Source organism: Streptomyces sp. NK15101 (assembly GCF_020400725.1).
GTDB lineage: Bacteria > Actinomycetota > Actinomycetes > Streptomycetales > Streptomycetaceae > Streptomyces.
Genome location: NZ_JAINVG010000007.1, coordinates 54,943 through 110,412, shown reverse-complemented (window position 1 = coordinate 110,412; position 55,470 = coordinate 54,943). Strand labels below are relative to the sequence as shown.

Genomic DNA, 55,470 nt, shown 5'->3' with positions numbered 1-55,470 from the left:
CACGGCGCCGCGTGCGCGTACATGCCCGACCAGGTGAGCCGCATCGAGTAGTCGACCATCTTGTCGTAGGCGTCGCCGAGCCCCACCGTCTCGGAGTTCATGTTGATGGTGCCCTCCTTCGCCATGAGCACGGCCGTGCCCCGCCAGGACCGCTTGTCGCCACCGGGGGTGCCGCCGGAGACGGGGATGGTGCGGACGGTCCGCCCGTCCCGCTCCAGGGTCAGCCGGTGGGCGTCGAGGTCGACCTCGACGACCTGCGCGGCACCGACGGTGAAGCCGGTGCGGTAGTCCCGTACGAACCAGCCGCCGCCCGAGTCCGTGCCGTCGAGGTCCGCTTCGAGCGTGACCCGGGTGCCCGGCTTCCAGTACTCCCGGGGCCGCCAGTCGACCCTGTCCCGGCCCGAGTGGTCCCTGACCCAGCCCCAGGAACCCTCGGTGCCGTTCGAGGTGGTCACCTTGAGCTGCTTCTCCACGTCCGCCTTCCGCGTCACCGGCAGGTCGAAGACGATGGAGAGCGGATGCCCGATGCCCACCGTGGTGTTCTTGCCGGGGGCGAGGGTCACCTTGTTGACCTTCTCGGGCTCCGGGGTGGCGAAGGACGACCGGCTGGTCGTCTCCTCGCCGTCGGCGGTACGGGACGTCACCTCGATCGTGTAGGAGGTGCCCGGCACCGCCTTGCGGTCCGAGGTCCAGCTCGTACCGCCCGCGCCCGTACGGCCCTTGAGCTCACCGCCCTCCGCGTCCACGACCCTCACCGCCGTGAGCGTGCCGCCGGTCGCGCTCACGGTCACGGGGCTGCCGGCCTCCTTCTTCACGACCGTCACCTTCGCCTTCGCCGGCGGCGCCTGCGAGGACCCCGCCCCGGCCCCCGCCGGCCCCCCGTCCGCGGCCCGGGCCGTGCAGGCGGTGAGGGAGACGACGAGCGCGACGGCCGCCAGGGCGGGACGGGATGTGCGTATCGGCAGCACGGAAGACCTCCGCGGTGTGAGGAAGAAAGGGTGGGATGTCCCGGACTGTAGGACGCTTCCGCACCCCCTCGGGGGCCCGCACGCCTCTGTGACCGTGGCTGCGGCGGAACGGTCATCGTCCGGTCACAATCACCGCGCGCCCCCGTCGAATTCGGCTGTGAGCCTGCTGTGCGCCCCGACCACCGAGGGGCGGAACAAGGAGGCTCCCGTTGTGTCAGCGCTGCTCGTGACGGCCGCACCCACCGACCGCCGCGCCCCCGCAGGACCGGTCAGGCTCGGGCCCGTCACCCCGGAGGCGTACCGCGCGTTCCTCGGCTCCCGCTCCGGCGCGGACGGCCCCAGCTTCCTCCAACTGCCCTCCTGGGCCCGGGTGAAGGACGGCTGGAACCACCAGCTCATCGGGTGGGGACGGGAGGGCGAGGCGCTCTCGGGCGTCGCACTGGTCCTCCTCCGGCCCTTCCCCGGCACCCGGAAGCACTTCGCCTACCTGCCCGAAGGACCCGTCGCCGACTGGGCCGACCCCGACCTGGACGGCTGGCTCGACCCGCTCCTCGGCCACCTGCGCTCCCTGGGCGCCTTCGCCGTCCGCATGGGACCCGGCCCCGCCTACCGCCGGTGGAACGCCGCCAGCGTCAAGGCCGCCACCGGGCCCGGCCGCCGGCTCTCCGACGTCCTCGCCGACCAGGTGGACCCGCTGGGCACCGCCGTCGCCGAACGGCTGCGCGCCCGCGGCTGGCGCAGGTGCGGCGGCGACTCCGAGGACGGCGCCGACGCCCAGCCCCGGCACGTCTTCCAGGTCCCGCTCGCCGGCCGCAGCACCGACGACCTGTGGACCGGCCTCAACCAGGAGTGGCGGCGCAACGTCCGCAAGGCGCGGAAGTCCGGCGTCGAGGTCGTCGTCGGCTCCGCCGCCGACCTGCCCGAGTTCTACCGGCTGCTGCGCATCACCGAGGAACGCGACGGCTTCCGGCTCGGCCGCTCCCTCGCGTACTACGAGCGCCAGTACGCCGTCCTCAACGCCGAGCAGCCGGGCCGCATGAAGCTCTACCTCGCCCGCCACGAGGGGGAGGTCCTCGCCGCGCACACCATGCTCGCGGTCGGCGGCCGCGTCTGGTACCAGACCGGGGCGTCCGCCGACCACCGCCGCGAGGTCCGTCCCTCCAACGCCCTCCAGTGGCGCATGATGCTCGACGCCCACGCCCTCGGCGCCGCCGTCTACGACCTCCGCGGGGTACCCTCCACCCTCGATCCGGACGACCGCGCCCACGGGCTGCTCCGCTGGAAGCTCGGCACGGGCGGCCAGGTCGTCGAGACGCTGGGGGAATGGGAGATTCCGATGCAGGGCACGACCAACGGGGCGCTGTACCGCGCCTTCCAGGCGTATCTGGCCCGCCGATGACGGCGACGCTCACCGCGCCGCCGCAGCCCCGGCGGAAACCCTCCGCCCTCCGCAGCGGCGCCCTGATGGCCGCGGGCTCGCTCGTCTCCCGCGCCACCGGCTTCGTGCGGGCCTCCGTGGTCGCCGCCGCACTCGGCGCGGGCCTCGTCGCCGACGGGTACGCGGTCGGCAACTCCGTCCCCACCATCGTCTACATGCTGCTCCTCGGCGGCGCCCTCAACGCCGTCTTCGTCCCCGAACTGGTCAAGGCCGCCAAGGAACACGAGGACGGCGGCGTCGCCTACACCGACCGCCTCCTCACCCTGTGCGGGCTGGCCCTGACGGTGCTGACGGCGACCGCGGTGCTGGCCGCCCCGCTCATCGTCGACACGTACACCGACTACACGGGCGCACAGCGGGAGATGACCGTCACCTTCGCGCGCACGTGCCTGCCGCAGATCTTCTTCCTCGGACTCTTCACCCTGCTCGGACAGGTCCTCAACGCCCGGGGCCGGTTCGGCGCCATGATGTGGACCCCCGTCCTCAACAACGTGGTCGCCGTCACCGTCTTCGGCCTCTTCCTGGCCGCCGGCGACGGCGGGGAGCTCACCCCGGGGGAGACCGCGCTCCTGGGCTGGGGCACCACGGCGGGCATCGCGCTGCAGGCCCTGGCCCTGCTGCCCTCACTGCGCGCCGCCGGCTTCCGCTGGCGGCCGCGCTTCGACTGGCGCGGCAGCGGCCTCGCGGCCCCGCTCCGCTCGGCGGGCTGGCTGGTGCTGCTCGTCCTCACGAACCAGGGCGCGTACTGGGTGACGACGTGGCTCGCCACCTCGGCGGGCACGTCGGTCAGCGGCGGCGGCCTCGCCGCGTACAACAACGCGTACCTCCTCTGGACCGTCCCGCACGGCATCGTCACCGTCTCCCTCGTCACCGCGCTGCTGCCCCGGATGAGCGGCGCCGCCGCGGAGGGCGACCTCGCGGGGGTCCGGCGGGACGTCTCGTACGCCCTGCGGACCAGCGCGGCGGCGGTCGTCCCCGCCGCCTGCGCCCTCCTGGCCCTCGCCGTACCGCTGATGGCGGTGGTCTTCGGCCACGGGGCGACCGGCGGCGACGACGTGCGCGCGATGTCCTGGACGCTGATGGCCTTCGCGCCCGGCCTGGTCGCCCTCTCCGGCCAGTACGTGTGCACCCGCGCCTTCTACGCCCTGCGAGACACCCGCACCCCGTTCCTGCTGAACCTGGTCATCGCGGTCCTCAACGCCGCCCTCTCCCTCACGGCCTACCACTGCCTCCCGACCCGCTGGGCGGTCACGGGCATGGCGGCGGCGTACTCGCTGGCGCTCTGGGCGGGCTGGGCGGTGACGGCGTACGCGCTGCGCCGCCGGCTGGGGGAGGGCACGGGCGAGGCGTTCTCCGCGCTGGCGCGGCTCCTCGTGGCCGCGTCGCCCGCCGCCGGGTACGGGCTGTTCGTCGTGGACGCGGTGGAGGCGGCGGGGGCGGTGGTGGCGGGCCTGGCCGGGGCCGCGACGGTCCTGGCGGTCTTCGCCCTCCTGTCCCGCCCCCTCCGCCTCGCGGAGGTCGAGGCCCTCCTCCACTCCACCACGACCCGCCTCCGCCGCCGCACCTGACCCCGCCGCAGTAGGGAACCCGCACCCGGGTGGGCGGCGCCCCGCCCACCCCCGTTGTGGGCAGTCGTTCCGCCGGGGCAAGGGGGGTCCCCCTGCTCGCGCGGAGCCGAGAGCTCGGGGGAGGGTGGGCACAACGGGACGGCGCCCTTGCCGGCGCCCGAGGCTCATGTGCCTGGACCCGCACCGGACGTGCGCCGCCCCTTGTGGTGCGGGTCCAGGCGCGGAACGCGGAGGCGCCGCTATGGGCGCCGTCCCGTGTGCCCACCCGTCCCGCCCAGCGGGACGATTGCCCACACGGGCGGGGGCGGGGGCACCGCCCCGGCGGAACGGCCGCTCACAACGGGCCCCACCAAGGGGTCCGTCCGACCTTGGGATACTCCACACATGCCCCGCGTGCTCCTCATAGAAGACGACCCCTCCGTCCGCGAAGGCGTCGAACTGGGTCTCCGCCGCCGCGGCCACGACGTGCGCACCGCCCCCACCGGCGAGGCGGGTCTCGCCGCGCTCGGCGAGTTCCGGCCGGACCTGCTGCTCCTCGACCTGATGCTGCCCGGCATGAACGGCGTCCAGGTCTGCCGCCGGGTCCGCGAGAGCAGCCAGCTGCCGATCATCATGCTCACCGCCCGCGGGGACGACTTCGACGTGGTCGTGGGCCTGGAGGCCGGCGCGGACGACTACATCGTCAAGCCCGCCCGTACGGAGGTCATCGAGGCCCGGATCCGGGCGGTGCTGCGGCGCATCGAGGAGCCGGGCGCCGGGCGGTCCGCCGTCGAGTTCCACGGGGAGCTCGCGATCGACCGGGCGGGCCTGACCGTCGCCAAGGCGGGCGAGCGCCTGGCCCTCGCCCCCTCCGAGCTGAAGCTGCTGCTGCACCTCACGGCCGCCCCCGAGCAGGTCTTCAGTCGGCAGCAGCTCCTCGAACACGTCTGGGAGCACAGCTACCACGGGGACGCCCGCCTGGTGGACGCCTGTGTCCGCCGGCTGCGGAACAAGATCGAGGACGTCCCGGGCGAGCCCCGGTACATCCAGACCCTGCGGGGCTTCGGCTACCGCTTCGGCCCCCTGTGAAGGCCTGCGTGGGCCCGGAGCCGGACGTGGAGAGCCGAGGAGGACGGGCCCGCCGGCACAGGGCCCGCGGCCCCCGCCTCCACCCCTTCGGCCTCCGCACCCGCCTCGTCCTCGCCTTCCTCCTCGTCGCGGCCGTCGGCTGCGGCACCACCGCCGCGCTCACCTACCGCGCCGCCCGGAGCGCCATCCTGGAGCAGACCCAGAACACCGCCGTCTCCGCCCTGCGCGACCAGGTCGAGCCGCTCGTCATCAGCCTGCCCGTCAACGCGCACTCCCTGCGGGACACGGTCCTCGCCATCGCCGGCCAGGGCAAACCCCGCCCCTGGCGCGTCTACGCCGAGTACGGCACGGTCCGCGTCTCCTCCACCGACCGCCCCACCTCCTCCGTCATCACCCCCGAGCTGCGGGCCCGCGCCCAGGCCCGGCCGGCCACCCCGCACGGCAGCTTCCAGCGGGTCGTGAAGAACGGCACGCCGTACCTGACCATGGCCGTCCCCGCGGTGTTCCGGACCCACGCGAGCGAGGGGACGGGCCAGCCCACCGGCCTCGTCTTCTACGCCGTGATGGAGCTCGACGAGGAGGAGGCGAACATCGAGGCCATGGTGACCGCGGCCCGCGACGGCGCCCTCCCGGCGCTGGCCGTGGCCCTGATCCCTGCGCTCGTCGCCTCCCGCGGCGTGCTCCGCCCCGTACGGGAACTGCGGCACGCCGCCCGCAGCATGGGCCGGGGCCGGCTCGACACCCGCATCCACGCGAAGGGCAGCGACGAACTCGCCGATCTGGCCCGCACGTTCAACGAGTCCGCCGCCGAGCTGGAACGTTCCGTCGCGGAGCTCCGCGACGCCGAGGCCCGCGCCCGCCGCTTCGCCTCCGACGTCTCGCACGAACTGCGCACCCCGCTCGCCGGCATGCTCGCGGTCACCGAGGTCCTCGACGAGGACGCCGGCGGCCTCGACAGCGACACGGCCCGCGCCGTCCGGCTGATCAGCGCGGAGACCGGGAAGCTCGCCGTGCTCGTCGAGGACCTGATGGAGATCTCCCGCTTCGACGCGCGCGCCGCCGAGCTCCACACCGACGAGGTCGACGCCGCCGACTGCGTCCGCAAGACCCTCCAGCACCGGCACTGGACCGATCCGGAGCAGGTCGTTCCGTATCTAGAGGAGGGGATCAGGGCGCGGCTCGACCCGCGCCGCTTCGACGTCGTCGTCGCCAACCTCGTCGGCAACGCGCTGCGGCACGGGGCCGCGCCGGTGACGGTCAGGCTGCACGCGGAGGGGGACGAGCTGGTGACGGAGGTCGCCGACCGGGGGCCGGGCATCCACCCGGACGTGCTGCCGCACGTCTTCGACCGCTTCTACAAGGCGGACCAGGCCAGGACCCGTTCGGCGGGCAGCGGTCTCGGCCTCGCGATCACCCTGGAGAACGTCCGGCTGCACGGTGGCACCGTCCGCGCCGCCAACCACCCGGCGGGCGGGGCGGTCTTCACCGTACGGATGCCGCTGTGAGCCGCCGGTCGGCCGCGGCGGCCCTCCTCCTCGCCGTGCTGCCGCTCGCCGCCTGCGGCATCCAGGAGACCGACGTCGTCGAGGCGGGCGGCCCCGCGACCGTCGCCGTCGTCCCGCAGCCCGAGTTCCGGATGGTGCTCTACTTCCTCGGGCCGGACGGCCGGCCGGCCCCGGTGGTCCGCGAGTTCGGACAGTCGATCCCCGGCACCACGTTCTCCTCGGGCGGCTCCGAGACGACCGAGGACCACAAGGCCCAGGGACCGGGCTCCGGGTGGGCGCGGAACACGCGCGGCACCCGGGACGCCACCGACCGGGTGCTCGCCGCGCTCCTCGACGGCCCGGCCGACGTCGACACGGCCGCGGGGCTGACCACGGCCCTCCCGGCGTCCGCGAAGCCGCCGCACGCCGAGGAGATCAAGGCCCTCAACCCGGAGGACCGCCGGATCGTCCGGCTCCGGTCGCCGTTCCCCGTCAGGGGCCTGTCGCAGGCGGCCGTCCAGCAGCTGGTCTGCACGGCCGCGTACGCGGAGGACGGCGGGGGCAGGGTCGACGTGAGCCTCGTGGGCGTCGACGGCACGCTCCCCACGACCCGCTGCGACACCTAGGGAGGACGTCAGCGCGCCCGCAGGTCCGCGAGCACCGCGTCCGTGAACGGCGGCCACGCCTCGACCGCCCACGGGCCGAAGGGCCGGTCGGTGAGGGCCACGCACGCGGCCCCCGCGTCCGGGTCGATCCACAGGAAGGTGCCGGCCTGTCCGAAGTGCCCGAAGGTGCGCGGCGAGGAGCTCGCGCCCGTCCAGTGCGGGGACTTGCCGTCGCGGATCTCGAAGCCGAGCCCCCAGTCGTTCGGCTTCTGGTGCCCGTAGCCGGGCAGGATGCCGGTCAGGCCGGGGTGCGTGACGGTCATCGCGTCCAGGACGGTCCGCGCGTCGAGCAGCCGCGGCGCCTGCACCTCGGCGGCGAACCGCACCAGGTCGTCCACGGTGGACACGCCGTCCTTCGCGGGCGAGCCCTCCAGGGTCGTCGAGACCATGCCGAGCGGCTCCAGGACCGCCTGGTGCAGATACTCGGCGAAGGGGATGTCGGTGGCCTTGGCGACGTGGTCGCCGAGGGCCTCGAAGCCGGTGTTGGAGTAGATCCGCCGGGTGCCGGGCGCGGCCATGACCCGGTTCTCGTCGAAGGCGAGCCCGGAGGTGTGGGCGAGGAGATGGCGGACGGTCGAGCCCTCGGGCCCGGCCGGCTCGTCGAGGTCGATCGCCCCCTCCTCGTACGCGACGAGGACGGCGTACGCCGCGAGCGGCTTGGTGACGGAGGCGAGCGGGAAGCGCTGCCCGGTGGGGCCGTGGGACCCGGCCAGGGTGCCGTCCGCGCGGACGACGGCGGCGGCCGCGGTGGGGACGGGCCAGTTCTCGATCGACGCCAGGCTCGGCAAGCTGCTGTGCATGGGGCCGAGCCTACTTGCTTCGAGTGCACTCCAACGTTTTAGCGTGGGCCCATGAGCGTGACCGAGGGCATCGCGAGCACGGCCGGACCTGCCGGGAAGGACCGCTACACCATCAGTGAGGTGGCGGCCATCACCGGGCTCACCGCGCACACCCTGCGCTGGTACGAGCGGATCGGCCTGATGCCGCACGTCGACCGTTCGCACACCGGACAGCGCCGCTTCACCGAGAAGGACCTCGGCTGGCTGGCCTTCGTCGGCAAGCTGCGGCTGACCGGGATGCCGGTCGCCGACATGGTCAGGTACGCCGAGCTGGTGCGCGAGGGCGACCACACCAGGGACGAACGGCGGGAGCTCCTGGAGGCCACCCGGCGCGACGTCCTCGCCCGGATCACCGAGCTCCAGGACACGCTCGCCGTGCTCGACATCAAGATCAGTCATTACGGGACCGCATGCGGAGGAACACCTTCATGACCAGCGTGACCAGGATCGACACCGTACGTCTCGGCGGTCAGGACGGACCGGAGATCGGCGTCCAGGGCTTCGGTGCCATGGGCATCAGCGAGTTCTACGGCGACACCGACGAGGCGGCCGCCCGTGACACCCTCGACGCGGCCCTGGAGGCCGGCGTCACCCTGATCGACACCGCCGACATCTACGGCAGCGGCGCCAACGAGGAGTTCCTCGCCCCGTTCCTCGCCGCCCACCGCGACGAGGTCACCCTCGCCACCAAGTTCGCCATAGAGCGCCGCGCCGACGACCCGGCCTACCGGGGGGTCCGCAACGACCCCGCGTACATCAGGAAGGCCGTCGAGGGCAGCCTGCGCCGCCTCGGCGTCGAGACCATCGACCTCTACTACATGCACCGCCGCGACCCGCGGATCCCGTTCGCCGAGTCCGTCGGCGCGATGGCCGAACTGGTCCGGGAGGGCAAGGTCCGCTTCCTGGGCCTGAGCGAGGTCACCGGGCCCGAGCTGCGCGAGGCCCACGCGGTGCACCCGATCGCCGCCCTCCAGTCGGAGTGGTCCCTCTTCTCCCGGGACGTGGAGCGCAGCGCCGTCGGCGCCGCCGCCGAGCTGGGCGTGACCTTCGTGCCGTACTCGCCGCTCGGCCGGGGCTTCCTGACCGGCGCGTTCGCGGACGCCGGCAAGGAGCTGTCGGGCGGCGACTTCCGCCAGTACCAGCCCCGGTTCACCGGCGAGAACGCCGAGCGGAACGCCGCCCTGCTCGACCCGGTCCGGAAGATCGCCGCCGCGCACGGCGCGACGCCGGCCCAGATCGCCCTCGCCTGGGTGCAGCAGCGCGCCGCCGTGCACGGACTCACGGTCGTCCCCATCCCCGGCACCCGCAAGCGCTCCCGCCTCCTGGAGAACGCGGCCGCCACCCGCATCACCCTCACCGAAGCCGAACTCGCCGAACTGGAGCCGATCGCCGGCCTGGTGGCGGGCGACCGCTACCCGGACATGAGCCACACCTCGGCCGCCCGGGAGGTCTGAGGCCCCCCGCGCACTCACGCGAGCCCCAGGGCGAAGACCGCGAAGCCCGCCGCGAGGAGCCCCGCCAGGGTGCGGCGGACAGGGCCGGTCTTCGCCCACGGGGCCTCGAAGACGCGCGCGTACCGGCCGATCAGGACCAGCAGGCCGGCGAAGACCGGCATCCAGGCGAGGCGGCCGAGGATCCAGCCCACCGAGTCCGGCGCGCCCACCAGGCCCGCGACCTCGCCGGCGTACGAGGCGGGGATCGCGGCGGCGAGCATCGCCGTCTGGTGCCAGCACAGGATCGTCATCGCGGACAGGTTGACCACGACGACCGGCGCCCACAGCGCGGGCCGCCTCAGGAGCGCGCCGAGCCGGTCCCGGAGCAGGACCGCCGCCCCGCTCTGCGCGGCGGCGAGGGCGAGGACGAGCAGCGACGGCGGGTGCGAGTTGGTGCGGGCCTCGCCGGGGACGCCGACCATCGACGCCGGGTAGCCGAAGAGCAGCAGCAGGACCGCGAAGAGCGCGGCGCCGCCGAGCAGCAGCCCCCACGCGTGCCGCCGGGTGACCCGGCCCTCGCCCCAGGAGACGCCGAGCTGATACGCGAACAGCCAGCCGGGCAGGATGTTCAGGACGCTCAGCCAGGACGGCACGGTGTCGGCGTACGGCCCGTACCGCAGGAGGTCGACGACGGCGACCGAGCCGAGCAGCGGCGCCGCGGCCCACACCCCGAGGCGGCGGGCCGCCCGCACGCACAGCGGGGTCAGCGCGGTGACCACCGTGTACACCCCGACGAACCAGAGGGGCTGGATCACCAGCGTGGACGCCGTCCGCAGCGTGTCCACGGGAGCCCCGAGACCGAAGCGCAGCACCGGCAGCAGCGCCGCCCACACGGCGGTGACCCCGAGCACCGGACGGCCCAGCCGGGCGAGCCGGCCGCCCAGCCACGCGCGCGTGGAGCCCTTCCGGCGCCGGTACGACAGCACCGACGCGCAGCCGCCGACGAGGAAGAAGATCCCCAGCATCTGCAGGACCCAGCTGACGGGCGCCAGGCCGGAGAAGGTGCCGAGCGGGCTGGCGTTGTGGATCGCGCCGTCGGCGGAGAGCGTGAAGCCGCCGAGCAGCCAGTGCCCGGTCGGCACGGCGAGCAGCGCGAGGGCGCGCAGTCCGTCGACCGCCCGGTCGCGATGGGCGGGCGTGGCGGACTCGATCCTGCGGACCAGGGTCTTCATCGGACGTCCCCCTCGGCGATCGCGGCGAACGCGCGGAGGGAGGAGGTGCCGGGCGCGAAGTAGCCGCCGTGCCCGGCGGCGTCCTCGGCCGGGATCCGGCGCGCCCCGAAGGCCGGGTCGGTGGGGTCGGCACCGTGCCCGAGGCCCGCGAACTCGACGTTCGGGACCCGGTCGATCCAGTCGGTGGGATCCTTCGCCGCCCAGACGCGGGCGGAGGTCCCGAGCTCGGAGACGTTCTCGGCGCGCATCCCGGGGGAGCCGAAGACCACCAGGTCCTTGGCCTTCAGCCCGTGCGCGGCGAGGCCGCAGACCACGGAGCCGTAGCTGTGACAGAAGACGGACGGCCCGGCCGCGCCGACGGGCCTCACGGCGGCGAGCCCGTCCGCGAACCGGGTCAGCCGCTCGGCCCCGGCCTCGGCGAGCCGGCCGGTGGCCGCGTCCAGGCCGACACCGACGGGCGTCGTGTAACCGGCCCAGGCGACGACCGCCGTACGGCCGCCGGTCGCCCGGTGCAGGGCGGTCGCCATGTCCGCGAGCGGCCGCACGCGGTCCGCGTCGACGTCGGAGCCGGGCACGATCACGGCCACGTGCTCGGCCCGCGCCAGGTCCCCGTACACCAGGGCCACCTGCCCCCGGCCGCGCGGATCGTGGGCCAGGACCCGCGCCCCGCCGAACTCACCCCGCGTGGAACGGGCGTTGGCCTCGTACCGCAGCTCCAGGGGCGCCCCGTCGAGGTTCCCGACGACCGTCGGGTGCGTCCGGGCCAGCTCGCTCCGCCGTACGGGACTCAGCCCGGCGAAGAACCGCGCGACCTCGGCCGGGCCCGTCCGCTCCGGGTCGGGCAGCCCCGCGGCCCGCCACGCCGCGGTCCCGGCCGGGGCCCCGGTCACGGCCTCCTGGGTGTTCCCGGACGCCCAGCCGGCCGTCCCGGCGATCACGCCGGTCACCACCGCGGCGGTGATCAGGGTCCTCGTGAAGCGGCGCATCGGCCCGCCCTCCCTCGCTCTCGTCGTTGGCGAGAGGAAGGTAGGAAGACGGCGGGTGACGGCACGTCACACCGGGGAGCCAACTCCCCTCTGCTACCGGGGTAGGGGGCGGAGGAGCGGCCAACACCAGGAAGGAGGTGGGGTTTTCCCCCGGCTGCCAGGGCCCTCTAGCGCGACTCCCCGGGCGTGACCAGGCCCGACTCGTACGCGAAGACCACCGCCTGCGCCCGGTCGCGCAGGTCCAGCTTGGCGAGGACCCGGCCGATGTGGGTCTTCACCGTCTGCTCGGCGAGGACCAGGCTGTCCGCGATCTCCTGGTTGGACAGGCCCCGGGCGATCAGCTCCAGGACCTCCGTCTCGCGCGGCGTGAGCCCGTTCAGGCGCAGCGCCGTGGCGTCCCGGCGGGGCGCCGGGCGCGAGGCCGCGAAGTCGGCGATGAGACGGCGGGTCACGGACGGGGCGAGCAGCGCCTCGCCCGCCGCCACCACCCGTACCGCCGCGATGAGGTCGGCCGGCGGCGCGTCCTTGAGGAGGAAGCCGGACGCGCCCGCGCGCAGCGCCTCGTACACGTAGTCGTCGACGTCGAAGGTGGTCAGCATCAGCACCTTCGGCCGGTGCACGACCCCGGCGGGCGGGTGCAGGATCTCCCGGGCCGCCGCGAGCCCGTCCAGCTCCGGCATCCGCACGTCCATCAGGACCACGTCCGGGTGCGTCGAGCGCGCCGCCTCCACGCCCTGCCGTCCGTCCGGCGCCTCGCCGACCACGTCGATGTCGGGCTGCGCGGCGAGCAGTGCGGCGAAACCGGCCCGCACCATGGCCTGGTCGTCGACGACGATCACGCGGATGGTCACTCGGTGTCCTTCGTACGCAGGGGGAGCCTGGCCGCGACGCGGAAGCCGCCGTCCGGCAGCGGCCCGGTGTCCAGCGAGCCGCCGGTCAACCGTACGCGTTCCCGCATGCCGACGAGCCCGTGCCCGGTGCCGGGGGCGCCGCGTTCGACGGAGGAACCCTCCTCCAGGGAGGGCCCGTTGACGACGAGAACGGTCAGCCAGCCCTCGTCGGCGCGGACGGACACCCGCGTGGAGGCCCCGGGGGCGTGCCGCACGACGTTGGCGAGGGCCTCCTGCACGATCCGGTACGCGGACAGGTCCACGGCCTGCGGCACGTCCCCGAGGTCGGCGGCGAGCCGCAGCTCGGCCGGCACGCCCGCCCGTACGGTCGCCTCGACGAGCTGCTGGACCCGGTCGAGGCCCGGCTGCGGGGCCCGCTCGCCCTCGCCGCCGTCACTGCGGAGGACGGAGAGGAGACGGCGCATCTCGGCCAGAGACTCGCGGGCGCTCGCCGCGATCGAGGTGAACTCCTCGCGGGCCGCGTCCGGGAGCCCGGGAATGCGGTACGGGGCCGAATCGGCCTGCACGGTGATCACGGACATGTGGTGGGCGACGACGTCGTGCAGCTCGCGCGCGATCCTGGCCCGCTCCTCCAGGAGCGTGCGGCGGGCCCGTTCGGCCTCGTTGATGGTCTCCTGCTCGGCGAGCCGCCACTGGGCCTCGCCACGGGCGCGGACGGCCGAGGCGAGGAGCAGCAGCACCCCGCTCAGGACGAGCAGCAGGGTGTGGACGCTGGTGTACCCGGCGGGCCGGAAGGCCTCCAGGACGTAACCGGCCGCGCCGGTCGCCAGCCACACCCCGAACAGCGCCCGGCGGGACTCGCGGAGGCCGAGCGCGAGCATCAGGGCGCAGTAGCCGACGACCAGCGGCGGGGTCCACGGCCAGTACTCCGCACGCGTGCCGTCCGAACCGAGCAGCACGAGCGCGCCGAGCACATCGGCGGCGAAGACGATCCACCAGGCCTCCAGGGGCCGGGCGACGGCGAGCAGCAGCGGCAGCGTCTGGGCGGTGCCGACGGCCCCGGCGAGGGCGCCGTTGACGCCGTAGTCGTTGACGAGGAGCACGACCGTGGAGGGGAGGAGCGCGGCGACGAACGCGAAGGCGACGACGTACGGCAACAGCCGCACCCAACGCCCCGGCGCGCCCGCGAGGAGCGGGGCGCCCGGAGTGGTGGGGGTGGTGAGCGCGGCCCCCAGCCCCTGGAACACCTCCCGCGCCCGGACGATCGCCCAACGCCCCCCGGGACGGGGGCCGGCAGACGGGGGAGCGGTGGACGGCCGGGACCGCGGTTCGATATCCATGACGCCCCCAGCGTAGGCAGCACCCCGGGCGGGGGACGTCATACCGGGGGCTGGGGTGAAGCCTGATACCGGGGTATGACGACGCCCACCCACCCTTGTCGCGGGCGGTCGCTCCGCCGGGGCGGTGCCCACCCGCGTTGTGGGCAGTCGTTCCGCCGGGGCGGAACGGGTGGGCACAACGGACGGTGCCCTTGCCGGGCCCAGGCTCCCGCGCCTGAACCCGCACCGGATGCGCGCCGCACATATGGTGCGGGTCCAGGCGCGGAACGCGGGGGCGCCGCTATGGGCGCCGTCCCGTGTGCCCACCCTCCCCCGAGCTCTCGGCTTCGCTCGAGCAGGGGGACCCCCTTGCCCCAGCGGGACGACTGCCCACACGGGCCGGAGCGCGGCCCGCACGGGCGGGGCGAGGGGCGCCGCCCCGCAGAGGCGCGGCACCGCACCGGCCCGCCCGCTCAAAGCTCCGCCAGAAGCTCCGCCTTCTTCGCCGAGAACTCCGCATCCGTCACCAGCCCCGCCTGATGCAGCTCCCCCAAGTGGCGAATCCTTTCAGCCACCGCCCCCGGGTCCCGGTGCTCCGAGGCCCGCCCCCCGACCGGGGCCGCGACGGGCACGGGGGCGCGGTCCTTGCCCCGGATCGCGGCGAGGACCGCCGCGGCGAAGGTCAGGGACTCGTACACCGGCCCGTAGCGGCCGAAGACGACGCACGCGGGGTCCTGGTCGGGCTGGACGGCCCGCGGCCCGCCGTCCCGGGGCACGAGCCGCAGGTACCCGTCGACGCCGTCCGGCGAGCGCCATTCGACCCCGCAGAGGTCCCGTACCGAGAAGACCTGGTCGCCGGCCTTCCACTTCTCCGAGGACGCCCCCGTCCAGGACCAGCGGAAGGCGACCTCCGAGGTCCCGTCGAAGCTGGCCTTCCCGTCGTACGCCTTGAAGGACTGCGGCCCCGGCGGCGGCGCCACCAGGAACCGGTCGGCGGGCACGACGCCCCCCGCCCCGCCGTCGCCCGGCGCGTACGCCTCGTACCCGGCGGCCCCCGCGGCCCCCGGCTGCGACGCGAGGAGCGCCCGCAGCTCGTCCCGGTAGTGCCCGGCGAGCGTCTCGCGTTCCGCCGGTATCACCAGGCGGTACGGATCGCTGCCCTCCTTGAGCTGCCCCGCGGCCGCCTCCATCAGCGGATCGGCGCCAGGCCTCGGCACGGCGTGCAGCACGACGGTGCCCCGCTTGCCGGGCGTGAGCGTCACCGACGCCAGCGCCTCGTGCGGTACGCGTCTCTCACGCAGCGCGCCGAAGAGCTTCGGCGTACGTATCCCCCGGTCGAAGCGGATGACGAGGGCGTCGCTCTCGAGCTCCCAGGTGGCATGAATTCCGGCCAGCACATCACCCATGCGCCTCATCGTAAGCGGCGTGTGCGCTTGCGTCGCCCCTGTGAAAGGTCCCGAAATTGCGTGATCTACGCGCGTCAGAGCCCTTCCGTGCCGGATATTCCGTCGTGGCAAGCGCTGTCGGCACGTGCACAGACCAGACTCGGGTACGCCCCGACCCCTATCGCGGCGAAGTTGCCGAGGCTCTGCGTCCCCGGCTCGAAGTAGCCGCTGTGGCCGAGTGCCCCGCGCGCGGAGAGCAACCTCGCGCCGAACTCCGGCGCGACCGGGTCCGTCCCGTGCCCGAGCCCGCCCACCTCCAGGTGCGGCACGTCCGCGATCCAGTCGTCGGCGTCCCGCATGGCCCACACGCGCGCGTGGCTGTCGAGGTCGGCGGCCCGCTCGACCCGCATCCCGGGGCTTCCGGCCACGGCCACGTCGGTCACCCGGGCGGGCAGCCGGGGCGCGGCGACCCCGCAGAGCACGGAGCCGTAGCTGTGGCAGAAGAGCGCCACGCTCGCGTCCGGGGGCAGGGATTCGGTGAGGCCCACCAGGCGTACGGCTCCTTCTTCGGCCAGCCGGCCGGTCACCGCGTCGACGCCTATCCCGACGGGCGCGGTGTAGTCGGCCCAGGCGATGACCGCCACGCGCGCGCGTGGCGAGGCCCGCCGCTCGGCCGCGTAGAGGGCCTCGGCCATGCCGGCGGGGGCGCCGTACCGGCCGTGGGTCTTCTGGAAGGTGAGCAGGTTGGTGTCGACGCCGGGCACGATCACCGAGACGCGCCGGGCCCGCTCCAGGTCCCCGAGGACCTCGGCGGCCCGCCCCGTACCGGTCGGGTCGAAGGAGAGGACCTGGCGGCCGGGCCGCATCAGCGAGGCGAAGCGGTCGACGCGGCGCCGGGCCTCGTGCCGGCCCTCGGGGGAGAGCCTGGTGTCGTCGACCCTGCTCAGCTCGGCGGAGTACGCGCGCGCGAGGGTGATCCGGTTGGCGCGGTAGCGCAGGGCGACCGGGACGCCGTTGAGGTTGCCGACGACGAGCGGGTGCCGGGCGGCGAGCCGGGCGCCTCCCGCCGGGCCGAGTCCCGCGAAGAACGCGGCGACGGTACGGGCCGGGGCGGCCGGGTCGGGCAGCGGGCGGTGCTCGACCCGGTCCCGCGCCCAGGCGGCGAGCGCGGTCTCGCGGGACGGCCACGGCACGGGCCGGTGCCGGATCGTGGTCCACCCGGTGGTGGCGAGGAGCACGAACACGACGGCGAGTGCGAGGAGCGCGCGCGTGGCGACGAGAGCGGGCGAGGCGTCGGAGGTCACGGGCGGCCACCCTACGGGGCTCGACGCGCGGCTCTTCACGGGGCGTGGCGCACGGACCTGTGCGGACGGGCCCCACGGGAAGCCGGCGGCCTGCACGGGGCCCGGGGACGAGGCGTACGGAAGCCGACGGCCTGCGGGGCGAGCCGTACGGGCGAAACGCCGCCCACGCGGCCGCCTACGCGGCCGCCTACGCGGTCGCCCCCGGCCCCCCTCCGGTCCGGCCCCGCCAGGGCGAGACGAGCGCCGGGCCGAGGTGGTCGAGGTACTCCTCGGTGAGCGCGCGGATGGCCTCCAGGCTTCCGTCCGTGCCCCGGCCCCACATCTGCCCGGACACCCGCATCACCCCGCTGAACGCCGCCACCGCGATCCGGGGGCGCGGGTCCCGGTCGACGTCGATGCCCTCGCGCGCGGCGACGATCCGGGCGACGGTCTCCTCCATCTCGGTGGAGCGGCGCAGATGGACGGCGAGCAGCGCGGGCGTCGACTCGATCATCCGGTACGTGCGCAGGTGCAGCTCGACGGGGACGACCTCGGCGATCGCCTCGCCGATGGTGTCCCAGGCGCACAGGACGGCGTTGCGCATCGCGTCGAGGGGGGCCTCGTCCGGGGGCCGCTGCCCGAGGGCGTGGACGAAACGCTCCTCCACCATCTGCTGGACGGCGAAGACGACCTCTTCTTTGGAGGAGAAGTACCGGAAGAAGGTGCGCTGGGAGACCTCCACGGCGTCGACGATCTCGTCGACGGTGGTCTGCTCGTACCCGCGTTCGGTGAAGAGCTCCAGGGCGACCTGGATCAGCGCGTCACGCGTGCGCTGCTTCTTCCGCTCGCGCAGTCCGGGCACGGTCACGTGAGGGTCCTCGCTTCAGGTGTTTCGTCCCGCTCAGCGTACCTGTGAGCTACGTGACAGTTACCGACGCGTGAATCGCTTTGTCAATTGTCAGTGACTGTCACTAGCCTCGTTCACATGACTAGTCAGACCACCGTGGAAAAGGCCCCGCAGGGCCAGGGGGGCGTCCGGGAACCCGTTCCGGTCCCGGCGAAGGGACTGCGCGGCCATCCCTGGCTGACCCTGTTCGCCGTCGCGGTCGGCGTGATGATGGTGGCGCTCGACGGCACGATCGTCGCCATCGCCAACCCGGCCATCAAGGAGGACCTCGGCGCCACCCTCGCCCAGGTCCAGTGGATCACCAACGGGTACCTGCTCGCGCTCGCCGTCGCCCTGATCACCGCCGGCAAGCTCGGTGACCGCTTCGGTCACCGGCAGACCTTCCTCATCGGCATCGCCGGCTTCGCGGCCGCCTCCGGCGCGATCGGCCTGTCGCACTCCATCGGGGCCGTGATCGCCTTCCGCGTCCTGCAGGGCCTCTTCGGCGCACTGCTGATGCCGGCCGCGCTCGGCCTGCTGCGCGCCACCTTCCCCGCCGAGAAGCTGAACATGGCCATCGGCATCTGGGGCATGGTCATCGGCGCCTCCACGGCGGGCGGCCCGATCCTCGGCGGCTTCCTCGTGGAGCACGTCAGCTGGCAGTCCGTCTTCTTCATCAACGTGCCGGTCGGCGTGCTCGCGCTCGTGCTCGGCCTGGTCATCCTCAAGGACCACCGCGCCGAGAACGCGCCGCGCTCCTTCGACCTCCTGGGCATCCTGCTGCTCTCCGGCGCCATGGCCGCCCTCATCTGGGGCATCATCAAGGCCGGTGAGTCCTGGGGCTGGGCGAGCGGCAACACCTGGGGCTTCCTGCTCGGCGCCCTGGCCCTGTTCGTGGTCTTCGCCTTCTGGGAGACGAAGGTCAAGGAGCCGCTGATCCCGCTGGGCATGTTCCGCTCCGTGCCGCTCTCGGCCGGCGTGGTGCTGATGATCCTGATGGCCTTCGCCTTCATGGGCGGCCTCTTCTTCGTGACCTTCTACCTCCAGGGCGTGAAGGGGCTGGGCCCGGTCGACGCCGGTCTGCGCCTGCTGCCGCTGACCGCGATGATGATCGTCTCCTCGCCGCTGGCCGGCGCGCTGATCACCAAGTTCGGCCCGCGCGTGCCGCTCGTCGGCGGCATGGTCTGCACGGCCGTCGCGATGTTCGGCATGATCACGCTCACCGCCGGCACCGGCACCCTCGCCATGTCCCTCTGGTTCGCCCTGCTCGGCCTGGGCCTCGCCCCGGTCATGGTCGGCGCGACCGAGGTCATCGTGGGCAACGCGCCGCTCGAGCTCTCCGGTGTGGCCGGCGGTCTGCAGCAGGCCGCCATGCAGGTCGGCGGCGCGCTCGGCACCGCGGTGCTCGGCGCGGTCATGTCCTCCAAGGTCTCCGACTCCTTCGCGGGGAACTGGAAGGAGGCCGGCATCCCGGTCCCGGCCGACCCGCGCCTCGAGCAGGCCGCCGAGTTCGGCATGGCCCCGCCGGAGCTGGCCCAGGCGCCGGGGATGACCCCCGGACTCCTCCAGCAGATCACCGGGGTCATCCACGACACCTTCCTCGACGGCATGGGCCTCGCCTTCACCGTCGCCGGTGGCGTCGCCGTCGTCGCGGCTCTCGTCGCCACGCTCACCAAGCGCGGCGAGAACGCGGAGGCGGGCGGCATGGGCGCTCACATCTGACGCTCGTTCGTCGGGGTTCCCGTCCCGCCCGTCAGGGTTCCCGTAGGGGGCCGTCACCCGTTCGCGTGAACGGGGGCGGCCCCTCTTCCGTCGTCGGGAGGTCTCCGCCATTCTCGTGATTACAGAGAGTGACGAAGCGGGGGTTCATCGGCATGTACACGAAGACCGTCCTCACCGGCGCGGCCGTCACGGCCCTCCTCATGACCGCCCTCACGGCGGCACCGGCGGCTCCCATGGCACCGGCGGCCCCCATGGCACCGGTGGGCCGGGCGGCAGCCGTCGCCCCGGCCGTACCGGCAGCCGCGCCGTCCGGGACCGTCGTGCTCGGCGCCTGCGGGCCCGGTCGGCTCTGCCTCTGGCCGAAGTCCGACTTCAGGGGCAGGCCGTGGACGCACGAGCTGGCCACGACCGACATCGACAGCTGCGTCGCCCTGCCGCCGGGCACCTCGGCCCAGTCCCTCGCGAACCGCACGGGCCGGCCGGTCACCACGTACCAGTCGGCGGAGTGCGGGGAGACGGGGGAGTTCGAGACCTACCCGGGGCGGGGGACCTGGGTGCCGCAGACGGCCTACGAGGTCAGAGCGTTCAAGCTCTGGGAGCGGTAGGCGAGGGGACCTCACGCGGCTCGTTCGGCGCCGGAGGCCCCTGCGGTCCCGAGGGTCCCTGTGGTTCCGACGGTCCCAGAGGTCCCTGCGGCGCCGGCGATCCCGGCAGCCCATGAGGTACCTGTGGCCCCTGCGGTTCCGGTGGGGCCGAGAGCCGGGCCACCTCGGCGCGGAGCTCCCGGACCTCCCGGGTGAGCGCCTCCAGGAGCTCCGTCTGCCGGCGCTCCACCGCGTCGTCCCGGTCGAAGCGGGCGATGAACCAGGCCGCGATGTTGGCCGTGACGACACCGAGCAGGGCGATGCCCGAGAGCATCAGGCCCACCGCGAGGATCCGGCCGAGACCCGTGGTCGGGGCGTGGTCGCCGTAGCCGACCGTGGTCATCGTGGTGAACGACCACCACACCGCGTCCCCGAGCGTCCTGATGTTGCCGTTCGGGGCGTCCCGCTCCACGTGCAGCACGGCCAGCGAGCCGAACATCATCAGCCCGACCACCGCGCCCGCCACATACGTGGTGAGCGTTATCTGCGGGGCCATCCGGGCCCGCCGGCCCACGAGGAGGAGGGTGGAGACGACCCTCAGCAGCCGCAGCGGCTGCACCATCGGGAGTATCACCGCCAGCAGGTCCAGCGGATGGCCGCGCACGAAGCGCCAGCGGTCCGGGGAGAGGCCGAGACGGACGAGGTAGTCGAACGCGAAGGCGCCCCAGACGGTCCACTCGACGTGGGTGCACAGCCGGTGCACCCACGGCTCGGCGCCGGGGGCCACGATCGGCACCGCGTAGGCGAGGCCGAACGCGACCGCGAGCACCAGGAGCGGCGTCTGGGTGCGCTCTTCCCAGCGAAGCTTCATGACGGGCATGTCCGGCATCGTAAGGAATGGCGAAGGGCGGCGGGACCACGTCCCACCGCCCCCACCAGCCGAAACGAGCGACCGACGGCCTCCGTCAGGCGTCGCCGCCCGCCGGGCCCGGGTCGGCGGCCGCGACGTCGAGCAGCTGGTAGCGGTCCACGGCCTGCTTCAGGGCCGAGCGCTCCACCTTGCCCTCGCGGGCGAGTTCGGTCAGCACGGCGAGCACGATCGACTGGGCGTCGATGTGGAAGTAGCGGCGGGCCGCACCGCGCGTGTCCGCGAAGCCGAAGCCGTCCGCGCCCAGCGAGGTGTACGGGCCGGGCACCCAGCGGGAGATCTGGTCCGGCACCGCCCGCATCCAGTCCGAGACCGCGACGAACGGACCCTCGGAGCCCTGGAGCTTGCGCGTCACGTACGGGACGCGCTGCTCCTCGTCCGGGTGGAGCAGGTTGTGCTCCTCGACGGCCACGGCCTCGCGGCGCAGCTCGGTCCAGGAGGTCGCGGACCAGACGTCGGCCTTGACGTTCCACTCCTCGGCGAGGATCCGCTGGGCCTCGATCGCCCACGGCACGGCGACGCCCGAGGCCATGATCTGCGCCGGGATCGTGCCGGCCTCGGCGGGCCTGAAGCGGTGGATGCCCTGGAGGATGCCCTCCACGTCCACGCCCTCGGGCTCGGCCGGGTGCTGGATCGGCTCGTTGTAGACGGTCAGGTAGTAGAAGACGTCCTCGGCCTCGGGGCCGTACATCCGCCGCAGACCGTCCTTGACGATGTGCGCGATCTCGAAGCCGAACGCCGGGTCGTAGGCGATGCAGGCCGGGTTGGTCGAGGCGAGGAGGTGCGAGTGGCCGTCCGCGTGCTGGAGGCCCTCGCCGGTCAGCGTGGTCCGGCCGGCGGTGGCGCCGAGCACGAAGCCGCGCGCCAGCTGGTCGGCCATCTGCCAGAACTGGTCGCCGGTCCGCTGGAAACCGAACATCGAGTAGAAGACGTACACCGGGATCAGCGGCTCGCCGTGCGTGGCGTACGCGGAACCGGCGGCGATCAGCGAGGCCGTGCAGCCGGCCTCGGAGATGCCGTCGTGCAGCATCTGGCCGGTCGGCGACTCCTTGTAGGCGAGGAGGAGTTCGCGGTCCACCGCCTCGTACTGCTGGCCCAGCGGGTTGTAGATCTTGGCGCTCGGGAAGAACGCGTCCATGCCGAAGGTGCGGTACTCGTCGGGGGCGATCAGCACGAAGCGCTTGCCGATCTCCTTGTCCCGCATGAGGTCCTTCAGGATGCGGACGAAGGCCATCGTGGTGGCGATGGACTGGTGACCGGAGCCCTTCCTGGCGGCCGCGTAGGTCTTGTCGTCGGGGAGGACGAGGGGCTTCGCCCGCACGACCCGGGTCGGGACGTACCCGCCCAGCGCCTTGCGGCGGTCGTGCATGTACTGGATCTCCTCGGAGTCCCGGCCCGGGTGGTAGTACGGCGGCAGGCCGTCCTCCAACTGCCGGTCCGTCACCGGGATGTGCAGCCGGTCGCGGAAGCGCTTGAGGTCGTCGACCGTCAGCTTCTTCATCTGGTGGGTCGCGTTGCGGCCCTCGAAGTTCGGGCCCAGCGTCCAGCCCTTGACGGTCTGCGCGAGGATCACGGTCGGCTGGCCCGCGTGGGCCTTCGCCGCCGCGTAGGCCGCGTAGATCTTCTTGTGGTCGTGCCCGCCGCGGCCCAGGTGCAGGACCTGCTGGTCCGACATGCCCTCGACCATGGCCCGCAGCCGGTGGTCGTCGCCGAAGAAGTGCTCACGGATGTAGCCGCCGGTCTCCGTGGCGTACGTCTGGAACTGGCCGTCGGGGGTGGTGTTCAGCTTGTTGACCAGGATGCCGTCGCGGTCCTGTGCGAGCAGCGGGTCCCAGGAGCGGTCCCAGATCAGCTTGATGACGTTCCAGCCGTTGCCCCGGAAGATCGACTCCAGCTCCTGGATGATCTTGCCGTTGCCGCGGACCGGGCCGTCGAGCCGCTGGAGGTTGCAGTTGACGACGAAGGTGAGGTTGTCCAGACCCTCGCGGGCGGCGATGGACAGCTGGCCGAGCGACTCGACCTCGTCCATCTCGCCGTCGCCGAGGAAGGCCCAGACGTGGGACCTGGAGGTGTCGGCGATGCCGCGCGCCTCCATGTACCGGTTCATCCGCGCCTGGTAGATCGCGCCGAGCGGGCCGAGGCCCATCGACACCGTCGGGAACTCCCAGAAGTCCGGCATCAGCCGCGGGTGCGGGTACGACGAAAGGCCGTTCGGGAACTTCGACCTCTCCTGGCGGAAGCCGTCGAGCTGGGCCTCGTTCAGTCGGTCCAGGAGGTACGCGCGGGCGTAGATGCCGGGGGAGGCGTGTCCCTGGAAGAAGATCTGGTCGCCGCCGTCGCCCTCGTCCTTGCCGCGGAAGAAGTGGTTGAAGCCGACGTCGTACAGGGAGGCCGAGGAGGCGAAGGTGGCGATGTGACCGCCGACGCCGATGCCCGGGCGCTGGGCGCGCGAGACCATCACGGCCGCGTTCCACCGGGTGGCGTTGAGGACCTTGCGCTCGATCTCCTCGTTGCCGGGGAAGAACGGCTCGTCCCTGGTGGCGATGGTGTTGACGTAGTCCGTGCTGCGCATCTCGGGCACGGCCACGCGCTTCTCGCGGGCCCGCTCGATCAGTCGGAGCATGAGGTAGCGGGCCCGCTCACGGCCCCGCTCGTCGACGGCCGCGTCGAGGGAGTCGAGCCATTCCTGGGTCTCTTCCGGGTCGAAGTCCGGGACCTGGCTGGGAAGGCCGCCAATGATGATCGGGTTGCGATCGGATCCGGGAGCCACGCTTTTCCTTCGCTGTTCGGTGGCGCCCACGGGGCCACGGGCTGGTCAGGATGTCCATCGTGTACCCCGACGACGCCGGACGTCACATTTACCGAGGGGTAACCCCCGGGGGGTGCCCCGCCTGCCCTCCAGATGTCCGGGTGCGCTCAAATCGCAACCTTACGCCCAACTCGCGCATGCGTTTCGTCCGGGCGTTCGGCAGACTGAAACCTCAGAAGTCAGTAAACCGGGACGAACCATGTGCACCTGATCACGGAGGAGGGATCGGCGGTGCCGGAAGTTGCGGCGAGACGGCCCCAAACGTCACCGTTTCGGCGGTCTCGGCGGCCGGGTACTTGCGCGATCCGCCCCGGCACGTGTGGACTACGGCCAGCGCCGCGCGCATACGCGCGGCCCACAGCATTTTCCGAATGAGCAGGAGGCAAGCCGTGAGCGCGACCGCGGACCACGCGGAGGAGCGGACCAACCCGGCAGCGAGGCTGGGGTTCGAGCCCGGACAGGTGGTCCAGGAGATCGGCTACGACGACGACGTCGACCAGGATCTCCGTGAAGGCATCGAGTCCGTCATCGGAGCCGACCTCGTGGACGAGGACTACGACGACGTCGCCGACGTCGTCGTGCTGTGGTTCCGGGACGAGGACGGCGATCTCACCGACGCCCTGGTGGACGCCATCGGTCTTCTGGAGGACGGCGGCAACATCTGGCTGCTGACCCCGAAGACCGGCCGCGACGGCTACATCGAGCCGTCCGACATCCAGGATGCCGCGCAGACAGCGGGTCTCTCCCAGACCAAGAGCATCAGCGTCGCCAAGGACTGGACGGGCACCCGCCTGGCCGCCCCCAAGCGCTGATCACCACGCTGCGAGAAGCCCCCGCCGGTCCGCCGGCGGGGGCTTTCGTGCGCAGGCCGTAGGGTGGGGTTCACCGGTACGGCCCAAGGCCCGGGCCCCGTCGAAAGGGACGCGTACGCGATGGCGATCGAGGTCGGCACCAAGGCCCCGGAATTCGAGCTGAAGGACAACCACGGCCGGACCGTGCGGCTCTCCGACTTCCGCGGCGAGAAGAACGTGGTGCTGCTCTTCTACCCCTTCGCCTTCACCGGCGTCTGCACCGGTGAACTGCGCGAGCTCCGCGACAACCTCCCGGTTTTCGTCAACGACGACACCGAGCTCCTCGCCGTCTCCAACGACTCCATCCACACCCTCCGCGTCTTCGGAGACCAGGAGGACCTGGAATTCCCGCTGCTCTCGGACTTCTGGCCGCACGGCGCGGCCTCCCGGGCCTACGGCGTCTTCGACGAGGAGAAGGGCTGCGCGGTCCGCGGCACCTTCGTCATCGACAAGGAGGGCGTCGTCCGCTGGACCGTCGTGAACGCCCTGTCGGACGCCCGTGACCTCCGCGACTACGTCAAGGCCCTCGAAGCGCTCTGAGGCGCTCCGGCGCCGACACCGTCGGAATCGCCGGGCGAATCGACTGTTTCGACCGGGAACCCGTCACTAGGATCCAGTCGTTGATCCGATGCCAACGCACGACTGGGGGCGCTGCCCCTGGAAACCTATGGAGGGACTCGTGGGAGTCAGCCTCAGCAAGGGCGGCAACGTCTCGCTGACCAAGGAGGCCCCTGGCCTCACCGCCGTGACCGTCGGTCTGGGCTGGGACGTCCGCACCACCACCGGTACGGACTTCGACCTCGACGCCAGCGCCATCCTGGTGAGCGAGGCGGGCAAGGTCCGCAACGACCAGGACTTCGTCTTCTTCAACAACCTGAAGAGCGCCGACGGCTCGGTCGAGCACACCGGTGACAACCTCACCGGTGAGGGCGAGGGCGACGACGAGCAGGTCAAGGTCAACCTGGCCGGCGTGCCGGCCGACGTGGCCAAGATCGTCTTCCCGGTCTCGATCTACGACGCCGAGAACCGCCAGCAGTCCTTCGGTCAGGTGCGCAACGCCTTCATCCGCGTCGTGAACCAGGCCGGCGGCGCCGAGATCGCCCGGTACGACCTCTCCGAGGACGCCTCGACCGAGACCGCCATGGTCTTCGGCGAGCTCTACCGCCACGGTGCGGAGTGGAAGTTCCGCGCCGTCGGCCAGGGGTACGCCTCGGGCCTGCGCGGCATCGCGCAGGACTTCGGCGTCAACGTCTGAGCCGAACCGTACCGACCGTCCGGCGCCGCACGTCCCGTGCGGCGCCGGACGTGCCTCATCACCACCGGGGAGGAACCGAATCATGGGCGTCACGCTCGCCAAGGGAGGCAATGTCTCCCTCTCCAAGGCCGCACCCAATCTGACCCAGGTCCTCGTGGGGCTCGGCTGGGACGCGCGCTCCACCACCGGAGCCCCCTTCGACCTCGACGCCAGCGCCCTGCTGTGCCAGGCCGGCCGGGTCCTCGGGGACGAGTACTTCGTCTTCTACAACCAGCTCCGCAGCCCCGAGGGGTCCGTCGAACACACCGGCGACAACCTCACCGGCGAGGGTGACGGGGACGACGAGTCCCTCATCGTGGACCTCACCAAGGTGCCGGCCCACTGCGACAAGATCGTCTTCCCCGTGTCGATCCATGACGCCGACAACCGCGGCCAGAGCTTCGGCCAGGTCAGCAACGCCTTCATCCGCGTCGTGAACCGGCTGGACGGGCAGGAACTCGCCCGGTACGACCTCTCGGAGGACGCCTCCACGGAGACCGCGATGATCTTCGGCGAGCTCTACCGCTACAACGGCGAATGGAAGTTCCGGGCGGTCGGACAGGGGTACGCGTCCGGGCTCAGGGGCATCGCTCTAGACTTCGGGGTCAACGTTTCGTAAAGCCGCGTAAATATCACGATGGGGTAGACAGTGGTTCTGAAAACCTTCGGCTGGTCGTTCGCGATCACCGCCCTCGGCCTGGTCGCCGCGGTGCTCTACGGGGGGTGGGAGGCTTTCGGGATCGTCGCCATCCTCTGCGTCCTCGAGATCTCGCTCTCCTTCGACAACGCGGTGGTCAACGCCGGAATCCTGCAGAAGATGAATGCCTTCTGGCAGAAGATCTTCCTCACGATCGGCGTGCTCATCGCCGTCTTCGGCATGCGCCTCGTCTTCCCCGTCGTGATCGTCGCCATCAGCGCGAAGATCGGCCCCATCGAGGCCGTCGACCTCGCGCTCAACGACGCGGACAAGTACCAGGAACTGGTCACCGACGCGCACCCGTCGATCGCCGCCTTCGGTGGCATGTTCCTGCTGATGATCTTCCTCGACTTCATCTTCGAGGACCGTGACATCCAGTGGCTGCGCTGGATCGAGCGCCCGCTGGCCAAGCTCGGCAAGGTCGACATGCTGTCGGTCTGCATCGCGCTGGTCGTCCTGCTCATCACCTCCATGACCTTCGCGACCCACGCCCACCAGCACGGCGGCGCGCACGTCGACAAGGCGCAGACGGTCCTGATCTCCGGCATCGCCGGCCTCATCACGTACCTCGTCGTCGGCGGGCTCTCCGGCTACTTCGAGAACAAGCTGGAGGAGGAAGAGGAGCGCGAGCACGAGGCCGAGGAAGAGGCCAAGCGCACCGGCAAGAAGGTCTCCGCGGTCCAGCTCGCCGGCAAGGCCGCCTTCTTCATGTTCCTCTACCTGGAGGTCCTCGACGCCTCCTTCTCCTTCGACGGTGTCATCGGCGCCTTCGCCGTCACCAACTCCATCGTGCTGATGGCGCTCGGCCTGGGCGTCGGCGCCATGTACGTCCGTTCGCTGACGGTCTACCTGGTCCGCCAGGGCACCCTGGACGACTACGTCTACCTGGAGCACGGCGCCCACTACGCGATCGGCGCCCTGGCCGTGGTCCTCATGATCACCATCCAGTACGAGATCCCCGAGGTCGTCACCGGCGGCATCGGCGTCCTGCTGATCGCCTGGTCCTTCTGGTCCTCCGTCCGCCGCAACAAGCGGCTCGCGGCCGCCGAGGGCGGCTCCGGCTCCTCGGACGACAAGACCGAGGTGCCGTCCGGGGTGTGACGCCCCCGGCAACGAGGAACGCTTCACTGCGGGGCGGCCGATGCACCGGCCGCCCCGCAGGCATGTGCACGGTGTTGACGACCAGTGGGGGTGAAGGCGGCATGGCCTTCTGGGACAACCTGTTTCCGACGAGGGCGGCGCAGTTCGACTCGGGCAGCGCCGCGTCGAACACGATCGACCTGACGAAACGACGCCCGACCGTCTCGCTCACCAAGCAGGGCGCCGCCACCGGAAACCTCCGGGTCAACCTCTCCTGGCGGATGCGCACCTCCGACATCGAGGGCCGCTCCCGGCAGAGCGGACGGCTGCTGCGGAACCCGGCCCAGCTCTTCAAGCCCGAGGTCGTCCAGGCCCACACCCAGGGCATGGTCAACGTCGACCTCGACCTGGGCTGCCTCTACGAGCTCACCGACGGCAGCAAGGGGGTCGTGCAGCCGCTCGGCGGCTTCTTCGGCGACCTCAACGCGGCCCCGTACGTGAAGCTCAGCGGCGACGACCGCTTCGGCGGCTCCTCGGGCGAGACGGTCTTCGTCAACCTGGACCACCGGGACGAGATCAAGCGCCTGCTGTTCTTCGTGTACATCTACGACCAGACGCCGGCCTTCGACCGCACGCACGCCAAGGTCACGCTCTACCCGAGCAACGGCCCCCGGATCGAGATCGAGCTCGACGAGCGCGCCCCGCAGGCCCGCTCCTGCGCCGTCTTCTCCATGGAGAACGTCAAGGGCGAGCTGACCGTCCGCCGCGAGGTGCGGTTCGTGTACGGCTTCCAGGCCGAACTGGACCGGCTGTACGGCTGGGGACTCCAGTGGGGACGCGGCTACAAGACCAAGGCGTGACGCCTGCCCGGCGGCTCGGCTCCGGACGCGCCGGCTCAGCTCCGGACGAACTGGGGCCCCATCGGCGGCATGCGGAACTCCGGCGCGGGGTTCTGCTCGGCAGCGGCCACCGGCTGCGGATAGCCGTACGCGGGGGCCGGGGCGTTCACCGGCTGCTGCGGGTAGCCGTAGGCGGGCGCCTGGTCCGGCATGGGCGGCACCCGGTCCGGCACGGGCGGCACGGAAGTGTGGACCACGGTCGCGTCGAGGTCGGGGTCGTGGGAGCCGCCGGCGGGGGAGCCACCGGCCGGCGTGCCCTCCGGGGAGCCGGAGGCGCCGTCGGACGCCCCCTGGACGTCCTGAGCGGCGTCCTGGGCCGCGTCCTCGTCGACCGAGATGCCGAAGTCCGTGGCGAGACCGACGAGCCCCGTCGGATAACCCTGCCCCACCGCGCGGAACTTCCAGCCGTCCCCGCGCCGGTACAGCTCGCCGCAGATGACCGCCGTCTCCTCGCCGGTCTCCGCCGTCACGTCGAACAGGGCCAGCGGCTCGCGGTCCGCGCCGGCCACCGCGTCGTACAGCAGGATCCGCAGGTCGGAGACGGACCGGAAGGTGCCCCCGTCGGAGGAGGCCGCGATCACCACGCGGTCGACCGAGACGTCGAGCCCGGCCAGATCGGCCTCCACGGTGTCCGTCAGGCCCTCGGAGACCCGCTTCTTCGGCAGCCGTCGCACCAGCCCCGAGGGGTGGCGCGGCTGGTTGTAGAAGACGAAGTCCTCGTCGGACCGCACGCGGCCGGAAGGCCCGAGGAGCAGGGCCGAGGCATCCACGTCGGGGACCCCGGGGCCCGGGGTCCAGCGGAGCACGGCCCGTACGGCCGCGGTGTCGAGAGGGACGTTGGAGCCCTTCTGCATCGCGTGCGTCATGACCGCAATCCTGCCCTCCCGCCCGACCCGCGGACAACGCGGGGGCACCCCCGATACCGGGACGGGGGGACGGATGCCGGTCGGTTACCTGAATTTCACGCGCTCAGGGAACTACGGACACCCGCACCTACGTACTATTACCGGCCACATGTCATCAGGGCCGGAGAGGCAGACGGGGGACTCACATGCGTCATTTCGGGCACATCCCGTCCGCGGTGCGGACCGGGCTGTTCCACCAGGAGCCGGCCGACTTCACGGCCGACTCGCCCGCGCGCACGCTCGCCGTGGCCCTGGGCGCCACGCTCTACAGCCCGGCCACCCGGCCCCGGCTCGCCGACGCCGTGCGCAAGCAGGCCGGACGCGGAGTGGCCTCCATGGTGCTCTGCCTGGAGGACTCCATCAGCGACGCCGACGTCGAGGAGGGCGAGGCCAACCTCGTCCGGCACTTCGCCGACCTCGCCGCCGGGACCGGCACCGGGACGGACGCCGACACCGCCCCGGACCTCCCCCTGCTCTTCATCCGGGTCCGCGAACCGCGCCAGATCACCGACCTCGTCGACCGCCTCGGCGCCTCCGTCGGCCTGCTGTCCGGATTCGTACTGCCCAAGTTCACCGAGGCCCGCGGCCAGGCCTTCCTCGAAGCGCTCACCGAGGCCGAGCGGACGACCGGCAGGCGCCTCTTCGCCATGCCCGTCCTCGAGTCCCCCGAGCTCCTCCACCTGGAGACCCGGGCCGAGACCCTCGCCGGGATCGCCTCGATCACCGACAAGTACCGCGACCGCGTCCTCGCCCTCCGCCTCGGCGTCACCGACTTCTGCTCCGCCTACGGGCTGCGCCGCTCGCCCGACATGACCGCCTACGACATCAAGATCGTCGCGAGCGTCATCGCCGACGTCGTCAACGTCCTCGGCCGCTCCGACGGCACCGGCTTCACCGTCACCGGACCCGTCTGGGAGTACTTCCGCCCCGGCGAGCGCATGTTCAAGCCCCAGCTGCGCCGCAGCCCCTTCCTCGAAGGCAGCGCCGAGGACCTGCGCACCGCCCTCATCGAGCACGACCTCGACGGCCTGCTGCGCGAGATCGAACTCGACCGGGCCAACGGCCTGCTCGGCAAGACCTGCATCCACCCCACCCACGTGGTGCCGGTGCACGCCCTCTCCGTGGTCAGCCACGAGGAGTGGAGCGACGCCCAGGACATCCTGCGGCCCGAACGGGACGGCGGCGGAGTGCTCCGCTCCGCCTACACGAACAAGATGAACGAGGTGAAGCCGCATCGCGCGTGGGCCGAGCGCACCCTCCTGCGCGCCGAGGTCTTCGGCGTCGCCAAGGAGGACGTCGGCTTCGTGGATCTGCTCACCGCCGGCCTGGCCGGCTGACGAAGGGACGTCGACGACGTGGTGTGGACCGGAACGTGGGTCGCGGAGCGACTGGGCGTCGAACTGATCGGCGACGAGGCGCTACCGGCCCTGTTGGGCCTCGCACTGCGTCGCAACCCCAAGCGCGCGCACCTGCTGGTCTCCAACGTGCTCGGCAAGCACGTGCCGCAGCGGCCCTCCGTCGTGCACGGCTCCGGCCTCGCCCTCGGCCGGCGCGTCCGTGAGCTCCTCGGCGACGAGGAGGCCGCCCGGTCCGTCGTCCTCGGCTACGCGGAGACCGCCACCGCCCTCGGGCACGCCGTCGCCGACGGCCTCGGCCTCGCCCCGTACCTCCACTCCACCCGCCGCCCGGTGGCCGGCGTCGCCCGCGCGGGCGGATTCGAGGAGTCCCACTCCCACGCCACCTCGCACCTCCTGCTGCCCGAGGACCCGAAACTCCTCGCGGGCGACGGCCCCCTCGTCCTCGTCGACGACGAGTTCTCCACCGGCAACACCGTCCTCAACACCATCCGCGCCCTGCACGAGCGCTACCCGCGCGAGCGGTACGTCGTCGTGGCCCTCGTCGACATGCGCTCCGCCGCCGACCTCGGCCGCCTGGACGCCTTCGCGACGGAGATCGGCGCCCGCGTCGACCTCATAGCCGGCGCCGCCGGCACGGTCCGCCTCCCGGACGGGGTCCTGGAGAAGGGCCAGGCGCTGGTGGCGGAACACGAGGAGGCGTACGGGACGGAGGAGGCCGACACCGCGCACCGCACCCCACGGGAGGCACCCGTACGGGTGGAACTCGGCTGGCCCGAGGAACTCCCCGACGGCGGCCGGCACGGCTTCACGACCGAACACCGGGAGCGCCTGGAGGCGGCCCTGCCCGCGATGGCGGACAGGATCGCGGAGGCGCTCCGTACCCCGGCGGGAACAGCGGCCGGGGAAGCCCGCGCCACTCACCCCGCGGGACCCCGCGTGCTCGTCCTCGGCTTCGAGGAGCTGATGTACGCCCCGCTGCGCCTCGGCACCGCCCTGGAGGACGCCGGCCACGACGTCCGCTACTCCACCACCACCCGCTCGCCCGTCCTCGCCGTCGACGACCCCGGCTACGCGATCCGCACCCGGCTCGTCTTCCCGGCCCACGACGACCCCGCCGACGGGCCCGGCGAGCGCTACGCCTACAACGTCGCGGGCGCCGGCTTCGACGCCGTCGTCCTCGTCGTCGACTCCGCCGCCGACACCCCGGCCCTGCACGCCCCGGACGGCCTGCTCGCCCGGCTCGCCGCGCACATCCCGCGCGTCGTGCTCGCGGTGATCCCGTCCTACACCCCCACGGCCTCCGTCACCGAAGCTCCCGAAAGGAGCTCCATGCTGCCCGAGCCCCTCCGCGGCCCCGCCTTCTCCTCGTACGCACCCGAAGAGGTCGGCTGGCTGCTCCAGGACCTCTCGGACGTCGAACTCGAGGCACCCACCGAGGAACGGGAGGAGGCCATCCAGAGCGGCGGCGCCCACTACGCCGAGTCGCTCCCCGTCGAGTACCAGCCCAGCGAGCGCTACCAGGAGCTCTTCCAGGCCGCCCTGGAGAGCTCCGCCGCCCGGATGGCCCGCGCCGTCGGCACGGTCACCGAGACCGTCCTCGCCGAGCGGTCCGCACGCCCGGTCCTGGTCTCCCTCGCCCGGGCCGGCACCCCCGTCGGCGTCCTCATGCGCCGCTGGGCACAGACCCGCCACGGCCTCGACCTCCCGCACTACGCCGTCTCCATCGTGCGCGGCCGCGGCATCGACGCCAACGCGCTGCGCTGGCTCGCCGCCCACCACGACCCGGCCGACGTCGTGTTCGTCGACGGCTGGACCGGAAAGGGCGCCATCACCCGCGAACTCGCGGAAGCCCTGAAGGAGTTCGACGGCTTCGACCCGGAGATCGCGGTCCTCGCCGACCCCGGTTCCTGCGTCCGCACCTACGGCACCCGGGAGGACTTCCTCATCCCCTCCGCGTGCCTCAACTCCACGGTATCCGGCCTGATATCGCGTACGGTCCTCCGCGCCGACCTCGTCGGACCCGACGACTTCCACGGCGCCAAGTTCTACCGCGAGCTGGCCGACGCGGACGTCTCCGGAGCCTTCCTCGACGCCGTCGCCGCCCGCTTCGACGAGGTCGCCGCGACCGTCGACACGGACGTCAAGGAACTCCTGGCCGCCGATCGCACCCCCACCTGGGAGGGCTGGGCGGCCGTCGAGCGGATCAGCGAGGAGTACGGCATCCACGACGTCAACCTGGTCAAGCCCGGCGTCGGCGAGACCACCCGCGTCCTGCTCCGCCGCGTCCCCTGGAAGATCCTCGCCAAGCGGGGCGCCGACGCCGACCTCGCGCACGTCCGGCTGCTCGCCGAGCAGCGCGGCGTACCGGTCGAGGTGGTCGACGAACTCCCGTACAGCTGCGTGGGCCTGATCCACCCTCAGTACACGAGGGGTGCGACAGGCGCCGACGGCAAGGCGGTGGTGTCCCAGTGAGCACACAGACGAGCACGCAGACGACCGCACCGACGACCGCACAGACCGGCACGCAGACAAGCACACAGGCGAACACGCTGACCGGAACCCCGACGGGAACTCCGGCCGGCACCCCGGTGGGCACGACCCTGGTCGCGAGCGACCTCGACCGCACCCTCATCTACTCGACCGCGGCCCTCGCCCTCGGCATGCCGGACGCCCAGGCGCCCCGGCTGCTCTGCGTCGAGGTCCACGAGTCCAAGCCGCTCTCCTACATGACCGAGGACGCGGCCGACCTCCTCGCGCGGCTGACCGCCGAGACCGTCTTCGTGCCCACCACCACGCGGACGCGCAAGCAGTACCAGCGCATCCAGCTCCCGGGCACCGCGCCGGCGTACGCGATCTGCGCCAACGGCGGGCACATCCTCGTCGACGGCGTCTCCGACCGCGACTGGCACGAGTCGGTGCTGCGCAGACTCGACGACGAATGCGCGCCGCTCTCCGAGATCCGCGCCTACCTCACCGCCACCACGGACCTGTCCTGGGTGCGCAAGCACCGGGTGGCCGAGGACCTCTTCGCCTACCTCGTCGTCGAGCGCGAGCGGCTCCCCGAGGACTGGCTGGACCGCTTCGGCGGCTGGGCGGGCGACCGCGGCTGGACCGTCTCGCTCCAGGGCCGCAAGGTGTACGCCGTGCCCAAGCCGCTCACCAAGAGCGCGGCCGTCCGCGAGGTCGCCCGCCGCACCGGCGCCACGCTCACCCTGGCCGCCGGGGACTCCCTCCTCGACGCCGACCTGCTGCTCGCCGCCGACCGGGCCTGGCGCCCCGGCCACGGCGAACTCGCCGACAGCGACTGGACGGCGCCCCACCTCGACGTCCTCGCGGAGCGCGGAGTGGCGGCGGGGGAGGAGATCCTCCGCCGCTTCCGGGCGGCCGCGGCCGGCTGAGCCGGGGATCAGCCGCAGCAGCCCCCGCCACAGCAACCGCCGCCGCCCCCGCTCGGGGCGGGGGCGGCACCGGCGGAACCGCCGACGGCCACGGCCGACAGCAGCTTCACGGTGTCGTCGTGCCCGGCGGGACAGGCGGCGGGGGCGGAGGACTCGGCCATGGGACGGCTGAGCTCGAAGGTGTCGTCGCAGGTGCGGCAGCGGTATTCGTAACGAGGCATGGGACCAGGCTAACGGCGGGCCGCACCGGACATCGGCGGCCGGTTCGGCGACCGGCTCAGTGACCGGCCCCCCGCTCCTCCCGGATCCGACCGACGACGTGGGCGGCCGAGGCGCGAACGGCCTCCAGCTCGGTCAGGAAGTGCCAGTAATCGGGATGGCGGCCCTCCAGGGAGCCGATGGCCCGATCGAGCCGGGCGACGGCGTCGTCGAGGGGCCGGGCGTGGCGGGGGTCGGGCGTGTTCCGTCCGGCCATCGCGAGCCGCTGGGCGTCCCGTACGGCGAACCGCGCCCGGTCGATCTCCGCCTTGGGGTCCTTCGCGACGGCGTCCAGGCGGCGCAGCCGGTCCCCGGCGGCCGAGACGGCCTCGTCGGTCGAGTCGAGCAGCGCGCGGGCCGTGGAGAGCAGCGAGGTCGCGTCGGGCCAGCGCTGCTCGGCCCGCGCCCTTCCGGCCTCGGCGAGGCGCTCCTCGGCCTGCCGGAGGGACACGACGGCCTGCTCCGGCACGTGCTGGAGGTCCTGCCAGCAGGCGGCCGAGTACCGCCGGCGCAGTTCGGAGAGGACGGGCTCGACACCTCCGGCTCGGGTGGTGAGCGCCTCGGTGCGGGTACGCAGCGACACGAGGCGCTTGTCGATCTCGGCGGCCCGCTCGGGCAGCCGCTCGGCCTCGGCCCGTACGGCCTCGGCGTCCCGCAGCACCCGGTCGGCCCGCTGAAGCGTCTCGGCGACGCCGTGGCGGCCCGCTCCCTCGTTGAGACGGGTCAGCTCGGGCCCGAGCGCGGCGAGCCGCGCGGCGAGGTCGTCGGCGCGCAGCCCACCCTCGCGTACGACATCCAGGGCGCCGCTCGCACCCCGCAGCGCCTGCCGGGCCCGCTCGACGGCGGGAGCGAGCCGGGCGAGCTGGGTCTCGGCGCGCCCCAGGAGCGGGGCGAGCCCCTCCTCGAACCGGTCCAACTCCCCCTTGACGCGGTCGAGCTCCTCCTTGGCCCGGGTGAGATCGGCGCGGGCGCGCGAGGCGGTGGCGGCATCCAGCTCGTCCCGGTCGAGATCGTGCGCGTCGACGGCGCCGATGTAGCCGTGGCTGACCTCGTCGATCCGCCGCCCGAGGGCCTCGAACCCCTCGATGGCGCGGCGGGCCTCCGGGGAGCTGTCCACGGCCGTGATCGTCTCGATGGAGATGCGGAGCCCGCGCTGGGCGGTGTCGAGCTCGTAGAAGGCGGCCGCGGCGGCGTCCTTGGCCGCCTGGGCCTCGGCCCGCTGACCCTCCCCGCGCCCGCCGAACCAGCGGCGGGTGCCACCGCCGGCGAAGGCCTGCGGCAGCAGCGCGCCCACCAGCAAGGGAAGCGCGAACGCCAACCGGAACGCGGAGGAACCCCTGGGCGCCGATGTGCCCCTAGCGTCGCTCGCCGCCACGTACTACTCCCCGTGCTGTGTCCGCCGTGCCCGGTCCGGTTCATTCTCCCACCCGGTAAGGACGAACACACGGCCCGATCAGTTCAGCGTACGAACGGTGACGTCCCCGTTGTCGCTGCGCAGGCTCACGACGTGCCCGCTGCCGTCACGGCGGGGCACGTCGAGACGGACGTCCCCGTTGTCGCTGGCGCCGGACGCGGCGTACTCGGCCCTCGGCACCGCCACGGTCACGTCGCCGTTGTCGGTGACGACGTCGACCTCGCGGGGAACGGCGCCGAGGGTGATGTGCACGTCCCCGTTGTCGGACCGTACGGCGACCTCGGGCGAGGTGACGGAGTCCTCGACGCTCACGTCCCCGTTCCCCCCGCCGAGGTCGAGCACCCCGCTCGCCCTCCGCACCCGCACGTCCCCGTTGTCGGACCGCACCTTGAGGGGCGTGTCGAACCCCTCGGCGGTCACGCCGCCGTTGTCGTCCTCGACGGTGACGGCGACACCGCGGGGCACCTGGATCCGGTGCACGGCCGAGCAGCCGGCCGCGACGGCATCACACTCCACCCTCAACGTGAGCCGCCCGTCCACCAGCTTCCAGCTGGCCTCGGGCCCGGACCCCAGGAACACCCACCCGTCGACCTGCCGCTCCACCCGCACGCCGTCGACGTCGGCGGGCGTGATCACCAGCTCGGAGTCGTCCGAGTCGACGGTGAGCGCGTCCCCGTCGAACGCGAACGTCCTCCGCTCCACCGGCGCCCCCTCGACGTCGACGCCCGCCCCACACCCCGCGAGCACGAGCACGGCGACACCGGAAGCGAGCAGCGCACGGGAGGTGCGGCGTACGACCATGACGATCAATCCCCCAGAAACGACGTCTACGATCCCCCGACCGTAGAGCCCCACCACCCCCCGTCACGATCCGGCAACCCACCGTCCCGGGGTGGGGCTACCCCCCGGACCCCCATCGGTTTGCGACACCCACCCACCGGCCATGTAGGCTGTTGCCTCTTCCACGGGTGCGTAGCTCAGGGGTAGAGCGCTGCTCTTACAAAGCAGATGTCGGCGGTTCGAAACCGTCCGCGCCCACCAGTAGGTAGATAGACAAAGGCCCAGGTCACCGGTACTGAACCGGGAACCTGGGCCTTCGTCGTTCTTTGGGCGGGGAGGCGAGGGAGGGGCGCCGTGCCAGTCACGTGCCAGATGGGTCGTCGCCGGACTCGGCCGGCCGGACCTTCTTGATCTGCTCGTCGACGTGGGCGGCGATGGCGTGGTCACGCCCGTTCACCAGGTGCTGATAGATCAGCGCGGCTCGCACTGACGAGTGCCCCATCCGCTGCATCAGCTCACGTGTCGTGGCGCCGCCGGTCGCGGCGAGGGTGTTCCCGGTGTGGCGCAGATCGTGGAAGTGGACGTCTCGGAGGCCGGTGGTCTTCAGGGCCCGCAGCCACAGCCGACGGAAGTTGTTCCGGCGCAGCTGCCCGCCACGAGCTCCGGTGAAGACCAGCCCGGTCCGCCCCGGCTCGGCGTAGACGGCGAGATGAGTGGCCAGGCTCTCCGCCAGCGAGGCGGGGAAGGCGACGGTACGCACACCGGCGGCGCTCTTGGGCGTCTTGACCAGGATGCCGTCGGTGCGGGTCTCGGCCAGAGAACGCCGCACGGCGACGGTGCGCCGGTCCAGGTCGACGTCGTGACGCTGAAGCGCGGCGAGCTCCCCGAAGCGGAGGCCGGTGAAGGCCGCCAGCAGGATGAACACCCGGAAGCGCGCCGGCACGGCGTCGGCGAGTTGGAATACCTCGGCGACGTCGAGGAACGGCCGCTCGGCCGTCTTGGCCGCTCCGGCGCCCTTGATGCGGCAGGGGTTGCGCTGGATCAGCTCGTCGTCGACTGCGGTGTTCATGATGGCGCGGAGGATCTGGTACGCCTTGGCGACCGTCGGCTCACCGACACCAGACTCCAGGAGGCCGGCACGCCAGCGACGGATCTGGGGTGTGGTGATCTCACTCAGGACCACGTCTGCGAAGGTCGGCAGGATGTGGAGCCGTAGCGCGCTGCCGTTGCGCTCGCGGGTGGTCGCCGCGTAGTCGCGCTCCTTGAACCAGGCGTCGGCGTACACCCCGAAGAGAACCTTGTCGTCCGGGTTCTTCCACTTGCCGTCGATGATCTCCGCTTCCTTGCGGACGAGCCACCGATCGGCATCGGTCTGTGAGGCGAACGTCTCGGGCGCGGATCGCGTCATCCCGTCGGGCCCCTGGTAACGAGCCTGGAACCGTCCTGACGGCAGCTTGCGCACGGCACCGAAACGGCGACGCTTGCCTTTGCTGTTCGCCATCAGGCCACCGCCGCGAATCGACGCCGAGTGGTGATCGGCTGGACGGTATGGGCAGCTATGAATTCTTCCAAAGCTCGCTCAGGGATACGTACATGGCGCCCGACCTTGACGAAGACGATCCTGCGCTCGGCGATGAGCCGACGAGGAAACCTCTCGGTTGTACCCAGCAATTCGGCAGCCTGCCCCACGGTCAGCAGTCGGTCGGTCATGCGGTTGCTCCTTCTAGGGCGAGTTGGTCGCGTAGGGCTTCGCGGGCGGTCTCGCGGTTGAGCTGGATGTCCCGGGCGATGGAGGCGGCGAGGGCGGCCTCCCCGGGGGAGTGACCCTGGCCGGCGTAGGTCCAGGAGGTGAGGACGAGGACGGTGTCCGGCTCGACGTCGTCGAGGCCGCGGGCGGTGCGTTCCTGGGCGGCGCGGTAGTCGGCGCGGGTCTGGCGCAGCTCGCCCAGGGTGGTGGAGTACTGGCGGGACTTGGTGGAGAAGTGGCCCCGGAAGCCGAGCATGTGAGCCCAGGCAAGGAGCCGACGATCCGGGTACAGCGGGTCCAGGTCGAAGCAGGCTTCGACGAGGCGACGGGTGTGGTCGGGGACGCCGAGGAGGACGAGAGCCTCACGGTTGCCGATGCGCCGGTCGAGACTGCCGGTCGTCTCAGCCGCTTTGGTGGAGTACTTGGCGATGTAGGAGGCGACAGCCTGCTCGGTGATGTCGGAGCCGTCGCCGAACGCCTTCACGGGCCGGATGTCGAGCTGCGTGCCCCACCGAAGGCGGCGTAACGGCTGATCACCGGCGGCAGGGACGGTGATGGTCGTGTACGAGTGCGCGGCAGCGGACTGGACCGAGGCGGTGAGGAGTTCGGTGGTGGCCCAAGACGGGGGCGGGGTGTCCGGTCCGTCCGGGCCGTCGAGGCGAACCACGACGTGGAAGTGGACGGCGCCCCGCTTCTGGAACTCGGCGACCTTGCCGTAGGAGATGCGGGCGACCTCCTTCAGGGCCCGCTGGGAGAGGCCGGCAGCGGCGGCGATCTCCCGGCGCAGCCGCTTGGCGAAGCGGTCCCAGAGCTGTCCGGCGTGGTTGTTGAAGAGGACGGCGGCGGCGTAGTCGTACGACTCGGGATCGAGCGGGGTGCCCAATTCGGCGGCGTCCTCGGGGTGGCGGGTGCCGCAGCGGCAGGGACGGTCGCCGGGCCGGTTGTGGACCGGGCCGAACGACGGCGCCGTAAGGGTCAGGAACACGCGGGGGTGGTCACGGACGGCGGCGGGGATGTCGCGGCGGTCATCTCCGGCGAGGCCGGCGCGGATGAGGTGGTAGGTGTCGCCCGCGTAGGTCCAGGCGCAGGCGGGGCAGCGAGAGGCCCGGCGGTTACCGCAGGCGACCCGGAGCCGTCCGCCCGGTTCGGTGTCGGTGGAGTAACGGTGCAGGGTCTCGCCGGTGGTCTTGTCCTGCGTCAGCGTCCAGCCCTGGAGGTGAATGGGCTGGGAGCAGCCACCGGTGCGGTGGATCTGTTCTTTCCAGCGGTCGAAGCCGGGGGACCCGGCCAGCCGGAGCAGGTCGCTCAGGGTGGCCGAGTCCAGGCCCGCCGCGGTGGCGGTGTCGGTCAAGGTGGTCACTTCCCGGCGCGGGTGAGGGCGGCGGGGATGGTGTGGCCGAGGCCCCGGCAGGTGGGGCAGTTGACGCGGATGGTGTCGCGGGTGCCGTCGGCGGTCTGGAGGCCGGTGGTGATGGTGGCGGTGGCGAAGCCGTCGCAGTCGCGGCAGACACGCGGGGTGGGCTGGGGCATCATGGGCTTTCCCTTTCGGGCCTGTTGGGTCTGGGAGGGGTCAGGCGCCCGGGGCGGCGGATGTTTGGCGACAGAGGCCGTCCCGGGGGCCGCTTAGCGTGTGTGGTTGCGCCTGCCGTGGCCCTTGGCCGCGTACATCGCCGCGTCGGCGGCCGAGAGGGCGTCGGTGAGGGTCGGGACCGACAGTTGGTCGCGGAGGCAGCAGCCGACGGAGGCGGAGACCGGCAGAACGTGGCCGTTGTGGGTGACCGGCTGGTCCAGTGCGGACCAGAGGTCGAAGAGGTTGACGGGGCCGAGGTTGGTGACGATGGCGGCGAACTCGTCTCCGCCGAGCCGGGCGGCGATGCCGTGCCGGCCGCACCAGTCGGTCAGGCGGCGGGCGGTGGCGGTGAGGACCGCGTCGCCGGCGGCATGACCATGCGTGTCGTTGATGGCCTTGAAGTCGTCCAGGTCGACCAGGAGGACGAGCGCACCGGGGTGCTTGGCGATGAGGCGTTCGGCGCGGGTGGTCCATCCGGCGCGGGTGTGCAGTCCGGTCAGGGGGTCGCGGCGGGCGGTGGCCAGGCGGCGCGAGAGCAGTCCGCTGTGCAGGACCCAGCCCAGGGCCGGTAACCCGGCGGCGGCGAGCGTGTACGTGTCCACGAAGGTCACCGGCCCTTCTGCATGTCGCGGACGAGCAGCCGCAGGATGACCGCCACGACCGCGATCGAGGCGCCGGTGAGGGCGACGGCGAGCAGCATCGAGACGAGGACCGTGCCGACGGTCAGGACGAGTCCGGCACCACCGGCGACGAGGGTGACGAGGCCGGTCGGGGTGAGGCGGACGGCCGGGACCTGGACGCGGGGCGCGGCCGGGACGGTCGCCGGGGTGTGGTCGTGGTGGCAGGCCGCCGGCTCGATGTCGGTCGGGGTGGTCGGCAGGACGAGCGGGGTGACGATGCCGGTCGGGAGCGGGTTGACCGGGATGCGGGGGCGGAGCATGGCGGTTCTCCCTACTTGTTGATCGTGTTGTCGATGAGCGGGGCGAGGACGCTGTCGGCGAGGAGGTAGCCGCCGAGGAGGATCACGGCGACGAGCCACCAGGGCGGGCGGATGAGCTTGATGCCGAGGCCGCCGACGACGATCAGGGCGAGCCAGAGCGGGACGTCCATGACGCGGTTCTCCTTCGGTTCAGCGGGCGGTGCAGCGGTGGGTGCGGGCGGCGAGCTGGGCGGCGGAGGAGCTGGAGTAGTCGGCGGACCAGCCGCAGCGGTCGGCGGTGCAGACGGCGGCGTACTTGGTGCGGCCGTGGCGGTCGCGATGGGTGCCGATCTGCACGGGGCCGATCCGCATCACGGAGTGGAAGCGGTCACGGGCGGGCATCGTGGTCTCCTTTCAGGCGAGTTGGGCGGCGATGGCGTTGGCGATCAGGGGCGGGACGCCGAGGCGGGCGCGCAGGGTGTAGGCGTCGATCGGGTAGCCGGTCCGAGCGCGGTAGTCGTCGGCGACCTTCCGGGCGTGAGCGACGAGCGCCGGCGGTACGGCCACAGGAGCGGGTTCGGGCTCCGGAGCTGGTGCGGGCTCCGGGACCGGTTCCGGGACGGGGGAGGGCAGGGCCGGTGCGGCGGCGATCTCCGGCTCCGGCTCTAGCTCGGTCATGTCGTCCCGCTCGATGACCGCTTCCACGGCCGCAGGCTCCTCGGTGTCCGTGGTGGGTTCGGCAGGCTGGGTGACCGCCGGGTGGCCGGGGGAGTGGACGAGGAGGGTGCCGCCGAGGAAGGCCAGGGCGGGCCACCCGGCGACGAGGATGCGCAGCCAATCCGGCACGTGGGTGAGGTCGAGGAGTCCGGCGGTGGCGATGTTCGCGCCGAGGGACGCGGCCAGGGCGACGGTGAACCAGGTCCAGGCCGAGCGGGCCGAGGTGCCGGCGGCCCGAAGGCTCCGGAGCCGGTGCCAGGCGGCGACGAGGAGGAGATCGACGGAGACGGGGTAAGCCCACGCCTTCCATCCGGTCTGGCCGGCCGCTTCGGCGAGGTCGTGCAGGTGAGCGAAGGACAGGGCACCGGCGATCACGGCCTGTACGAGGACGGCGTCCGGCCGGAGCGTGGGGCGCATCGCGGTACCTCCTTCCTTGATTGACGGGGTCAGGTGGTGGCTTCGCCGGTGCCGAAGCACGTCAGGCACAGGGCGGCCTGCTGGTGATCGGTGTCGCGGAGCTTGCGGGAGCCGACGCGTACGGTCTCGGCGGTCTCACCGGCGCCGGTGCAGTCGGGGCACTTCTTCGGCGCGGCCTTCCGAGCGGTGGTCTTACGAGCGGCCATCGGGGGCACCTCCTTTCGGTTTCAGGCATGGGAGGGGTAGGGACGTGGCGTGAGGCGGTCACGCCAGCCGTGGAGCGGGGTGGGTCAGGCGATCGCGGGAGCCGTAGCGGCGGCCGGTGCCGGGGTCTTCGCCAGGGGCGGCAGGACGGGCCGGAAGGCGTCCAGTGCGGGGATCTCCGGGGTTCGGTGAGCCTGAGCGTTCGCGATGTTCACGGCCCGTCGCAGGGTGAGGTGCGGGGTGCGGATGCGGACCCAGCCGCCGGAGGAGTCGCCGACGACGGCGGTGCCGGGTCGGTCGGTGGGGATCTGGATGGTGGCGAGGACGGCGTCCGGGGAGATGTCCCCGAAGGCCATGTTCGCGGAGGTCTCGTCGTTGACGCGGTGGGCGGTGCGGCCGGTGAGCTGGGCGCGGAGCATGGTGATGCCCTTGCCGAGTTCGGAGCCGAAGCGCTGCCCGCAAATCTCCAGGTAGATGCCCGCGGCGCGGCCGAGCTGGGAGAGCCGGACGAGGGAGGTGACGATCCGGTCCCGGCGCTTCTCCTCGTCCTTCGTGGCGAAGAGGGCGAGTTCGGCGACCTCGTCGACGAGCAGGACGATCGGGGTCGGCCGCAGGTGGTCGGGCAGGTCCCAGATGTCGGCGGTGATCTCCGCGTCCGGGATGTCCGCGCTCAGCCGCTGCTCGCGCCGGATGAGCTGGTAGACGTCCTCCATATGCCCGACGAGGGCGTCGAGGAGTTCGGCGGCGGTGTCGGGGTTGTCGGCCAGGGCCGTGAACCTTCTTGCGAGCGGGGCGAGTTCAACACCTTGCTTGCAGTCGATTCCGACCAGGGCCACATCGAGCGCGGCGAGGCCGGCGACGAGGTTGCGTTGATAGACGGATTTCCCGGACTGGGTGGCGCCGACGTTCAGGGCGTGCGGGATCTGGCGATAGTCGCGGTAGTAGACCTCTCCGTCCTCCCGCAGGGCGACCGGCACCCGCATCACCCCACCACCCGGCAGGGCCGGCATCTGGACACGCTTGAGGACGTCGTAGCCGGTCATCCGCAGTTCGACCACGCCCGAGCGGATCTCCCGGGTGGTGACGTTCCGCATGACGAACGAGTGCCGGAGCCGGTCCGAGGCGGCCGAGAAGTCGAAGGCGTCCTGTCCCGGGCGGAGCTTCACCCGAAGGACCAGGCCCGTCCGCGTCGGCCGCAGTCGGAGGATCCGAGGGGCCCGGGAGTCCGGGACGGGGCGGCCGGTGAGCCGGGCCAGGGCTAGGCGCCAGCGCGAGGGCGGGACGGTCAGCCCGCACGCGTCCATAACGGACGAGTACCGGACCAGGACTCGCACGATCGCGAGGCCGATGCCGAAGCTCATCCAGTACCAGGCCGGACGCTGCCACCGCAGCAGCAGCGCGACCGTGGCGACCAGCGCGAGGGTGATCGTTAACGCGGTCATGGTCAGGCCGCCTGGGCGGCGGTGAGGGAGGTGACGGCGACGGCGCGGAAGCTGATGCCGTGGCGCTTCTGGCCGTTGAACTCGTTCTCCCAGGGCCGGGCGACGACGCCGGTCAGGGCGACCGGGGTGCCCATGGTCAGCTCGCCGGAGATGCCGGTCTGCGGGACGGTCAGGTTGAGGATTTCGGCGTTGCTGTCCATGACGAACATGACGTCGATCGTCATCAGGGTCGCGCCGGTCTCGCGGTCGGTGGCGACCTCACCGGTCTGCCGGTTCGCGATCTTCGGGGTCGGGGGCTGGGCCACCATCACCATGGCCGTGGAGGTGTCGACGGGGATCTGACGCACAGTGGATCACTCCTCTATAGAGGCTCGGCTCGTGCACTCCTGTATAGGAGTGACATGAAGAAGAGTGCAGCACTCCTGTACATGAGTCAACCCGCCGCGAAGAAGAAATCGCAGCGGGTTGCGCGGAGTTGAGCCGACGTCAGTCCGTGGCGGGGATGCGGTACTGGAAAACGAACTGGTCAGCGGCCATGAGGGTGTCGCAGACCTCGACCACGAGTCCTTCCTCGGTGACCGCGTTCCGGAGGAGGTGGATCACCGGAGCGCCAGGACTCAGCGCGAGTTCCGATGCCTCTGCCTTCGTGGCCGGCCGAGCCTGGAGCGTCTCCACGAACTCGGCGAAGACGTGGCCCTGAGCTTCGAGCCGGGCGTAGATGCCGCCAGGGCCCGGGTTCTCCTCGAACAGCTCCGGGATGTCCTTGACCACGTCCCACGGCAGGTAGGAGGAAGCTGTTTCGACCGGGGTGCCGTTCCGGAAGTACAGACGGCGGCGGGCGAGAACCTTCGTCCCAGCGTCGAGGCCCAGACGTTCGGCGATCTCGGCCGGCGCCTCCATGGGGCCGATGTAGAGGACGCTCACCTTCGCGGTGGCGCCGGACTGCTCGGACTCGGCGAGGTAGGCGGCCTTGCCGCCGCGGCGATGCGACGCGCGGAACCGATCTGAGGAGCGGAGCCGTACGGGCGGCCGGTCCTTCACCATCGAACCCTTGCCGTGTCGGGTTTCGACCAGGCCGCTTGCTCTGACCTCCACCATGGCCTTGCGGATCGTCCCGCCCGCGACGCCATAGCGTTCAACGAGCTCCGACTCGCTCGGCACCATCTCGCCGGGCTTGAGGACACCCGCACGGATCTGCTGAACGATCTCATCGGCGATCTGCACGTACCGAGGTACGGCCCGACCACCTCCTACTGGAGTTCCCACAGTCCTCTTCACTCTCCTATGCTCCTGTACATGAGTAACAGCGCCCGCGAAGGCCAGTCAACGCCACTGCACTCCGTGTCTGTGGCAGGAGCGGTGGTCCGAGAGGACGGGCGCCTCCTCGCTATCCGGCGAGCCGACAACGGGACGTGGGAGCTCCCGGGCGGTGTTCTCGAACTCACGGAGGCTCCGGAGGTGGGTGTCGTTCGTGAGGTCTGGGAAGAGACCGGTATCCGTGTCGAGGTCGACGAGCTGACCGGGGTCTACAAGAACACCACGAGGGGTGTCGTTGCCCTGGTCTTCCGATGCAAGCCCGCGGGCGGTACCGAGCGAACGTCGGACGAGTCGACGGCAGTTGAGTGGCTCACGCCGGCGGAGGTCGAGGAGCGCATGGCCGAGGTCTTCGCGATCCGGCTGCTGGATGCGCTGGACGGGGCAGGTCCCCATATTCGGAGTCACGATGGCCGCCAACTGACGACACAGCCATGATCGCGCAACCGCCGGAGCGGATGTCCCGCGAAGAAGCGATACCTCTCGTCCAACGCCTTATGGACCCGGAAACGCCCGAAGAGGAGTTCTCCGAGATCTTGGCCAGCCTCGTATGGGGCCTTGCATGCCCACACATCAGCGACTACGTCTTCTGGGGGCCTGAGTACGAGCTGACTCCCGAGAAGGTCGTCGAGAAGGCCATGGCCTACAAGCCGATCGCCCTCTGAGGGCAACGCGGTGAAAGTTTCTCTACTTCATCAAGGCACCCGCCGCGCACGGCGCGGCGCGCGCGGCCCGTCGCCCGGGCCTGCGCTCCTGTCTCCGCCCCGCTCCAGCCCGGCCGCCGGCCGCACGCCTGACGGCTCGGGTTGATGGGTGACGAACCCACGATGCGGCCGAGGCGGTACGCGAGTGCGGCTCAAGACGATGCCTCCGGCGGGGGCGCTCAGGCTCCGGGATGGAGGGGGCCCGTGGGCGGGTGCCGGCCGGTGGGGTGTGGCGGGTGGGGACTCCCATCCCGTCTGCCGTCGACCCAGGCAGAGCCGAGCAGACACGGCACCGGGCGTCCAGGTCGTTCGTCCAGTTGGGCGCTCCACCTGGACGCCCGGCACCGCGCCTGCTCCACGATGCGTGGGTCGACGGCAGACGGGATGGGAGCCAGGGCAGTGGCGGGCGGGGCCTGTGGGCCTGTAACCACGCATTTCAGCACGGAAAGAAACTGTCAGGTACTACGACTTCTCTCCATGAGCGAGAGCGTCAAGCCGGCACCACTTACCAATAGGCCCATCAAACTAGAGGCACTTGAAGCAACGATGATGGTAGTGATCGGGAAGCTTCCGACCTTGCCATCGTCAATCCCAATGCCGACCGTGGCGGTGACCAGAATCGCCATGAGGAAAATGCTGGTGGCCAGCAAAATCTTACTTATCCCGACCCGGGCGTCGGCAAGCCGGTTCTCGCGACTACGGTCCTCCTGACTAGACGTGGGTCGCCTCCCGAACGCAGCCATAATGGCCACTGCAGCCAGAGCAAAACCCAGCAACCCGCTCGACGACCCGGTCAAGGACGAGTAGATCTCTTTTCGATTCTCAGTCTCGACTGCCGCCAGGAAGAATTCCTTCGCGTAAAAGTAGTGTATTGCGACGAGGGAGGCGCCAGTCAACAGAAATGCAAAGAAAGGGAGCGTCCATAGGTGCTTGTCGATCCACCGACCCACTCGCCGCATTTGCGGCACCTCCCTTAGCGGTTACCTACCCTTGCCTCGCATCTTCTGCCCCTGCACGGCAGACGCGATCTTCCCATCTCGCTGCAGCTCTTTATAGGCAGTATCGAGCGCCAGAAAAACATCGCCGGGATCGGGCATGGAAGAAACGGAAGCACTGCTCGGAAACTCTGCAGGCAGCTGCAGCCTTTCATGCAGGAGATTAACCGTCTCGACCCTCCCGGACGAATGATTCCGTCCTCGAATAATCATGTTGCTCACAAAGTCGTCAGCCTGCTCGGCCAACGCAAACACCTGCTCTTCAGTTTCCTCATCCAGGTACATGTCACGGGGCCCATATCGACCCATGCCAAGTGTGAATCGCACGGAAGGCGCCCTCTGGCCGAAATTTTCTGGCACGAGGGTCCCGAATACACCGCCGCCCGAGCCCTCGCCGTGCTGTCGCGTCATTGCAACTTCAACGGAGCGCATCTGCCCCTTCATTGCCGTCAGCTTCTCCAGCATGTCCTCTCGGTACAGAGCGTCGAACGTGGCATGGATGGCAAGCTTGCGCCGAAGGAAGAGCGAAAGGCGCGACAGCCGAGGAACGTCCTTGGCGTAGTCGTGTGCACAGACTCCGTCAGGCCACAGGGAAACGTGACTCACGTCGGCCGGATATTCGTGATCACGCAACGAGATCGGGCTTACGCTCCCCGTGCTGTCCCACTTGAATGGGCGATTATCCGCTCCCCGCAAGGCAAAGAGCCTCAGGTTGGTCGGACCATCCCCTGATCCCACCTCGACAACCTCTACAGCAGTCACGGCGTCACCAGAGTCGAGTATTGCGAAATCACTGTTAGCGGCAACCTCCGCTATGAGACGTGATGCCGTGTCGCGCGGGCTGAAGTCGGGCTTGCCGGGCAATGAACCCCAGCGGTGGAATATGAGACTTCGCTTCAACATGACGTCATGTTAGTGCCAACTCGCCCTCCGTGCTATCGATTCCCGCGCCTGCATGTTCGATTTTATGTTCGATGATGGATGCCGTGCAAGCCTCTTGACGTGCTGCAACGCGACAGCCCTCTTGCTTCAGTTCAAGTATGCCGAGGAGGTCTGACAGTGACTATCTGTCATGTCGTGCAGGCGGGTCGACGCTGTGGGTGGCGAGCGAGGGGAGTGCGAACGGCAGGGGCGTTGCAGTGTCTGTATCTCAGGGTCGCGGGCCGAGATCCTAGGCATGGGCGTTGGAGCGCCTGAGTGGCGGGCATGGCCGCCTCGGGTCCGGAGCGGGAACGAAGGGGGCATGACCATCGACCAGAGGGCAGCACGGCAGTTGGCCGGCCGGGCTAACGAGGTGGGGCGGGCGTTGGGGCGCGAGCGTTGGCTCGACGTGCTGCAGCGGGTGAGCCGCGGGCGGTTCGGGCGACGGCGCGGGTGGGCCAACGAGCCGAAGTTAGACACGCCTTGGCAGGACACCGTCTCTGGGGAACGTCACGGCTGGCGTGAACGTGCCGCCAATCTGAATGGCGAGGCCGCGTTCAGCGTCGATTACCAGGTTTGCCAGGACTGTCAGCTTGGGTGGGTCGAGCAGCCTTACACGCTGCCGGAGTACCAGCGATGCGGTCTGGCCTCCGCTGGCCTCGCGGCGCTGCGGATCGAGAACTCAGGCCTGTCGTGGCACACCCTGGGTGGGCACCTCCGCGATTCCAAGGGATTCTGGGCGGCTGTAGGGGCCGACGTGCCCGGCAGGTATCAACAGCGCGGCCTCTGCGCCCACATCACTGCCTGGTGAGGTGCAACGGCCCCTTCGCGCGATGCGGCCTATTCGTGGACCGGCGAGAGGTAGCCAACAGATCGTAGGCCGTTGACCTGCAAAAAGGCCTCAGACGCACGCGCCCTCCGGAGCCGTGTGCCTCACTGTGCACCCGTATGCGCCTTCCCTGACCACTACATCGGCTGGATGCTGCCAGGGTCCGTACGGGTTCCCGGAAGGAAGAGGAGAGAGGATGACCCAGCCGAAGTGCGGGGCTCCGAAGCAGCGGGGAGGCCGGTGTACGCGGCCGGCTGAGCCAGGCAGCGGTCAGTGCTGGCAGCATCAAGGCAAGTGGACGGCCCGCGCACAGGCGGACCGTAAGAAGAAGGAAGCCGAAGCGAAGAAGCAGGAGCTTCGGAAGAAGAAGTGGTCGTGGTGGTGACCGGCAGCTGACATCAACGAGCGTGGACGCAGGTGGTCGGAGACGGTCTCCAGTGGCAGAAGAACTCTCGGGTGTTGGCCATGCGCGGCCGCTCCGATCGAACTGCTAAAGCAGTGGCTTGCTTGCAACTAGCGGTAGGGGCCAGCTCACGCAGGCCACCAGCGCGCTGCTGTCCTCGGTAAGGAAGAGCAGGGTGAATCGTGTCCGATTCTCAGGATCAATCAGCGCTGTGCGCACGGGTCGGTCGTGCTCCCTGATGAGCTGCACCGCTCGTTCCAGCCCAGGTGGTTCGAATCCACGCATCCGCATGCGCTGAAGGCGGCGACTGAAGACTCCGGCATGCGCACCAGTGGGTTGTACCCGCTCTTCCACCGAGTAGGGGGCGCCGCGGCGTAGGGCGGCCAGAGCTGTCGCGGACGCCTCGTCATCGCCGGTCAACAGTGATTCCAGCACACGCCGTTCCATGGTCACCTCCGCTTGGATGGTGCGGTACAGCAGCCAGGTACCGCAACCCTAGTAACCGCCCCGCACGGTAGCGTCCCTACGGGCCCACCTAGCGGTCGGTATGACCCCCGCCGACCGGTCTGGCTAGAGCTACGGATCAGAAGATCTTTGACGTCCACACGGTTGACATCAACGGCGCCGCACGGGGCGCGGCGGCATCCTTGTCCGGCGGTCGTGCTGGTGGGTAGAGCAGCCGCAACCGGCTCCGGGTGAACTCACGGGGTCGTGATCACTCGCGCCAAAGCAGCCCCAGTCCACAGCCGCTCCACCGGAGTCTTAATTCACCTGACTGCACGCCGGGTGAAATGGCACAATCACCCGCATGGAAGAGGAATCTGCGCGGCTGTTCGACGAACTGCTCGGGATGGGGATCTTGTGGGGGGTCGTTGACCAATATGTCCGGCACGGTTTGGTCAATCTTGAAGAATTGACTGATCGAGAGGTGGTCAGCACTGTACTGCGCGAATTTATGGAGGAGGCAGACTCCGGCGCGGCGATAGTTGAAGGGCGCGTTACGTGGTCCGATGACGACATTCATGTCGTGACTGACCACTCTATCGACCTACTCGAAAGGGCCGCCGAAGCCGTGGGGGCGGAGGAATATTGGTTCGCAATCCTTTTCTATGCCACTTGGCTTGAGCATTGGGCGAACAATGTCCTCATGAGCCTGAGTGTCCGGTCTGGCGTTCCTGCGGGCGTGGCGGTCGCGTTGGTGCGAAGTTGCAGCTTCAACCTGAAGATGAAAGACGTGTGGGCGTCGCTTGGGGCGGCACCGATTGAAAAGGTGCACATGCGGGCCATGACTGATCTCATGGAATTCAGGAATGGCTTTGTGCATTACAAATGGCAACCTCAGAGCATATCGAGCATGGATGCGTATGATCGGCGGGTTGAAGAAGTGGCGAAAACTGCGCAGAAGCTCGTGATCGTGCTGGAGGGCCTCGAAGACGAGCTCATTTTTCTCGGGCGGAGGGCAGCACTACGTGTGCAGTGTGGGCTCGTTGAATAGCTACACAGTCTCGCCGCGAGTGTGGATTTGAAGGGTCGGGAATCCCTACGCATGGAGGAAATCTAGGTCGTCAGGTGTTGGCATGCCAGCAGTCGCCAGCGTCGAGCCAAAAGGCGGTCGGAGCAACGCCTGTGCACAGGTTGACGAGGCCCTGGCGTGGGCCGGAGGGGGCGAGGATGGTTAAGGGGAGCGAGAGGGCTGGGCCGTCTGTGGGCCGTGCGAGGGGGCTCAGGGGTGATCGGTGGCGACCAACAGTGACAGGTCGGCTACGAGGGTGACCCGGGAACGCGCAGGTCAGCGGGCCCCCCGCCTACTGGTTCGCTCCTAGGGCTGGCGGTCAGGCAAGATGGGGTGTCTCTACCCAGGGAGGGCTGCCTAGTTTGCTGGCCCAACCTGCTAGTCCGTAGGCATCGATGAGGCAGATGCCGGTTTGCTTTGCGTACCCAGATGCCGGCTTGGTAAAGGTCGAAGTAGTAACCATGACGGCGACATCGGCCCTGTGCACGGTGAAGCAGGTTCCGCCGAAGCGCTGGAGATCTTGGGAGCCGACCTTGTTCGAGTCTCTGTATCGCTTGCACTGAATGACGAGTCGACGCCCGTCAGGAGTCAGCGCGACCACATCAGCCCCTAGGTCGCCAGCACCTCCGACCACTTTCACGTCCGTACAGCCGTCGCGCTCGCATAGGAAGGCGATGGCATCCTCGAAGTCGCTCGGTGACATGACGTGGTACCGGGCGATTTCCATAGATTTGGCGGCTTGAATCTTCGCCACCAAGGCAGCTGATTCGGCTTGTCTGGCTCGCCTGGACCGCCACTTGCGTATGCGGAAACCTATGAGCCAGATGACTCCGGCAGCCAGACCAGATGCCAGCCAGGGATGGGCTAGCGACCACCGCCACGCCTCTCGAACCCCTAGGTAGATCACCCCGTAAGCCGTAAACGCGAGCACCAGCAAGAAGACTTGCTGTCCAAATGTCATGCCCTGTTGTCTGCGTGCAGCCACGCCCCACCCCCCAGTAGTCAGAAGCTGATCATAGAGAGCGTCAGCCTCCGGATCCGAGCCGAGCCAGGTCGGCTATTAAGGCCTATTCATGGACAGGGAGGACGAGTTGGACGTAAGGGAAGTCTCCAACCAGCATCTATGCCGAGACTGTGTAGGGCCTCCGGAGCTGTGTGCAGGCAAGCCGCTGAGGCCTCCGAACCAATGGCAATCTGCTGGCCAAAACGCCGCGCGCCCTCCACGATGGCCGTCATGGATCGGTTACAGGGCAGTGCTTGGCAGTACGTGGCGGAGGTGCTGCGCCCTGAGGATCTCCCGATGATCGCTGCGCACGTGCTGGCTGACGGGCACGACTCTCCTGCCCTGCGTGAGCTGGCTGGCCTGCCGCGCCGGAGCGATGCGACCGAGGTCCGTGAACTGTACGTCCAGGCGTTGAGCGAGCTCGACGTGCCTCTTCCTGACGAGGAAACGGCCGGCCGACGCCTCCTCGTGAGCCTCGCGTTCAGTCTCGTGCAAGGCGAGCTGAGTCCCAAGGAAGTGGGCGACGGCCTCTCGATGACCGTCACGGCACGCACCCAGGAGGAGACACAGTTCCTCTCTGCCGCAGCGGAGTACAGCGAATGGATCGAACCGGACGATCTCCCGGCATGGGAACGCGATCTACGAGCGGCAGCCCAGCTGCTGGTGGCTTCTACCGACCTTGGCCCTGGCATCCATGTACCAGCTTCGCGACACGACTGACCCCCTGGCCTCGGCGCGCTCTCGTGCCAGATCCGTGCCAGATCGAGCGGTCAACCACGGACACCCGGAGCCCGTCGCGGGGCAAACGCCCGTCGAGAGGCTCGTCGCCTGGCACGCGCGACGACCAGCGAAGACGTATCCACGCGTGGCACCAGGCTTACAAAGCAGATGTCGGCGGTTCGAAACCGTCCGCGCCCACCAGTGACGAAGGCCCCCAGTCGATCTTGGCTGGGGGCCTTCGACGTTCATATCTGATGCCAAAGGGGCGTGATCAGGGGGAATGGTGGAGGAAGTCTTCGACACGGAGGAGGAGTGGCTCCGGGAGGGGGCGGCGGAGGGGGGAGGGGAGGAGGAGGTCCGTGACGTCGTTCTCCGTCGGGCAGCTGATTGGTTGATTTGGTGCGTGGGGCTTGAGGGCGGGGACGGCTTCTGGGCGCCGGTTCGTGTGGCTCACGGCTTCGTGCTCGATGACGGATGCCGTGCGCGCCTTCTGACGTGCGGCAGCCGTCTGGTTCGAGTCAGCAGGTCTCGCCTTGGTTGGCATGGGCGGTCGCGTCCCTGCCGCAGAGCGCTCGGTGGTAGCGAAGGTGCGCTTCGTCGAGTGGGTGGGCGGGGTGCTTGCGGAGCGGGCCTATGGGGCTGTTGTTCGCGGTCGAGCGAACGGTTCCTTCGGTGTCGATGTAGATCGCCAGGGTGTCGAACTGAACGTGGTGATTCGGGCACAGGACGAGCAGGTTGGCCTGTTCGTCGGGGCCGTTGTGGGGGCGGCCGAGGCCACGGATGTGGGCGGCCTCGCTGTAGGTGCCGAAGCGGGTCGACAACTGGAGGGCGCACACCTGACAGCGGTCTCCGTGCAGCTTCTTCACCTTGGCCGTCAGGGCGGTGTCGCGGATGACGCGGGAGGAGGTGACCGTGCGGCGTGCGGCAGGAACCGTTTCCCTCGCGTGATCCTCTGTGGAGTCCTCGATGCCGCCGGCGCTTTCGTAGCCGGCTAGGCCCAGCCGCTCCAGCAGGGCGTGCTGATCTATGTCTGCCAGGTAGGTCTCCCGCAGGACAGCCACCGCCTGAGACCGGACGAAGGGGTCTCCCAACAGCCGCGCGACCTGCTCGGTCACTCCTCCTTCGGGGTTGAGCCTGTCGAACGCTGCGGCGTGGGCCACGGCGTCCAGCTCGGGTGGGAGGCCATGGACATCCCACAGTTGGCTCGTCTGCAGGTGCACGAACGGGTACTCGGGGGTGACGGAGGATTCGGGAAGGCCGAACTCGGCCAACAGGCTGCCCACTTCCTCGCGGAACTCTCGCCAAGGTGCGAGGTGAGGCCTGCCCGTGGCGACTCGGGAGATGCCCCACAGCAGAGCCAACGGCTTGTGCCTGCTCTGCCGACCGTTCCTCTTGTGGACTCGGAGGTTCCTCAATCTGTCCATGAGCACGCTCACCATGAGCTCGGCGGACGATTCGGTCGGTGTGCGGGAGGCCGAACCGGAGACGCCTGGTTCGCGTGGCGCGGGAAGCGGCGGCGGGAGTTCCCGGCCACTCTCGGGCGACTGCCGGATCGGTTCCCTGTCTCTGGGAGGGCGAACGGCCCGACGCCGAACCTCGGGCATCGCGGCATGCCCCTGCTCCACCCACTGGCGCCAGGAACGGGGAGCGAGCTTGAGCGCGTCCGCGGTCGAAAGCTCAGGGTTGCCCCGAGCCTCGATCCAAGCCCAGTCGACCCGATCGTCCTCTGCGCTCAGGTCCAGGACGGACAGTTCGTATCGATAGTTCGGGAAGGAGATTCCTTTTGCCTGCTGCTCGATCTGCTCGGCATGGTCGATCACCGCCACGCCGCAGAACTCGACGTATCCCTTGGGCGTCTTGTTGCGCGAGACCGCGGCGAACACCAGCAGCGGTACGGCCAGTGCGCGCTGCTCCGCAGTGAGCCCCTGGTGTTCCTCCAGTGCCTCCAGCAGTACCGCATTGCCTTGTGTGGTGCCCACCGGCACCGTGTGATCGACCCGATGGTCGCCGAAATAGAGGATTCGGCCGTTGTCCAGGTCGAACACATCGTGCCAGGGCGTTTCAGCCGTTCCGGCCTTCCACGGGCTGGAACGGATCAGGATGCACGGACGGCGCAGCCCGCCGGGCGCCTTGATCTTGGCAATCGGGTTGATGCCCTTGCTGAGCTGGATCTGAGCGAGCCTCTCCGAGGCTGTGACATGGTGGATGTTTGGGTGACCGTCGATGAACGCCACCTCGGGATCTCTGTTTCGAGCAGACCGAAACACGTCCCCGACACGCAACAGGCTTCCCACCGGTCCTCCCCTCATGGCACTGCCCCGCCTCCTCGATCTTGCCAGGTCCGCGAGGCCACTGGCCCTGCAGGTCAAGTGGTGGCTCGCCTCAGTTTCGTAGGTGTGGCCAACCGTCTCTGTTGGAGTAGTTCTCGAAGCAGTGGCGGGTCGTGCGGTCCCACTCCTTGCCGGTGGCCAGTTCGTACGCCTTGTCCGGTACGGATAGCAGCCATTCACCGTCGTACTCGGTGGAGGTGTACGGGGCGAACTTGTCGGCGTCGAAGAAGACGCTCTCCCACACGGTTTGGCCTGCGGCTACGACGGCGCAGCGTGTGTACAGGAACACGTCGGACGATTGCGGGAACGGGCTGCCGTCTCGGCCTGTCAGGTCGACCACGGGGAGGGTTCCGAACTTCTCCTGGTCCAGGCGGTAGAGGGCCTCGGCGTGACGTTCGGCGAAGCCGATGATGTCGGGGAGGGGGCGGCGGCTCAGCTCCTCGGCAAGCCGCTGGCAGCTCTCTTGGGTTGCTTCGCCGTCCAGGGTGGCTATCAGCGCCCAGAAGTCGGCCCATGTCATTCTCACTGGCGCAGGATGTCAGGGCGGTCTGACATCAACGAGAGCGCACAACCGAACTGGGTTGGCGGTGCTTCGGCGTACCTTCTCGCGATGGCGAACAGACCCCCTGAGAACTGGCGTGCCTGGATGGCGGAGGTGGCCCGCGATGTCGAGGTCGGGAGCTTGGATCCCGAGTGTGCCGGCGCGGCGGAGATGTACCCCGAGTCCCTGCTGAGGGCGACGGATTCAGCGGTGGAGGCGTTCGAGGCGGAGGTGCGTGGGCTCCTGGAACCCTCCGGCGATGAGGTCCTTGGAACGGTCGAGAGGGTCGTTCTCGCGCTCAATGCTGTCGACGGTGACGCGAGCCACGGTGGCGCCAGCTACTGCACTGAAGAGCGGGAGCAGCTGTGCGAGTACATCGATCTCGCCTTGGGGGAGCACGGTGTGGACGTGGCTGCTCTGGCAGCGAGGAGGGGCATCGATCGTGCCGAGATCACGGACGCCTGGCGCGACTGGTGACCACCGTTTCCTGAGCTCCCGTCAGTGTCTGTGTATGAAGACCGAGCCCCTGTCTCCGGCGCCTTGCCCGTGCGGCGGCATCATGAGTTCCATGACTTCCGGAACCGGCTCAGCGCCGATCGAGAGCACTCACGTCACGGCTGCCGTTGAGGGCACGGGGCTCCGCTTCTCCTGGGATGCCGATGCCCGGATCGAGGTGCGGAACCTCGGGGCCGAGGTCGTCATCGAGGCGAATGCCGCGGGGCTCAGAACGCTTGCCGGGCATCTTCTGGTGCTGGCAGGCGAAGGAGTTCCCGATGGAGCCCATCTGCACCTCGAAGAC

The 55,470-nt window shown here is 70.7% G+C and carries 58 protein-coding genes and 1 tRNA gene (2 of these 59 cut by a window edge); 26 read left to right on the top strand and 33 right to left on the bottom strand.

Annotation, left to right across the window (positions count from 1 at the left end):
- Positions 1-968, bottom strand: partial view of an Ig-like domain-containing protein gene (locus K7G60_RS05970; RefSeq protein WP_225799729.1) — the 5' portion only. 211 nt of this gene lie to the left of the window's left edge; the window shows 968 of its 1,179 coding nt (coding positions 1-968); it begins with the start codon at positions 966-968; its stop codon lies beyond the left edge, outside the window.
- A 211-nt stretch (positions 969-1,179) separates the two neighbouring features.
- On the opposite strand from K7G60_RS05970, the gene K7G60_RS05965 reads away from it, so the two are divergent.
- The 5 genes from K7G60_RS05965 to K7G60_RS05945 all read left to right on the top strand — a co-directional run bounded on the left by K7G60_RS05965 (position 1,180) and on the right by K7G60_RS05945 (position 7,152).
- Positions 1,180-2,367 (top strand): peptidoglycan bridge formation glycyltransferase FemA/FemB family protein, encoded by a 1,188-nt coding sequence (locus tag K7G60_RS05965; RefSeq protein WP_225799728.1) that lies wholly within the window; start codon positions 1,180-1,182, stop codon positions 2,365-2,367.
- The gene (gene murJ / locus K7G60_RS05960; RefSeq protein ID WP_225799727.1) at positions 2,364-3,974 is read left to right on the top strand and encodes a murein biosynthesis integral membrane protein MurJ; all 1,611 of its coding nucleotides are present in this window, start codon (positions 2,364-2,366) and stop codon (positions 3,972-3,974) included. Before K7G60_RS05965 ends, murJ begins: the two co-directional genes overlap by 4 nt.
- 384 nt (positions 3,975-4,358) lie before the next feature.
- The gene (locus K7G60_RS05955) at positions 4,359-5,042 is read left to right on the top strand and encodes a response regulator transcription factor (RefSeq protein WP_225799726.1); all 684 of its coding nucleotides are present in this window, start codon (positions 4,359-4,361) and stop codon (positions 5,040-5,042) included.
- Positions 5,043-5,068: 26 nt separating this feature from the next.
- The gene (locus K7G60_RS05950; RefSeq protein WP_225799725.1) at positions 5,069-6,547 is read left to right on the top strand and encodes a cell wall metabolism sensor histidine kinase WalK; all 1,479 of its coding nucleotides are present in this window, start codon (positions 5,069-5,071) and stop codon (positions 6,545-6,547) included.
- Positions 6,544-7,152, top strand: coding sequence for a hypothetical protein (locus K7G60_RS05945; RefSeq protein WP_225799724.1), 609 nt, complete (start codon positions 6,544-6,546; stop codon positions 7,150-7,152). Before K7G60_RS05950 ends, K7G60_RS05945 begins: the two co-directional genes overlap by 4 nt.
- A gap of 8 nt (positions 7,153-7,160) precedes the next feature.
- Here the strand turns inward: K7G60_RS05945 and K7G60_RS05940 are convergent, their stop codons facing one another.
- Positions 7,161-7,991 (bottom strand): serine hydrolase, encoded by an 831-nt coding sequence (locus K7G60_RS05940; protein ID WP_225799723.1) that lies wholly within the window; start codon positions 7,989-7,991, stop codon positions 7,161-7,163.
- Positions 7,992-8,042: 51 nt separating this feature from the next.
- Between K7G60_RS05940 and K7G60_RS05935 the strand changes: the two genes are divergently transcribed.
- Both K7G60_RS05935 and K7G60_RS05930 read left to right on the top strand, forming a co-directional pair.
- The gene (locus tag K7G60_RS05935) at positions 8,043-8,462 is read left to right on the top strand and encodes a MerR family transcriptional regulator (protein WP_225799722.1); all 420 of its coding nucleotides are present in this window, start codon (positions 8,043-8,045) and stop codon (positions 8,460-8,462) included.
- Positions 8,459-9,484: an aldo/keto reductase gene (locus tag K7G60_RS05930; RefSeq protein WP_225799721.1), complete on the top strand. Its 1,026-nt coding sequence runs from the start codon at positions 8,459-8,461 to the stop codon at positions 9,482-9,484. The genes K7G60_RS05935 and K7G60_RS05930 overlap by 4 nt, the downstream gene beginning before the upstream one ends.
- Before the next feature lie 14 nt (positions 9,485-9,498).
- Here K7G60_RS05930 and K7G60_RS05925 read toward each other — a convergent pair whose 3' ends face one another.
- The 7 genes from K7G60_RS05925 to K7G60_RS05895 form a co-directional block, all read right to left on the bottom strand.
- Positions 9,499-10,695 carry an acyltransferase gene (locus tag K7G60_RS05925; protein ID WP_225799720.1) on the bottom strand — a complete coding sequence of 399 codons (1,197 nt, stop codon included), beginning with the start codon at positions 10,693-10,695 and terminating at the stop codon, positions 9,499-9,501.
- Positions 10,692-11,681, bottom strand: coding sequence for an alpha/beta hydrolase (locus tag K7G60_RS05920; protein ID WP_225799719.1), 990 nt, complete (start codon positions 11,679-11,681; stop codon positions 10,692-10,694). The genes K7G60_RS05925 and K7G60_RS05920 overlap by 4 nt, the downstream gene beginning before the upstream one ends.
- 167 nt (positions 11,682-11,848) lie before the next feature.
- The gene (locus K7G60_RS05915; RefSeq protein WP_225799718.1) at positions 11,849-12,532 is read right to left on the bottom strand and encodes a response regulator transcription factor; all 684 of its coding nucleotides are present in this window, start codon (positions 12,530-12,532) and stop codon (positions 11,849-11,851) included.
- Entirely contained in the window at positions 12,529-13,872 is a 1,344-nt protein-coding gene (locus tag K7G60_RS05910) for a sensor histidine kinase (RefSeq protein ID WP_374115593.1), read from the bottom strand. Before K7G60_RS05910 ends, K7G60_RS05915 begins: the two co-directional genes overlap by 4 nt.
- 452 nt (positions 13,873-14,324) lie before the next feature.
- Entirely contained in the window at positions 14,325-15,257 is a 933-nt protein-coding gene (locus K7G60_RS05905) for a DUF4429 domain-containing protein (RefSeq protein WP_225799716.1), read from the bottom strand.
- A 74-nt stretch (positions 15,258-15,331) separates the two neighbouring features.
- Positions 15,332-16,540 carry an alpha/beta hydrolase gene (locus K7G60_RS05900; RefSeq protein WP_225799715.1) on the bottom strand — a complete coding sequence of 403 codons (1,209 nt, stop codon included), beginning with the start codon at positions 16,538-16,540 and terminating at the stop codon, positions 15,332-15,334.
- A gap of 187 nt (positions 16,541-16,727) precedes the next feature.
- Positions 16,728-17,387 carry a TetR family transcriptional regulator gene (locus tag K7G60_RS05895; protein WP_225799714.1) on the bottom strand — a complete coding sequence of 220 codons (660 nt, stop codon included), beginning with the start codon at positions 17,385-17,387 and terminating at the stop codon, positions 16,728-16,730.
- A gap of 117 nt (positions 17,388-17,504) precedes the next feature.
- Here K7G60_RS05895 and K7G60_RS05890 point away from each other — a divergent pair, with 117 nt between their 5' ends.
- Together K7G60_RS05890 and K7G60_RS05885 are read left to right on the top strand one after the other, a co-directional pair.
- Positions 17,505-19,127, top strand: a complete 1,623-nt coding sequence (locus K7G60_RS05890) for an MFS transporter (protein WP_225799713.1) — start codon at positions 17,505-17,507, stop codon at positions 19,125-19,127.
- 152 nt (positions 19,128-19,279) lie between these two features.
- Entirely contained in the window at positions 19,280-19,732 is a 453-nt protein-coding gene (locus K7G60_RS05885; protein WP_225799712.1) for a peptidase inhibitor family I36 protein, read from the top strand.
- Here K7G60_RS05885 and K7G60_RS05880 read toward each other — a convergent pair.
- Positions 19,713-20,591, bottom strand: coding sequence for a potassium channel family protein (locus K7G60_RS05880; protein WP_225799711.1), 879 nt, complete (start codon positions 20,589-20,591; stop codon positions 19,713-19,715). The genes K7G60_RS05885 and K7G60_RS05880 overlap by 20 nt on opposite strands.
- A gap of 85 nt (positions 20,592-20,676) precedes the next feature.
- The gene (gene aceE / locus K7G60_RS05875) at positions 20,677-23,409 is read right to left on the bottom strand and encodes a pyruvate dehydrogenase (acetyl-transferring), homodimeric type (protein ID WP_225799710.1); all 2,733 of its coding nucleotides are present in this window, start codon (positions 23,407-23,409) and stop codon (positions 20,677-20,679) included.
- Between the two features lie 428 nt (positions 23,410-23,837).
- On the opposite strand from aceE, the gene K7G60_RS05870 reads away from it, so the two are divergent.
- From K7G60_RS05870 to K7G60_RS05845, 6 genes are all read left to right on the top strand, one after another.
- The gene (locus tag K7G60_RS05870) at positions 23,838-24,260 is read left to right on the top strand and encodes a DUF3052 domain-containing protein (protein WP_225799709.1); all 423 of its coding nucleotides are present in this window, start codon (positions 23,838-23,840) and stop codon (positions 24,258-24,260) included.
- A gap of 120 nt (positions 24,261-24,380) precedes the next feature.
- Positions 24,381-24,839, top strand: a complete 459-nt coding sequence (locus K7G60_RS05865) for a peroxiredoxin (protein ID WP_225799708.1) — start codon at positions 24,381-24,383, stop codon at positions 24,837-24,839.
- Positions 24,840-24,978: 139 nt separating this feature from the next.
- Entirely contained in the window at positions 24,979-25,554 is a 576-nt protein-coding gene (locus tag K7G60_RS05860) for a TerD family protein (protein ID WP_030495317.1), read from the top strand.
- A gap of 82 nt (positions 25,555-25,636) precedes the next feature.
- Positions 25,637-26,212, top strand: a complete 576-nt coding sequence (locus tag K7G60_RS05855; RefSeq protein WP_225799707.1) for a TerD family protein — start codon at positions 25,637-25,639, stop codon at positions 26,210-26,212.
- A gap of 30 nt (positions 26,213-26,242) precedes the next feature.
- Positions 26,243-27,391 carry a DUF475 domain-containing protein gene (locus tag K7G60_RS05850; RefSeq protein WP_225799706.1) on the top strand — a complete coding sequence of 383 codons (1,149 nt, stop codon included), beginning with the start codon at positions 26,243-26,245 and terminating at the stop codon, positions 27,389-27,391.
- A gap of 101 nt (positions 27,392-27,492) precedes the next feature.
- The gene (locus tag K7G60_RS05845) at positions 27,493-28,230 is read left to right on the top strand and encodes a Tellurium resistance (RefSeq protein WP_225799705.1); all 738 of its coding nucleotides are present in this window, start codon (positions 27,493-27,495) and stop codon (positions 28,228-28,230) included.
- A gap of 35 nt (positions 28,231-28,265) precedes the next feature.
- Here the strand turns inward: K7G60_RS05845 and K7G60_RS05840 are convergent, their stop codons facing one another.
- Positions 28,266-29,135, bottom strand: coding sequence for a TerD family protein (locus K7G60_RS05840; protein WP_225799704.1), 870 nt, complete (start codon positions 29,133-29,135; stop codon positions 28,266-28,268).
- A 185-nt stretch (positions 29,136-29,320) separates the two neighbouring features.
- Between K7G60_RS05840 and K7G60_RS05835 the strand changes: the two genes are divergently transcribed.
- The 3 genes from K7G60_RS05835 (at position 29,321) to K7G60_RS05825 (ending at position 33,930) form a co-directional block, all read left to right on the top strand.
- On the top strand, positions 29,321-30,511 hold the full coding sequence (locus tag K7G60_RS05835; protein WP_225799703.1) for an HpcH/HpaI aldolase/citrate lyase family protein: 1,191 nt from the start codon (positions 29,321-29,323) through the stop codon (positions 30,509-30,511).
- 18 nt (positions 30,512-30,529) lie between these two features.
- Complete coding sequence (locus tag K7G60_RS05830) at positions 30,530-33,004, top strand: phosphoribosyltransferase (protein ID WP_225799702.1); 2,475 nt, start codon at positions 30,530-30,532, stop codon at positions 33,002-33,004.
- A gap of 116 nt (positions 33,005-33,120) precedes the next feature.
- Entirely contained in the window at positions 33,121-33,930 is an 810-nt protein-coding gene (locus K7G60_RS05825; RefSeq protein ID WP_225799792.1) for an HAD family hydrolase, read from the top strand.
- An 8-nt stretch (positions 33,931-33,938) separates the two neighbouring features.
- Here K7G60_RS05825 and K7G60_RS05820 read toward each other — a convergent pair whose 3' ends face one another.
- The 3 genes from K7G60_RS05820 to K7G60_RS05810 form a co-directional block, all read right to left on the bottom strand.
- Positions 33,939-34,151: a zinc ribbon domain-containing protein gene (locus K7G60_RS05820; RefSeq protein ID WP_225799701.1), complete on the bottom strand. Its 213-nt coding sequence runs from the start codon at positions 34,149-34,151 to the stop codon at positions 33,939-33,941.
- A gap of 56 nt (positions 34,152-34,207) precedes the next feature.
- On the bottom strand, positions 34,208-35,506 hold the full coding sequence (locus K7G60_RS05815; RefSeq protein WP_225799700.1) for a hypothetical protein: 1,299 nt from the start codon (positions 35,504-35,506) through the stop codon (positions 34,208-34,210).
- A gap of 135 nt (positions 35,507-35,641) precedes the next feature.
- Positions 35,642-36,403 carry a DUF4097 family beta strand repeat-containing protein gene (locus tag K7G60_RS05810; RefSeq protein WP_225799699.1) on the bottom strand — a complete coding sequence of 254 codons (762 nt, stop codon included), beginning with the start codon at positions 36,401-36,403 and terminating at the stop codon, positions 35,642-35,644.
- Positions 36,404-36,568: 165 nt separating this feature from the next.
- Between K7G60_RS05810 and K7G60_RS05805 the strand changes: the two genes are divergently transcribed.
- A tRNA-Val gene (locus tag K7G60_RS05805) sits at positions 36,569-36,643 on the top strand.
- Positions 36,644-36,743: 100 nt separating this feature from the next.
- Here the strand turns inward: K7G60_RS05805 and K7G60_RS05800 are convergent.
- The 13 genes from K7G60_RS05800 to K7G60_RS05740 all read right to left on the bottom strand — a co-directional run bounded on the left by K7G60_RS05800 (position 36,744) and on the right by K7G60_RS05740 (position 44,664).
- Complete coding sequence (locus K7G60_RS05800) at positions 36,744-37,883, bottom strand: site-specific integrase (protein ID WP_225799698.1); 1,140 nt, start codon at positions 37,881-37,883, stop codon at positions 36,744-36,746.
- Positions 37,883-38,092: an excisionase family DNA-binding protein gene (locus K7G60_RS05795; RefSeq protein WP_225799697.1), complete on the bottom strand. Its 210-nt coding sequence runs from the start codon at positions 38,090-38,092 to the stop codon at positions 37,883-37,885. The genes K7G60_RS05800 and K7G60_RS05795 overlap by 1 nt, the downstream gene beginning before the upstream one ends.
- Complete coding sequence (gene repSA / locus K7G60_RS05790; protein WP_225799696.1) at positions 38,089-39,480, bottom strand: replication initiator protein RepSA; 1,392 nt, start codon at positions 39,478-39,480, stop codon at positions 38,089-38,091. The genes K7G60_RS05795 and repSA overlap by 4 nt, the downstream gene beginning before the upstream one ends.
- 5 nt (positions 39,481-39,485) lie before the next feature.
- Positions 39,486-39,662: a hypothetical protein gene (locus tag K7G60_RS05785; protein ID WP_225799797.1), complete on the bottom strand. Its 177-nt coding sequence runs from the start codon at positions 39,660-39,662 to the stop codon at positions 39,486-39,488.
- 90 nt (positions 39,663-39,752) lie between these two features.
- Positions 39,753-40,301, bottom strand: coding sequence for a GGDEF domain-containing protein (locus tag K7G60_RS05780; protein WP_225799791.1), 549 nt, complete (start codon positions 40,299-40,301; stop codon positions 39,753-39,755).
- Between the two features lie 5 nt (positions 40,302-40,306).
- Positions 40,307-40,639 carry a SpdD-like protein gene (locus K7G60_RS05775; protein WP_225799695.1) on the bottom strand — a complete coding sequence of 111 codons (333 nt, stop codon included), beginning with the start codon at positions 40,637-40,639 and terminating at the stop codon, positions 40,307-40,309.
- Between the two features lie 11 nt (positions 40,640-40,650).
- Positions 40,651-40,809, bottom strand: a complete 159-nt coding sequence (locus K7G60_RS05770; RefSeq protein WP_190103575.1) for a hypothetical protein — start codon at positions 40,807-40,809, stop codon at positions 40,651-40,653.
- A gap of 19 nt (positions 40,810-40,828) precedes the next feature.
- Positions 40,829-41,020 carry a mobile element transfer protein gene (locus tag K7G60_RS05765; protein ID WP_225799694.1) on the bottom strand — a complete coding sequence of 64 codons (192 nt, stop codon included), beginning with the start codon at positions 41,018-41,020 and terminating at the stop codon, positions 40,829-40,831.
- A gap of 12 nt (positions 41,021-41,032) precedes the next feature.
- Positions 41,033-41,752: a DUF2637 domain-containing protein gene (locus K7G60_RS05760; RefSeq protein ID WP_225799693.1), complete on the bottom strand. Its 720-nt coding sequence runs from the start codon at positions 41,750-41,752 to the stop codon at positions 41,033-41,035.
- Between the two features lie 29 nt (positions 41,753-41,781).
- Entirely contained in the window at positions 41,782-41,958 is a 177-nt protein-coding gene (locus K7G60_RS05755; RefSeq protein WP_163013727.1) for a hypothetical protein, read from the bottom strand.
- A gap of 84 nt (positions 41,959-42,042) precedes the next feature.
- On the bottom strand, positions 42,043-43,398 hold the full coding sequence (locus K7G60_RS05750; protein WP_225799692.1) for an FtsK/SpoIIIE domain-containing protein: 1,356 nt from the start codon (positions 43,396-43,398) through the stop codon (positions 42,043-42,045).
- A 2-nt stretch (positions 43,399-43,400) separates the two neighbouring features.
- Entirely contained in the window at positions 43,401-43,745 is a 345-nt protein-coding gene (locus K7G60_RS05745; RefSeq protein WP_225799691.1) for a hypothetical protein, read from the bottom strand.
- Positions 43,746-43,884: 139 nt separating this feature from the next.
- Positions 43,885-44,664 carry a GntR family transcriptional regulator gene (locus K7G60_RS05740; RefSeq protein ID WP_225799790.1) on the bottom strand — a complete coding sequence of 260 codons (780 nt, stop codon included), beginning with the start codon at positions 44,662-44,664 and terminating at the stop codon, positions 43,885-43,887.
- 18 nt (positions 44,665-44,682) lie between these two features.
- Between K7G60_RS05740 and K7G60_RS05735 the strand changes: the two genes are divergently transcribed.
- Together K7G60_RS05735 and K7G60_RS38775 are read left to right on the top strand one after the other, a co-directional pair.
- Complete coding sequence (locus K7G60_RS05735) at positions 44,683-45,150, top strand: NUDIX hydrolase (RefSeq protein ID WP_225799690.1); 468 nt, start codon at positions 44,683-44,685, stop codon at positions 45,148-45,150.
- Positions 45,151-45,248: 98 nt separating this feature from the next.
- On the top strand, positions 45,249-45,377 hold the full coding sequence (locus tag K7G60_RS38775) for a hypothetical protein (RefSeq protein WP_263985558.1): 129 nt from the start codon (positions 45,249-45,251) through the stop codon (positions 45,375-45,377).
- A gap of 494 nt (positions 45,378-45,871) precedes the next feature.
- Here the strand turns inward: K7G60_RS38775 and K7G60_RS05730 are convergent, their stop codons facing one another.
- Positions 45,872-46,375 (bottom strand): hypothetical protein, encoded by a 504-nt coding sequence (locus tag K7G60_RS05730; protein ID WP_225799689.1) that lies wholly within the window; start codon positions 46,373-46,375, stop codon positions 45,872-45,874.
- A 21-nt stretch (positions 46,376-46,396) separates the two neighbouring features.
- Complete coding sequence (locus K7G60_RS05725; protein WP_225799688.1) at positions 46,397-47,314, bottom strand: hypothetical protein; 918 nt, start codon at positions 47,312-47,314, stop codon at positions 46,397-46,399.
- A 340-nt stretch (positions 47,315-47,654) separates the two neighbouring features.
- Here K7G60_RS05725 and K7G60_RS05720 point away from each other — a divergent pair, with 340 nt between their 5' ends.
- A complete protein-coding gene (locus K7G60_RS05720) occupies positions 47,655-48,143 on the top strand; it encodes a hypothetical protein (RefSeq protein WP_225799687.1) in 489 nt (162 codons plus the stop codon).
- Positions 48,144-49,372: 1,229 nt separating this feature from the next.
- Positions 49,373-50,059 carry a hypothetical protein gene (locus tag K7G60_RS05715; RefSeq protein ID WP_225799686.1) on the top strand — a complete coding sequence of 229 codons (687 nt, stop codon included), beginning with the start codon at positions 49,373-49,375 and terminating at the stop codon, positions 50,057-50,059.
- Positions 50,060-50,396: 337 nt separating this feature from the next.
- Here the strand turns inward: K7G60_RS05715 and K7G60_RS05710 are convergent, their stop codons facing one another.
- Positions 50,397-50,831, bottom strand: coding sequence for a restriction endonuclease (locus K7G60_RS05710; RefSeq protein WP_374115592.1), 435 nt, complete (start codon positions 50,829-50,831; stop codon positions 50,397-50,399).
- A 546-nt stretch (positions 50,832-51,377) separates the two neighbouring features.
- Here K7G60_RS05710 and K7G60_RS05705 point away from each other — a divergent pair.
- Positions 51,378-51,800: a hypothetical protein gene (locus K7G60_RS05705; protein WP_225799684.1), complete on the top strand. Its 423-nt coding sequence runs from the start codon at positions 51,378-51,380 to the stop codon at positions 51,798-51,800.
- A 518-nt stretch (positions 51,801-52,318) separates the two neighbouring features.
- On the opposite strand, the gene K7G60_RS05700 is transcribed toward K7G60_RS05705, so the two are convergent.
- Together K7G60_RS05700 and K7G60_RS05695 are read right to left on the bottom strand one after the other, a co-directional pair.
- On the bottom strand, positions 52,319-54,034 hold the full coding sequence (locus K7G60_RS05700; protein ID WP_225799683.1) for an HNH endonuclease: 1,716 nt from the start codon (positions 54,032-54,034) through the stop codon (positions 52,319-52,321).
- Between the two features lie 148 nt (positions 54,035-54,182).
- Positions 54,183-54,650, bottom strand: a complete 468-nt coding sequence (locus tag K7G60_RS05695; protein ID WP_225799682.1) for a DUF4240 domain-containing protein — start codon at positions 54,648-54,650, stop codon at positions 54,183-54,185.
- 90 nt (positions 54,651-54,740) lie between these two features.
- Between K7G60_RS05695 and K7G60_RS05690 the strand changes: the two genes are divergently transcribed.
- A complete protein-coding gene (locus tag K7G60_RS05690) occupies positions 54,741-55,148 on the top strand; it encodes a hypothetical protein (protein WP_225799681.1) in 408 nt (135 codons plus the stop codon).
- 91 nt (positions 55,149-55,239) lie between these two features.
- Positions 55,240-55,470: the 5' portion of a hypothetical protein gene (locus K7G60_RS05685; protein WP_225799680.1), read on the top strand. Its footprint extends 60 nt past the window's final position; the window shows 231 of its 291 coding nt (coding positions 1-231); its start codon is at positions 55,240-55,242; its stop codon lies beyond the right edge, outside the window.

What these genes read in the sequence shown, in the direction of transcription:
- K7G60_RS05935 (WP_225799722.1), top strand. Translation starts at nt 8,043, where the DNA reads ATGAGCGTGACCGAGGGCATCGCGAGCACGGCCGGACCTGCCGGGAAG.
- K7G60_RS05845 (WP_225799705.1), top strand. Translation starts at nt 27,493, where the DNA reads ATGGCCTTCTGGGACAACCTGTTTCCGACGAGGGCGGCGCAGTTCGAC.
- K7G60_RS05835 (WP_225799703.1), top strand. Translation starts at nt 29,321, where the DNA reads ATGCGTCATTTCGGGCACATCCCGTCCGCGGTGCGGACCGGGCTGTTC.
- K7G60_RS05735 (WP_225799690.1), top strand. Translation starts at nt 44,683, where the DNA reads ATGCTCCTGTACATGAGTAACAGCGCCCGCGAAGGCCAGTCAACGCCA.
- K7G60_RS05795 (WP_225799697.1), bottom strand. Translation starts at nt 38,092, where the DNA reads ATGACCGACCGACTGCTGACCGTGGGGCAGGCTGCCGAATTGCTGGGT.
- K7G60_RS05810 (WP_225799699.1), bottom strand. Translation starts at nt 36,403, where the DNA reads ATGGTCGTACGCCGCACCTCCCGTGCGCTGCTCGCTTCCGGTGTCGCC.
- K7G60_RS05725 (WP_225799688.1), bottom strand. Translation starts at nt 47,314, where the DNA reads ATGTTGAAGCGAAGTCTCATATTCCACCGCTGGGGTTCATTGCCCGGC.
- K7G60_RS05885 (WP_225799712.1), top strand. Translation starts at nt 19,280, where the DNA reads ATGTACACGAAGACCGTCCTCACCGGCGCGGCCGTCACGGCCCTCCTC.
- K7G60_RS05750 (WP_225799692.1), bottom strand. Translation starts at nt 43,398, where the DNA reads ATGACCGCGTTAACGATCACCCTCGCGCTGGTCGCCACGGTCGCGCTG.
- K7G60_RS05910 (WP_374115593.1), bottom strand. Translation starts at nt 13,872, where the DNA reads ATGGATATCGAACCGCGGTCCCGGCCGTCCACCGCTCCCCCGTCTGCC.
- K7G60_RS05920 (WP_225799719.1), bottom strand. Translation starts at nt 11,681, where the DNA reads ATGCGCCGCTTCACGAGGACCCTGATCACCGCCGCGGTGGTGACCGGC.
- K7G60_RS05785 (WP_225799797.1), bottom strand. Translation starts at nt 39,662, where the DNA reads ATGATGCCCCAGCCCACCCCGCGTGTCTGCCGCGACTGCGACGGCTTC.
- K7G60_RS05855 (WP_225799707.1), top strand. Translation starts at nt 25,637, where the DNA reads ATGGGCGTCACGCTCGCCAAGGGAGGCAATGTCTCCCTCTCCAAGGCC.
- K7G60_RS05705 (WP_225799684.1), top strand. Translation starts at nt 51,378, where the DNA reads ATGATCGCTGCGCACGTGCTGGCTGACGGGCACGACTCTCCTGCCCTG.
- K7G60_RS05905 (WP_225799716.1), bottom strand. Translation starts at nt 15,257, where the DNA reads ATGGGTGATGTGCTGGCCGGAATTCATGCCACCTGGGAGCTCGAGAGC.
- K7G60_RS05760 (WP_225799693.1), bottom strand. Translation starts at nt 41,752, where the DNA reads ATGCGCCCCACGCTCCGGCCGGACGCCGTCCTCGTACAGGCCGTGATC.
- K7G60_RS05690 (WP_225799681.1), top strand. Translation starts at nt 54,741, where the DNA reads ATGGCGAACAGACCCCCTGAGAACTGGCGTGCCTGGATGGCGGAGGTG.
- K7G60_RS05775 (WP_225799695.1), bottom strand. Translation starts at nt 40,639, where the DNA reads ATGCTCCGCCCCCGCATCCCGGTCAACCCGCTCCCGACCGGCATCGTC.
- K7G60_RS05770 (WP_190103575.1), bottom strand. Translation starts at nt 40,809, where the DNA reads ATGGACGTCCCGCTCTGGCTCGCCCTGATCGTCGTCGGCGGCCTCGGC.
- K7G60_RS05765 (WP_225799694.1), bottom strand. Translation starts at nt 41,020, where the DNA reads ATGCCCGCCCGTGACCGCTTCCACTCCGTGATGCGGATCGGCCCCGTG.
- K7G60_RS05715 (WP_225799686.1), top strand. Translation starts at nt 49,373, where the DNA reads ATGGAAGAGGAATCTGCGCGGCTGTTCGACGAACTGCTCGGGATGGGG.
- K7G60_RS05925 (WP_225799720.1), bottom strand. Translation starts at nt 10,695, where the DNA reads ATGAAGACCCTGGTCCGCAGGATCGAGTCCGCCACGCCCGCCCATCGC.
- K7G60_RS05930 (WP_225799721.1), top strand. Translation starts at nt 8,459, where the DNA reads ATGACCAGCGTGACCAGGATCGACACCGTACGTCTCGGCGGTCAGGAC.
- K7G60_RS05730 (WP_225799689.1), bottom strand. Translation starts at nt 46,375, where the DNA reads ATGCGGCGAGTGGGTCGGTGGATCGACAAGCACCTATGGACGCTCCCT.
- K7G60_RS05865 (WP_225799708.1), top strand. Translation starts at nt 24,381, where the DNA reads ATGGCGATCGAGGTCGGCACCAAGGCCCCGGAATTCGAGCTGAAGGAC.
- K7G60_RS05890 (WP_225799713.1), top strand. Translation starts at nt 17,505, where the DNA reads ATGACTAGTCAGACCACCGTGGAAAAGGCCCCGCAGGGCCAGGGGGGC.
- K7G60_RS05880 (WP_225799711.1), bottom strand. Translation starts at nt 20,591, where the DNA reads ATGCCCGTCATGAAGCTTCGCTGGGAAGAGCGCACCCAGACGCCGCTC.
- K7G60_RS05955 (WP_225799726.1), top strand. Translation starts at nt 4,359, where the DNA reads ATGCCCCGCGTGCTCCTCATAGAAGACGACCCCTCCGTCCGCGAAGGC.
- K7G60_RS05940 (WP_225799723.1), bottom strand. Translation starts at nt 7,991, where the DNA reads ATGCACAGCAGCTTGCCGAGCCTGGCGTCGATCGAGAACTGGCCCGTC.
- K7G60_RS05840 (WP_225799704.1), bottom strand. Translation starts at nt 29,135, where the DNA reads ATGACGCACGCGATGCAGAAGGGCTCCAACGTCCCTCTCGACACCGCG.
- K7G60_RS05755 (WP_163013727.1), bottom strand. Translation starts at nt 41,958, where the DNA reads ATGGCCGCTCGTAAGACCACCGCTCGGAAGGCCGCGCCGAAGAAGTGC.
- K7G60_RS05695 (WP_225799682.1), bottom strand. Translation starts at nt 54,650, where the DNA reads ATGACATGGGCCGACTTCTGGGCGCTGATAGCCACCCTGGACGGCGAA.
- K7G60_RS05720 (WP_225799687.1), top strand. Translation starts at nt 47,655, where the DNA reads ATGACCATCGACCAGAGGGCAGCACGGCAGTTGGCCGGCCGGGCTAAC.
- K7G60_RS05820 (WP_225799701.1), bottom strand. Translation starts at nt 34,151, where the DNA reads ATGCCTCGTTACGAATACCGCTGCCGCACCTGCGACGACACCTTCGAG.
- K7G60_RS05800 (WP_225799698.1), bottom strand. Translation starts at nt 37,883, where the DNA reads ATGGCGAACAGCAAAGGCAAGCGTCGCCGTTTCGGTGCCGTGCGCAAG.
- murJ (WP_225799727.1), top strand. Translation starts at nt 2,364, where the DNA reads ATGACGGCGACGCTCACCGCGCCGCCGCAGCCCCGGCGGAAACCCTCC.